The 57,671-nt window shown below is 30.2% G+C and carries 55 protein-coding genes and 9 pseudogenes (1 of these 64 running past the window's edge); 61 read left to right on the forward strand and 3 right to left on the reverse strand.

Going from position 1 to position 57,671, the window contains the following annotated elements; translation table 11 throughout:
* Positions 1-40 precede the first annotated feature (40 nt).
* The 29 genes and pseudogenes from HMPREF9225_RS06330 to HMPREF9225_RS06465 all read left to right on the forward strand — a co-directional run bounded on the left by HMPREF9225_RS06330 (position 41) and on the right by HMPREF9225_RS06465 (position 23,918).
* Positions 41-331 (forward strand): DUF3847 domain-containing protein, encoded by a 291-nt coding sequence (locus HMPREF9225_RS06330; protein ID WP_008902118.1) that lies wholly within the window; start codon positions 41-43, stop codon positions 329-331.
* Positions 332-680: 349 nt separating this feature from the next.
* A complete protein-coding gene (locus HMPREF9225_RS06335) occupies positions 681-1,100 on the forward strand; it encodes a nuclear transport factor 2-like protein (RefSeq protein ID WP_008902119.1) in 420 nt (139 codons plus the stop codon).
* Between the two features lie 10 nt (positions 1,101-1,110).
* Positions 1,111-1,479 (forward strand): hypothetical protein, encoded by a 369-nt coding sequence (locus HMPREF9225_RS06340; protein WP_008902120.1) that lies wholly within the window; start codon positions 1,111-1,113, stop codon positions 1,477-1,479.
* Between the two features lie 22 nt (positions 1,480-1,501).
* A pseudogene (locus tag HMPREF9225_RS06345) lies at positions 1,502-2,119 on the forward strand (SAP domain-containing protein).
* 496 nt (positions 2,120-2,615) lie between these two features.
* Positions 2,616-4,250, forward strand: coding sequence for a MobQ family relaxase (mobQ, locus tag HMPREF9225_RS06350; protein ID WP_008902122.1), 1,635 nt, complete (start codon positions 2,616-2,618; stop codon positions 4,248-4,250).
* Between the two features lie 73 nt (positions 4,251-4,323).
* Entirely contained in the window at positions 4,324-4,497 is a 174-nt protein-coding gene (locus HMPREF9225_RS10335) for a hypothetical protein (protein WP_008902123.1), read from the forward strand.
* A gap of 184 nt (positions 4,498-4,681) precedes the next feature.
* Positions 4,682-5,209, forward strand: a complete 528-nt coding sequence (locus HMPREF9225_RS06360; protein ID WP_008902124.1) for a PcfB family protein — start codon at positions 4,682-4,684, stop codon at positions 5,207-5,209.
* A 431-nt stretch (positions 5,210-5,640) separates the two neighbouring features.
* The gene (locus tag HMPREF9225_RS06365; protein WP_008902125.1) at positions 5,641-6,654 is read left to right on the forward strand and encodes an ORF6N domain-containing protein; all 1,014 of its coding nucleotides are present in this window, start codon (positions 5,641-5,643) and stop codon (positions 6,652-6,654) included.
* An 88-nt stretch (positions 6,655-6,742) separates the two neighbouring features.
* Positions 6,743-7,462, forward strand: coding sequence for a hypothetical protein (locus HMPREF9225_RS06370; protein WP_008902126.1), 720 nt, complete (start codon positions 6,743-6,745; stop codon positions 7,460-7,462).
* A gap of 157 nt (positions 7,463-7,619) precedes the next feature.
* Positions 7,620-7,781, forward strand: coding sequence for a hypothetical protein (locus HMPREF9225_RS06375; protein WP_008902127.1), 162 nt, complete (start codon positions 7,620-7,622; stop codon positions 7,779-7,781).
* 78 nt (positions 7,782-7,859) lie between these two features.
* Entirely contained in the window at positions 7,860-9,479 is a 1,620-nt protein-coding gene (locus HMPREF9225_RS06380; protein WP_050748293.1) for a recombinase family protein, read from the forward strand.
* Between the two features lie 20 nt (positions 9,480-9,499).
* Positions 9,500-10,972, forward strand: a pseudogene (locus HMPREF9225_RS06385) (helicase-related protein); the annotation flags it as partial.
* 43 nt (positions 10,973-11,015) lie between these two features.
* The gene (locus tag HMPREF9225_RS06390) at positions 11,016-11,672 is read left to right on the forward strand and encodes a DNA-binding protein (protein ID WP_008902130.1); all 657 of its coding nucleotides are present in this window, start codon (positions 11,016-11,018) and stop codon (positions 11,670-11,672) included.
* A gap of 150 nt (positions 11,673-11,822) precedes the next feature.
* Positions 11,823-12,227 (forward strand): annotated as a pseudogene (locus HMPREF9225_RS10655) (ATP-binding cassette domain-containing protein); the annotation flags it as partial.
* 153 nt (positions 12,228-12,380) lie between these two features.
* Complete coding sequence (locus tag HMPREF9225_RS06400) at positions 12,381-12,527, forward strand: helix-turn-helix domain-containing protein (RefSeq protein ID WP_425357260.1); 147 nt, start codon at positions 12,381-12,383, stop codon at positions 12,525-12,527.
* Between the two features lie 158 nt (positions 12,528-12,685).
* Positions 12,686-13,108 (forward strand): BlaI/MecI/CopY family transcriptional regulator, encoded by a 423-nt coding sequence (locus HMPREF9225_RS06405; protein WP_008902134.1) that lies wholly within the window; start codon positions 12,686-12,688, stop codon positions 13,106-13,108.
* Positions 13,109-13,451: 343 nt separating this feature from the next.
* The gene (locus HMPREF9225_RS06410; RefSeq protein WP_245526550.1) at positions 13,452-14,462 is read left to right on the forward strand and encodes a M56 family metallopeptidase; all 1,011 of its coding nucleotides are present in this window, start codon (positions 13,452-13,454) and stop codon (positions 14,460-14,462) included.
* Between the two features lie 168 nt (positions 14,463-14,630).
* Positions 14,631-15,539 (forward strand): copper amine oxidase N-terminal domain-containing protein, encoded by a 909-nt coding sequence (locus tag HMPREF9225_RS09835; RefSeq protein ID WP_050748294.1) that lies wholly within the window; start codon positions 14,631-14,633, stop codon positions 15,537-15,539.
* Between the two features lie 121 nt (positions 15,540-15,660).
* A complete protein-coding gene (locus HMPREF9225_RS06420; RefSeq protein ID WP_008902137.1) occupies positions 15,661-15,894 on the forward strand; it encodes a hypothetical protein in 234 nt (77 codons plus the stop codon).
* Positions 15,895-16,008: 114 nt separating this feature from the next.
* A pseudogene (locus HMPREF9225_RS10660) lies at positions 16,009-16,110 on the forward strand (DUF3847 domain-containing protein); the annotation flags it as partial.
* 56 nt (positions 16,111-16,166) lie between these two features.
* A pseudogene (locus HMPREF9225_RS06425) lies at positions 16,167-16,562 on the forward strand (hypothetical protein); the annotation flags it as partial.
* A 331-nt stretch (positions 16,563-16,893) separates the two neighbouring features.
* Positions 16,894-17,217 carry a PadR family transcriptional regulator gene (locus tag HMPREF9225_RS06430; RefSeq protein WP_040551382.1) on the forward strand — a complete coding sequence of 108 codons (324 nt, stop codon included), beginning with the start codon at positions 16,894-16,896 and terminating at the stop codon, positions 17,215-17,217.
* Positions 17,210-17,746, forward strand: coding sequence for a DUF1700 domain-containing protein (locus HMPREF9225_RS06435; protein ID WP_008902140.1), 537 nt, complete (start codon positions 17,210-17,212; stop codon positions 17,744-17,746). Before HMPREF9225_RS06430 ends, HMPREF9225_RS06435 begins: the two co-directional genes overlap by 8 nt.
* 14 nt (positions 17,747-17,760) lie before the next feature.
* Positions 17,761-18,546 carry a DUF4097 family beta strand repeat-containing protein gene (locus HMPREF9225_RS06440; protein ID WP_008902141.1) on the forward strand — a complete coding sequence of 262 codons (786 nt, stop codon included), beginning with the start codon at positions 17,761-17,763 and terminating at the stop codon, positions 18,544-18,546.
* Positions 18,547-18,553: 7 nt separating this feature from the next.
* Positions 18,554-19,288, forward strand: a complete 735-nt coding sequence (locus HMPREF9225_RS06445) for a membrane protein (protein ID WP_040551384.1) — start codon at positions 18,554-18,556, stop codon at positions 19,286-19,288.
* 8 nt (positions 19,289-19,296) lie between these two features.
* Positions 19,297-20,187: an ABC transporter ATP-binding protein gene (locus HMPREF9225_RS06450; RefSeq protein WP_008902143.1), complete on the forward strand. Its 891-nt coding sequence runs from the start codon at positions 19,297-19,299 to the stop codon at positions 20,185-20,187.
* A 570-nt stretch (positions 20,188-20,757) separates the two neighbouring features.
* A complete protein-coding gene (locus tag HMPREF9225_RS06455; protein ID WP_040551387.1) occupies positions 20,758-21,609 on the forward strand; it encodes an ABC transporter ATP-binding protein in 852 nt (283 codons plus the stop codon).
* A 1-nt stretch (position 21,610) separates the two neighbouring features.
* Complete coding sequence (locus HMPREF9225_RS06460; RefSeq protein WP_008902145.1) at positions 21,611-22,819, forward strand: brp/Blh family beta-carotene 15,15'-monooxygenase; 1,209 nt, start codon at positions 21,611-21,613, stop codon at positions 22,817-22,819.
* A 13-nt stretch (positions 22,820-22,832) separates the two neighbouring features.
* Positions 22,833-23,918, forward strand: coding sequence for a hypothetical protein (locus tag HMPREF9225_RS06465; RefSeq protein ID WP_008902146.1), 1,086 nt, complete (start codon positions 22,833-22,835; stop codon positions 23,916-23,918).
* Positions 23,919-24,074: 156 nt separating this feature from the next.
* Here the strand turns inward: HMPREF9225_RS06465 and HMPREF9225_RS06470 are convergent, their stop codons facing one another.
* The 3 genes from HMPREF9225_RS06470 to HMPREF9225_RS06480 form a co-directional block, all read right to left on the reverse strand.
* Positions 24,075-24,689 carry a hypothetical protein gene (locus HMPREF9225_RS06470; RefSeq protein WP_141553741.1) on the reverse strand — a complete coding sequence of 205 codons (615 nt, stop codon included), beginning with the start codon at positions 24,687-24,689 and terminating at the stop codon, positions 24,075-24,077.
* A gap of 432 nt (positions 24,690-25,121) precedes the next feature.
* Positions 25,122-26,453 (reverse strand): relaxase/mobilization nuclease domain-containing protein, encoded by a 1,332-nt coding sequence (locus HMPREF9225_RS06475; RefSeq protein WP_008902148.1) that lies wholly within the window; start codon positions 26,451-26,453, stop codon positions 25,122-25,124.
* A 1-nt stretch (position 26,454) separates the two neighbouring features.
* Entirely contained in the window at positions 26,455-26,811 is a 357-nt protein-coding gene (locus HMPREF9225_RS06480; protein ID WP_008902149.1) for a plasmid mobilization protein, read from the reverse strand.
* A gap of 311 nt (positions 26,812-27,122) precedes the next feature.
* On the opposite strand from HMPREF9225_RS06480, the gene HMPREF9225_RS06485 reads away from it, so the two are divergent.
* The 32 genes and pseudogenes from HMPREF9225_RS06485 to HMPREF9225_RS06635 all read left to right on the forward strand — a co-directional run.
* Complete coding sequence (locus HMPREF9225_RS06485; RefSeq protein WP_002836644.1) at positions 27,123-27,734, forward strand: TetR/AcrR family transcriptional regulator; 612 nt, start codon at positions 27,123-27,125, stop codon at positions 27,732-27,734.
* Between the two features lie 17 nt (positions 27,735-27,751).
* The gene (locus tag HMPREF9225_RS06490) at positions 27,752-28,333 is read left to right on the forward strand and encodes an MptD family putative ECF transporter S component (RefSeq protein ID WP_002836642.1); all 582 of its coding nucleotides are present in this window, start codon (positions 27,752-27,754) and stop codon (positions 28,331-28,333) included.
* Positions 28,334-28,357: 24 nt separating this feature from the next.
* Complete coding sequence (locus HMPREF9225_RS06495; protein ID WP_008902150.1) at positions 28,358-29,059, forward strand: energy-coupling factor transporter transmembrane component T; 702 nt, start codon at positions 28,358-28,360, stop codon at positions 29,057-29,059.
* Positions 29,052-30,443 carry an ATP-binding cassette domain-containing protein gene (locus HMPREF9225_RS06500; protein ID WP_002836639.1) on the forward strand — a complete coding sequence of 464 codons (1,392 nt, stop codon included), beginning with the start codon at positions 29,052-29,054 and terminating at the stop codon, positions 30,441-30,443. The genes HMPREF9225_RS06495 and HMPREF9225_RS06500 overlap by 8 nt, the downstream gene beginning before the upstream one ends.
* Positions 30,444-30,478: 35 nt before the next feature.
* A complete protein-coding gene (locus HMPREF9225_RS06505; protein WP_002836638.1) occupies positions 30,479-32,221 on the forward strand; it encodes an ABC transporter ATP-binding protein in 1,743 nt (580 codons plus the stop codon).
* Positions 32,218-33,951, forward strand: coding sequence for an ABC transporter ATP-binding protein (locus HMPREF9225_RS06510; protein WP_002836637.1), 1,734 nt, complete (start codon positions 32,218-32,220; stop codon positions 33,949-33,951). The genes HMPREF9225_RS06505 and HMPREF9225_RS06510 overlap by 4 nt, the downstream gene beginning before the upstream one ends.
* 36 nt (positions 33,952-33,987) lie before the next feature.
* Positions 33,988-35,337 carry an MATE family efflux transporter gene (locus HMPREF9225_RS06515; RefSeq protein ID WP_002836636.1) on the forward strand — a complete coding sequence of 450 codons (1,350 nt, stop codon included), beginning with the start codon at positions 33,988-33,990 and terminating at the stop codon, positions 35,335-35,337.
* Between the two features lie 319 nt (positions 35,338-35,656).
* Positions 35,657-36,067, forward strand: a complete 411-nt coding sequence (locus HMPREF9225_RS06520) for a sigma-70 family RNA polymerase sigma factor (RefSeq protein WP_002836635.1) — start codon at positions 35,657-35,659, stop codon at positions 36,065-36,067.
* Between the two features lie 435 nt (positions 36,068-36,502).
* Positions 36,503-36,712 carry an excisionase gene (locus HMPREF9225_RS06525; RefSeq protein ID WP_035109578.1) on the forward strand — a complete coding sequence of 70 codons (210 nt, stop codon included), beginning with the start codon at positions 36,503-36,505 and terminating at the stop codon, positions 36,710-36,712.
* Positions 36,713-36,789: 77 nt separating this feature from the next.
* The gene (locus HMPREF9225_RS06530; RefSeq protein WP_002836633.1) at positions 36,790-38,025 is read left to right on the forward strand and encodes a tyrosine-type recombinase/integrase; all 1,236 of its coding nucleotides are present in this window, start codon (positions 36,790-36,792) and stop codon (positions 38,023-38,025) included.
* 144 nt (positions 38,026-38,169) lie between these two features.
* Positions 38,170-38,631 (forward strand): annotated as a pseudogene (gene metG / locus HMPREF9225_RS06535) (methionine--tRNA ligase subunit beta); the annotation flags it as partial.
* 63 nt (positions 38,632-38,694) lie between these two features.
* Positions 38,695-38,976, forward strand: a complete 282-nt coding sequence (locus HMPREF9225_RS06540) for a CD1845 family protein (RefSeq protein ID WP_040551399.1) — start codon at positions 38,695-38,697, stop codon at positions 38,974-38,976.
* An 83-nt stretch (positions 38,977-39,059) separates the two neighbouring features.
* Positions 39,060-39,164 (forward strand): annotated as a pseudogene (locus tag HMPREF9225_RS10665) (replication initiator protein A); the annotation flags it as partial.
* A 425-nt stretch (positions 39,165-39,589) separates the two neighbouring features.
* Entirely contained in the window at positions 39,590-39,841 is a 252-nt protein-coding gene (locus tag HMPREF9225_RS06545; RefSeq protein WP_040551718.1) for a FeoA family protein, read from the forward strand.
* Between the two features lies 1 nt (position 39,842).
* Positions 39,843-39,965 (forward strand): annotated as a pseudogene (locus HMPREF9225_RS06550) (FeoB small GTPase domain-containing protein); the annotation flags it as partial.
* Positions 39,966-40,041: 76 nt separating this feature from the next.
* Positions 40,042-40,437, forward strand: a complete 396-nt coding sequence (locus HMPREF9225_RS06555; RefSeq protein WP_040551401.1) for a DUF4418 family protein — start codon at positions 40,042-40,044, stop codon at positions 40,435-40,437.
* Entirely contained in the window at positions 40,437-41,141 is a 705-nt protein-coding gene (locus tag HMPREF9225_RS06560; protein ID WP_008902156.1) for an ABC transporter ATP-binding protein, read from the forward strand. The genes HMPREF9225_RS06555 and HMPREF9225_RS06560 overlap by 1 nt, the downstream gene beginning before the upstream one ends.
* Positions 41,116-42,453, forward strand: a complete 1,338-nt coding sequence (locus HMPREF9225_RS06565) for an FTR1 family iron permease (RefSeq protein WP_008902157.1) — start codon at positions 41,116-41,118, stop codon at positions 42,451-42,453. The genes HMPREF9225_RS06560 and HMPREF9225_RS06565 overlap by 26 nt, the downstream gene beginning before the upstream one ends.
* Before the next feature lie 9 nt (positions 42,454-42,462).
* Positions 42,463-43,131 carry an iron transporter gene (locus tag HMPREF9225_RS06570; protein ID WP_008902158.1) on the forward strand — a complete coding sequence of 223 codons (669 nt, stop codon included), beginning with the start codon at positions 42,463-42,465 and terminating at the stop codon, positions 43,129-43,131.
* A 57-nt stretch (positions 43,132-43,188) separates the two neighbouring features.
* Positions 43,189-44,451, forward strand: a complete 1,263-nt coding sequence (locus HMPREF9225_RS06575) for a Fe-S-containing protein (RefSeq protein WP_040551721.1) — start codon at positions 43,189-43,191, stop codon at positions 44,449-44,451.
* 8 nt (positions 44,452-44,459) lie between these two features.
* On the forward strand, positions 44,460-45,743 hold the full coding sequence (locus HMPREF9225_RS06580) for an ABC transporter permease (RefSeq protein WP_008902160.1): 1,284 nt from the start codon (positions 44,460-44,462) through the stop codon (positions 45,741-45,743).
* Positions 45,733-46,881, forward strand: coding sequence for an ABC transporter permease (locus tag HMPREF9225_RS06585; protein ID WP_008902161.1), 1,149 nt, complete (start codon positions 45,733-45,735; stop codon positions 46,879-46,881). The genes HMPREF9225_RS06580 and HMPREF9225_RS06585 overlap by 11 nt, the downstream gene beginning before the upstream one ends.
* An 11-nt stretch (positions 46,882-46,892) precedes the next feature.
* Positions 46,893-47,612: an ABC transporter ATP-binding protein gene (locus HMPREF9225_RS06590; RefSeq protein WP_008902162.1), complete on the forward strand. Its 720-nt coding sequence runs from the start codon at positions 46,893-46,895 to the stop codon at positions 47,610-47,612.
* Positions 47,609-48,034, forward strand: a complete 426-nt coding sequence (locus HMPREF9225_RS06595) for an FMN-binding protein (protein WP_008902163.1) — start codon at positions 47,609-47,611, stop codon at positions 48,032-48,034. The genes HMPREF9225_RS06590 and HMPREF9225_RS06595 overlap by 4 nt, the downstream gene beginning before the upstream one ends.
* Positions 48,034-49,236, forward strand: coding sequence for an ABC transporter permease (locus HMPREF9225_RS06600; RefSeq protein ID WP_008902164.1), 1,203 nt, complete (start codon positions 48,034-48,036; stop codon positions 49,234-49,236). Before HMPREF9225_RS06595 ends, HMPREF9225_RS06600 begins: the two co-directional genes overlap by 1 nt.
* 312 nt (positions 49,237-49,548) lie before the next feature.
* Positions 49,549-49,929 (forward strand): annotated as a pseudogene (locus HMPREF9225_RS06605) (methionine--tRNA ligase subunit beta); the annotation flags it as partial.
* A gap of 134 nt (positions 49,930-50,063) precedes the next feature.
* Positions 50,064-51,383, forward strand: a complete 1,320-nt coding sequence (locus HMPREF9225_RS06610) for a DUF2254 domain-containing protein (protein WP_008902166.1) — start codon at positions 50,064-50,066, stop codon at positions 51,381-51,383.
* Between the two features lie 541 nt (positions 51,384-51,924).
* Positions 51,925-52,302 (forward strand): YbaN family protein, encoded by a 378-nt coding sequence (locus HMPREF9225_RS06615; RefSeq protein WP_008902168.1) that lies wholly within the window; start codon positions 51,925-51,927, stop codon positions 52,300-52,302.
* Positions 52,292-53,998, forward strand: coding sequence for an ABC transporter ATP-binding protein/permease (locus HMPREF9225_RS06620; RefSeq protein ID WP_008902169.1), 1,707 nt, complete (start codon positions 52,292-52,294; stop codon positions 53,996-53,998). Before HMPREF9225_RS06615 ends, HMPREF9225_RS06620 begins: the two co-directional genes overlap by 11 nt.
* The gene (locus HMPREF9225_RS06625; RefSeq protein WP_008902170.1) at positions 53,995-55,653 is read left to right on the forward strand and encodes an ABC transporter ATP-binding protein; all 1,659 of its coding nucleotides are present in this window, start codon (positions 53,995-53,997) and stop codon (positions 55,651-55,653) included. Before HMPREF9225_RS06620 ends, HMPREF9225_RS06625 begins: the two co-directional genes overlap by 4 nt.
* Positions 55,653-56,474 carry a MarR family transcriptional regulator gene (locus tag HMPREF9225_RS06630; protein WP_008902171.1) on the forward strand — a complete coding sequence of 274 codons (822 nt, stop codon included), beginning with the start codon at positions 55,653-55,655 and terminating at the stop codon, positions 56,472-56,474. Before HMPREF9225_RS06625 ends, HMPREF9225_RS06630 begins: the two co-directional genes overlap by 1 nt.
* 380 nt (positions 56,475-56,854) lie before the next feature.
* On the forward strand, positions 56,855-57,671 hold the 5' portion of the coding sequence (locus HMPREF9225_RS06635; RefSeq protein WP_342612701.1) for an iron transporter. Its footprint extends 434 nt past the window's final position; the window shows 817 of its 1,251 coding nt (coding positions 1-817); the start codon lies at positions 56,855-56,857; the stop codon falls past the right edge of the window.

Consider the following 57,671-nt stretch of genomic DNA (forward strand, 5'->3'; position numbering starts at 1 on the left):
AAATCTATCGTCTTTTTTTATTACAAGAAAGGAGGTTAATATGAAAAAATTAGATCAAATAAGACAAGAGTCAAAAGAAATAAAAGATAAAATAGATGATACAGAAAAAAGATTAAGGCAACTAAAAAATCAAGAACAAAAGATATTAAAACAAGATATAGTAAAAAGAAGAAAAGAAAGAACTCATAGACTCATAACAAGAGGAGCAATCTTAGAAAGCCTTATAGAAAATGCAGAAGAACTAACAGATGAAGAAATAAAAATCCTACTAGAAGAAGCAACAAAGACAAAAGAATTTAAAAAAACACTAAGACTAATTGGAGAAAATTAAAATAATAAGCAGGAAGATTTTTACAATGAGTATATTGCATAACTTATTTTATTTGAAAGTTTCAAGAAATATCTGAAAGAATACTTAAGAGAAACCAAGATCTTAAATATATTCAAACGGAAATTAAAAGTTGCTAATATTAGGAAAGATAAAAATAACCTTTACAATCAAATATTAGAAATACGAAAATAAGTAGAGCAAGCAGATAAAGTTAAGACTTGCATAGAGCATTTACTGGAACAAGCAAAACGACTATCACAGGTAAAGAGGAATGAGTTAGACCTATAAAACTAAGTGAAAAAATGGTATAATTGTATATAATTATTTGATTTTGGAGGTGTTTAAATTTATGAATGAAAGAGAAAAAATCATTCGTTTATGGTTTGATATGTGGCTCACACAACAAGACTTAGGTATAGATGATATTTTTTTAGATGATGTAATTTATATTGAGTGCTGGAGTCCTAAGTATGAAAATTGTCAGACAGTAAAGCACTGGTTTAATGAATGGAATACAAGAGGAAAAGTGCTTGCTTGGGATATAAAGCAATTTTTTCATAAGGATAATCAAACTATTGTAGAATGGCACTTCAAAAATAAAATGAATGAGGGGAAAGTTGAAGAATTTGACGGTATTTCTTTGATTGTTTGGACAGTCGATAATAAGATAAAAGCATTGAAAGAGTTTGGCTGTAATTGTAATAACTACAATCCTTACAAAGAGAGTGAAACACCATTGTTTAGAGATGAAAAAGTGAATTGGTTTTAAGGTGATTACTATGGATATAGATAGATTTTTCAAAACAGTTTTATCACAAAATGCAGAAGAACTTAGGAAATTTTTTCAAAAAAATGCCGCTATAAAATGGCATTGCACAAATGAGTTATTTACCTTAGATGAGTATATAAAAGCAAATTGTGAATATCCAGGAAACTGGAATGGAGAAATAGAACGAATCGAAGAAAATGCAAATACCATTATTCTGGCTTGCCGAGTCTTTCCAAGAGATAATAGTGAGTCTTTTCATGTAGTAAGCTTTATCCATCTTAAGGATGATTTGATTATTGAAATGGATGAATATTGGTCTGATGATGGAATAGCACCAGAATGGCGTAAGAAAATGAAAATTGGGAAACGCATTAGGTAAATTGGTTTAAGGAGATAAAATATTGATAGAAAGTAGACCTGAGTTTGATAAAATCACATCGTTTTATGAGTTTAATAAATACTATTGGTATCATGAAGAACTTTCACAGATATGCAAGTCATTAGGATTAGAATACAGAGGTACAAAACAGGAACTCAATTATATTATTGAGCAGTACTTTAAGGGCGATTTGATTAAAAAGTCATCAATAAAAAATGAAAAGAAACGAGTAGAAACTATTACCTTAGATACTCCATTACTTGAATGCGGGTTCTCCTTTAACACACATTTCAGAGAATATTTCTCAATTTTAACAGATGTTTCGCCATTTAAATTTACTGCTGATATGGCTACTGCATGGAGAAAAGTAAAAAGAGAAAATGATTTGAGTTTTACAATTCAAGATATGCTAAAAGTTTATTATGGGAAATCAAATTATGCTAAGTATGACAATTCGATTTGTCAATGGAATAAATTTTTAAAAGATTTCTGTGCAGACGAAAATAGTTACAACTACTCAAATAAATTAAAAGTAGCCTCTATTCTTTGGAAAGAAGTCAGAAATTCAAGAAATTAAAAAATTTATTCAAAGAATCTTTTGACTGAATATGCCTATAAAATAAAAGAGTATTGCAAGTAGGATATTCTTATCTTACTAAACTAACAATTCAATAAAAGCTAACATGAAAGCAGTAAATCAAAAAAGGTTTACTGTTTTTTATTTGTCTAAAAGCGGAAAGGAGGACTTATGGAAGAAAAAAGAGATATAAAAGAAACACTAAAAATAATGAGAGAGAATTAAGCAAAATAAAATAATTAAATCTCCCTTAGATTTTCTAAGGGCGCAATTATACACCCTAAAGGGTGCTTGCGTCCTGCGGAGCCAAACCCTTGCAGGGAGCAACAACCATTCGCTTTTTAAAAGTCAAGGGTAAATAAACTCGCTAACGCTCGCCCTTGACTTTTAAAATTTGAAATGAACAAAACAATTAAGCCGACATACTGAAACAACAAAAATTAATTCAGTAGTCGGCTTTTTTAATTCTATCATTTCAAAACGCTCATTCACAAAGTGGATATAGAAAATCTATTAAGCCTCCACCTAAAACAACAAAGAAAGAAAGGAAGTGATAAAAATGGCAGACAGTTTTCATTTTTCAGTAAACATAATATCAAGAGGAAAAGGAAAAAGTGCAGTAGCAAGTGCAGCATATATAAGTGGAGAAAAAATAAAAAATGAATGGGATGGAGTAACCCATGACTATATAAGAAAAGAAAAAGTATTAGTAAAAAATATAATATTACCTGATCATATACCAAAAGAATTTAATGATAGGTCTACCTTATGGAATAAAGTAGAAATGGCAGAAAAAAATTCTAATGCACAACTAGCAAGACAATTCATAATAGGACTACCAAAAGAATTAACTTTAAGTGAAAATAAAAACCTAGTCGAAAGATTTATAAAAGAAAATCTAACATCACAAGGAATGATAGTAGACCTAGCAATTCATGATGAAAGTAGAAAGGGAAATCAAAACATCCATGCTCATATAATGACCATAGTAAGACCAATAAATGAAGATGGAACATGGGGTCAGAAAAGTAAAAAAGAATATATCTTAGATGAAAAAGGAGGAAAGATTTTAAACAAAAATGGAAAACCAAAGACAAGAAAAGTAGAACTAACAACCTGGAATGATAAGGGCAATGTAGAAAAATGGAGAGAAAATTTTTCAGACCTTTGTAATGAATATCTAGCAAAAAACAAAATAGAAAAAAGAGTAGACCATAGGAGTTTTAAAAGACAAGGCATAAAACAAATACCAACAATACATCTAGGAGCAAGTGCTAGTGCAATGGAAAGAAAAGGAATAAGAACAGAAAAAGGAGATATAAATCGTGAAATAAAAAAACAGAATGAACTATTAAAAAACATAGGCAATGAAATAAAGAAAATAACATCATGGTTAGCAGGCTTCAAAGATAAGCTAAAAGAATCATATAGGGAATATAAAGACCAAAGTAAAAAGCAAATTGAAAATGAATCAGGACTCTTTAACCTCTATGAATATTTAAGCTTCTATCAAGAAATGCAAGAAAATAATAGAGCTGAATTATCATTTTATGGCAAAAGAAACAAAGCAATCTATGATCTAAAAAGATATGCAAGTGGAATAAATTATCTAAGAGAAAACAAAATAAAAACCATATCAGACCTACAAGGACATATAAACACCCTAAGAAGTAAAAACTCTGAAATATATAAGATCATAAAAGAAAACAGTCAAAAGATAGAAGACCTTAACAAATGCTTAGCCTATGCAAAGACTGTAAGAAAAACAAAAGCAACCTACCAAGAATATGAAAGCAAGAAAATATTCAAAGAAAGCTTCTACAAGAATAATCAAAAGGAAATAGACCAATATATAAGGGCAAGAACCTTAATTGAAAAAATTAGTGGAAAGAAAAATTTAAGAGAAAAAGAATGGTTAGGAGAAATTAAAAACTTAGAAGATGAAATCAGTAAATTAAATACAGAGTCAGAAAAAATAAGGGAAAGATACAAGGAAATAAATCATATTAAATATGCAGTAGAAGTAGTCAATGAAGAATATGGTATCGACTTATCAATAGAAATTGACAAGGCAATCAAGAGAGGAGAAAAAGAAAGTATCATAAAAAAGATAAAAGAGTATAAGCAAGATAGTGATAACTTTAATAAAAAAAGACAAATGACCAAAGACTATTACAAAAATCAAGAAAGATAAGACCTGGTAAAAATATCTTATCCAAGCTATAATATGACCAAACAACTAAAGGCAGATCTAGGAGGTAATAGAGATGAATAAAAGGCAAGAGCTAATAGATGAACTCATAAAAGCAAATGAAGATGGAACATACAAAACATATAAAAGCACAGAAGAAATAAAAGCGATGAACAATGAAGAAGTGCAGATTATATATTCCAACATGAAAAATTATCTATCAGACAAAAGAACACACACAAACTACTAAAGGTGGAAAGGTATTGTAAGCTATTTAAAAGTATAAAAGGTACAAATACCTAAGAAATATATAAAAACATCTAAAATAAGCATTCCACCACCAAGAACAATAAAATAAAAACAACCAAAGGGAAGTATAGAAAAATTAAAACCTATACTTCCCTTTTTTTAATTCAAACAAAGGAGAGAAAAGCATGATAAACGAAGAAATAAGCAAAGAAGCAGGTCAAGCAGCACAAACCATAATAACATACACAATAAAGGCAGCAAAAGAATCAATCAATCTTGAAAAAGAAATAAGAAAAAAGATGAATGATACTTTAGAAAAAGCAAACGGAAACCTAAAAAGCCTTATGGGAAATGAAATGAAAATAAAAGACCTCTACAAGAAAGGACAACTAGAAAATATAAGCATAGATCAAAGCAATCTCAAAGACTTAAAAAAAGAACTAAACAAACTTGGAGTAAGTTTCTCAGTAATGAAAAACATAGAAAGCCAAAACTATGAAGTATTCTTCCAAGCCAAAGACATAAAAGTAATGGAATATGCCTTTAAGCAAGTCATAGCCAAAGAAAATAAAAAAGAAAAAGAAAGTATCCTAAAACAAATAAAGAAATACAAAGACCTATCCAAGAACAAGGATAAGACAAAAGAGAAAGTCAAAAGGAAAGTAAAAGAAAAAGTAAAACCAAGCAAAAAAGATATGACCAGAGAAATCTAAGGGAGTAACGAAAAGTTACACCCTTAAATAACCATAATAACAAGACTTCCGAAAAGCAGAAGTCCAGACTTCCGAAAATCGGAAATCAAGAATTTCGATTATCGAAAATCAAGAAAGGAGCAGATATGGCAACAAACAAAAGATATTATTGGATAAAATTAAAAGAAGAATTTTTCACAGATAAAATAAACAGAGGACATTGTCCTTAATGAGTTCAACCCATGTCCGACAAGAGATAGAGATAGAGAAAGATATAGAGTTAGATAAAGAGAGAGAGGGAGAGATAGAAAATATTTAATATTTTTGGTATAATTATAGAAATTAGACTTTGAAAATATTATGGATAATTGGCTTAAGAGCTGTAAACTAAATGAAATAAAGAGAAAATGGCTACAAGTTGTAGCCCCAAAAATATATAGGAGGTGAATTTTGTGGCAGAACAAAACAAGGAAATTGTAGTTATAGATGAAACTACAATTAAAAGTAAGATTTACTATATACGAAATCAAAAGGTTATGCTTGATTTTGAGCTTGCTGAAATATATGGGTATGAAACAAGAGCTTTTAATCAACAGGTAAAAAGAAATAATGAAAAATTTGATGATGATTTTATGTTCCAATTAACCGATGAAGAAGTATATGAACTTTCAAGATCACAAAATGTGACCTTGAAGAGAGGAACAGGTAGAGGAAGTAATATAAAGTATAATCCATATGCCTTTACAGAACAGGGAATATATATGCTCATGACTGTATTGAGGGGAGAACTTGCAGTTAAACAGAGCAAGGCTTTAATACGAATGTTTAAGCAGATGAAAGACTTCATCATTGAAAACCAAGATTTTATCAGCTCAAAGGAATTAGTTCAAATAGCAATTCAAACAAATCAAAACACAAATGATATTGCAAGGATAGATAGTAAGATTAACACATTAGCTACTAAAGAAGATTTGAAAAAGGTAATGGATAATTTTATAGACCCGGAAACATATAAACATTTCCTCTTGATGAATGGAGATAAGATAGAAGCTGATGTTGCCTATACAAAAATATATAAATCAGCAAAGAAAAGCATTTATGTAATAGATAACTATATCGGACTTAAAACATTAGAACTTTTAAGAGCTGCAAGAGATAAGACTCAAATCGTAGTCTTTAGTGATAATGTCAAGAACAAGGATATGCTTACAAAAAACATCTTAGATGATTTTAGAAAAGACTATCCTAATATAGACCTGAAACTGAAGATAGCAGGTAAAAAATATCACGATAGATATATAGCAATAGACTTTGGAACAGAAAATGAAGCCTTTTATCTTTGCGGAGCATCGTCAAAGGATGCGGGAAATAAAATATCAAGTATTACCAAGATAGAAGAATCTTCTAAAGATATGTACCATGATATGTTTAGTAAGATGTTAAATAATAAAGACTTAAAAATTTAATATACAAAAATAAAAATCAAAATAATTTACGTAAGGCGGTAGAAGTAAAAACTATCGTCTTTTTTTATTTAAAGAAAGGTAGGAGAGCATGGCAGATAAAAGAATGTTTTCACTAAAGATAGTAGATAGCGACTTATTTTTGGATATGCCACTAAGTAGTCAATGTCTGTATTTTCATTTATCAATGAGGGCAGATGATGATGGTTTTGTAAATAATCCTAAGAAAATCATCAAAATTATCGGAGCTAATGAAGATGACCTGAAAATACTTATTGCCAAAGGTTTTGTGATAGTTTTTGATCAGGGAATTATCGTCATTACTCATTGGAAGATAAATAACTTTATTAGAAAAGACAGATATAAGCCAACAATGTATATAGAGCAGAAACAACAGCTTTATCAGACGGAAAATGGAGCATATATTTCAGAAGAAAAAGTTGGTTGTCATCTGGTTAACCAAAGGTTGTCAAGTGGTCAACCCAGTATAGATAAGGGTAGATTAGATAAGGTTAGTATAGATAAGGGGAGAGAGGGAGAGATAGAAAAAGATAAAAAGTCCACCCCCATTTTTTATGGAGAATACAAAAATGTAAGGTTAAGCAAAGAAGAATATAAAAATCTTAAAGAAAAATTAAACTCACACACAGAAATAATGATAAATAAACTATCCAGATACATGGAAAGCAGTGGTAAGACCTATCAAAACCACTATGTGACAATCTTAAAATGGTATGAAGAAGATAAAGACAAACTAAGACAGAAAGGTGGAAATAAAAAAATGAACTATGATGTAGGAGAATCTTTATAGATAAAAAGAGGTGGAAAGCCACTATTAAAGACTTTAAGTCTAAAAAGGTATCAAAGTATGCCAGAGATAATAAAAAGATAAATATGACACTTAAAAGGCGATTAGAAAATTAAAAATCTAATCGCCTTTTTTTATTGCAACAAAAGGGAGAAATTATATGGAATTAAAAAAGAAAAAACGAAGTGAAAAAATCAACTATGAAATAAAGCGAGTATATGTAGGGAAAAAGCCGATTGAAGAAGTATTTGAAGATATTATCGAGCATGTAGTCGAAAGAAACTTAGAAAAAGACAGAGAAAACAAACAAACGCAAGCGTAAGTATTGATTGACTAAGCGGGAGTATTTTAGTATAATTTAATTATTGAGATAGTCCTGTTTAGAGAAAGGAGATTGAAATTGAGCAGGACTAAAAAATATGTAGCAGGACTTTATTGTAGACTATCAAAGGACGATGGAAACTCAGTTGAGAGTATGAGTATATGGTCACAAAAAGTAATGTTAAAACAATTTGCAGAAAGTAACAGTATCGCTATTTATGATTATTATGTAGATGATGGTTATTCGGGAACAAACTTTGAAAGACCATCATTTAAGAAGATGATTACTGATATTGAAAACGGAAAAATAAATTGTGTTATAACAAAAGACTTATCAAGGTTAGGAAGAAACTATCTTCAAAGTGGAGCATATATCGAAATGTACTTTCCACAAAAGAACATAAGATATATTGCAATAACAGATGGTATAGACACATTAAATAGCAATCAAAATGATATTATGCCATTTAAAAACATTCTCAATGAAATGTACGCAAAGGATACTTCCAAAAAAGTTAAAAGTGCAATTCAAAGCAGAATGAGAGAGGGAACATATATAGGCTCTAAAGCTCCATTTGGTTATCTTAAAGACCCTAATAATAAACGCAGATTAATCATAGATGAGAAAACTAAACCTATTATAGAACTCATTTATAAACTGTGTTTAGAGGGTAAGGGTACTCAACTTATTAGCCAGGAGTTGATGAAGAGAAAAATTCCAAGACCAAGTGCTTTTGTTGAAAATGCTGAAAAGCTTTATGGACTAACAGAAGAAAATAAATATCAATGGTCACATAGAATGGTGTTAAATGTTTTACGAGATCCAGTTTATTGTGGAAATATGGCAAGAAATAAAAGACCCACCTTATCATTTAAGAACTCAAAAAGAATGTATATTCCTAAAAGTGACTATATTTATGCTAGAAATACCCACGAGGGAATAGTCAGCGAGGAAGTATGGGAACAAGTTCAAACAATGGTCGATAAGAGGAAGTGTAACAATAAAAAGGGACTCTATTATGACAACATTTTTCAAGGACTTGTAAGATGTCCTAAATGTGGTTATGCATTGACACCAAAAACTGATTATAGGCTTAAAAAGAAAGAACTCATAGACTTTGTTCACTTTTCTTGCTCCACATATAAAAAATATGGGGTAAATGCTTGTTCATCACACAGAATTGAAGCTAGGGATCTATATAATATTGTTCTTGAAGATATACAATATCATGGAAGTATGGCACTATCTGCTAAAGAGGACTTTGTCGAAAAGATAATAGAAAAGATTGAAGTAGAAAAAATTGACGAGGGGAAAGAACTATCTAACAAGCTGGAGCTTAAAAAGAACCAATTAGCAGAATTAGATAGAAGCTATGAACAGTTATATGAAGATAGGTTAGAGGGAAATATAACCGAAAGAAACTTCAATCTAATGAATGTGAGCATATCTAAAAAACAAGACAAGTTAATCGAGGAAATAAAGGTCTTAGAGGGCGATATAGAAGTATCTTTTGAAACTGAAGATAACTACAAAAAATTCATGAATAATATTAGCAAGTACGCTAAGATAAAATCGCTAAACAGATATATTTTAAATCAAATAATAGATAAGATATATGTCTATGACAAGGAAGAAATAGACGGTCAAATTAGCCAAAAGGTTGAAATTCACTACAAGTTTATAGGTAAATTAAATTGACCACTTCGGACTACTCACCAGACCTAGAGCAAAGAAGTGGTAGAATTGTTCGCCAAGGTAATGAAAATGATAAAGTTAATATCTTTAGATATGTAACAGAGAATACCTTTGACGCCTATTTATGGCAGACAATAGAGAATAAGCAAAAATTCATATCCCAAATAATGACAAGCAAGACACCTGTGCGTGTTGCTGAAGATGTTGATGAAGCAAGTCTATCTTATTCAGAAATTAAGGCTTTAGCTACTGGTAATCCTCTAATTAAAGAAAAAATGGATTTAGATAACGAAGTTACAAAACTAAAAATGCTGGAAGCAAACTACAAGTCTAATAAATATAAGCTTGAAGATAAGGTAAATAAAATTTATCCTCAAAGTATTTTAAAAACTGAAATGGAGATAAAGGCAGTTAAAGAAGATATTGCAAGTGTTGAAAAATTAGGAGAAGGAGATAGCAAATTCACTTCAATCAGTCTTGGGGCAAATAAAATTTTAGATAAGAAAGAGGCTGGAGAGAAGCTATTAGAAGAAATAAAAAAGGTAAAGATAAATGATAGCAAGGTTATTGGTAAATATAGGAATTTAGACTTACAAGTTTCATATAACTTTATGACTAATACTCACACCTTTAAACTTCTAGGAAAAGCAGAATACTTCGGAGAGTTTTCAAACTCTACTGATGGTAATATAACAAGGCTTGATAATGCAATTGAAAAAATGCCTGCAAGACTTGAAAGGTTGAATCAAAACCTTGAAAACTATAAAGAATCTTTAGAAAATGCCAAAGTAGAACTGACTAAACCATTTGAAAAAGCAGATGAGTTAAGGGATAAGACACTAAGACTAGCTGAAATTAATAAACTTTTAGATATGGGAGAAGTGGAAGAATTAGAAAACCAATCACCATTATTAGAAGATTTAAAAAGGGCGATAGTTGATTATTCTAACTATGAGTTTTCAGAATCTAATAGCTATGAAGACTTTGACAAATTATATCCTGATTTAAGCCATATAGGACTTGCCTATACAGAAACACCTGATGGTAAGCATTCGATTCAATATGAGGTAAATTTGGAAGAAAAAACATGGACTCAGTATGTAGACAATGTAGCTATTAGAACAGAATCTTTTGTAGAGAAAGATATATCCAACTCACAAGCTATTAAAGATATGACCGAAGCTATAAAGATGTCTAGTTTTGATGATCTGGTATCAGTAGATGAAGAAGATTTAAAACAAGCACTGGGCTTAGAAATAGATGATGACGGAAACTTCTATGATCCACTAGCAAAAGATCTTGATAATGATGGAATACCAGATAGGTATGACAATGATTTTAAAGATAGTGATTACTTTGAATCAACTTATGATGTAGAGGATAATCTTCACACAAGGGAGGAGAAACCATCAATATTGGGACAAATATCAAAATTCAAATCAGAAGAAGAAAAAGATAAAAATCAAGAAAAAAACGAAAAAGGACAAGAAAGGTAGAGGAGGGCGAAAGGCTCTCCTTATTTAGTACAAGGAGGAAATTATGGAATACAAAGATATTAGAGAAAACTTAGAAGAAATGATGAATGATAATTACAAGGACTTTATAAAAGCACTTGTGAGTATAGAAAAAGGTGTTAATGATGAAAAGGCACTTGAAGAAGTCTATGTTTTATATATGATCAAAGACACAACAGGTCTATTAAATGATGACTTTGACTATATGATTGATGATATGAAAGAACAAGGTAAGATTGTTGAAAATGTCAGTGACATTGAAGAAAAAGATGATCTTATAAATCTTGTCGGTAATATAGTTGGAAAAGTAGAAAATCTTGAAAGAGAAAATGCAAATGGAGAAAAGTTCAAGGTAAGCAACTTTTCAATTGTTTCAAAAGATAACGATGGAAATAAAGTTTATACCAATTGTTCAGCTTATGGAGATAAGACAAAAGATTTAGAGAATCTAAAAAAAGGAGATTTTGTTAAAATATTTGGTCAAGTAAAAACAAGTATTGATAACAACGGAAAAGAACATAAGAATGTTCGTATTTTATCTTCTAAGCTCTTAAAAGCAAAAGAACAAGTAAAGAGTCAAGACAAGGATAAAAAGTCCATATTAGGGCAAATAAAAAGCTTTAAGACAGATGACAAAGCTAAGTCAAATAAAAAACAACAGAGCAAAGGTGCAGAGAGATAAATATCGGCAGTCTTCGGACTGCCTTTATTTTTTTGTAAATTTGCAGTATTTACTCATATAAATAAGTTTTAAATGCTCTAAGATAAATACATAAGAAAATAAGTCTTATTGATATGAGGTTTATAAATGAATGTAATTGAAGTGAAAAACATGAGTAAAAATTTTAAAAACAAGAAGCTTTTTAATAATTTTTCTCTAGAAATTGAAGCTAATACAGTCCATGCCCTTGTTGGTCCTAATGGCGCTGGTAAGACTTCTCTGCTTAGGATACTCACTGGTCTTTATGAATAAGATGGTGGCGAAATTAAGATTAAGGGAAATCATGCAATGTTACTTGAAAATGACTATCTGTATGAAGATAAAACTGGGATAGAAAATATTAAATTATACGGTGTGTATTTCGGTTATGGTTTAGATTCTTATCAAAAATATTCTGACTTGTTAGAAATTACAAATGATCTGGGTAGAAATGTTTCGACATATTCTAAGGGTATGAAGAGAAAATTATCTTTGTTAATTATTGTAATGATGAATAGAGAGATAATATTTTTAGATGAGGTAACTAGTGGGGTAGACCCAATCTCAAGAGTCGAGATAAGAAAGCTTTTAGATAAAAATGCCGCACTTATGTCTCTTATGACACTTAACTATAAACCATTATGGATACAGTTAGCAAAAAAAGGACTAAAGAAAACAGATGTAATAGCTATGGCAGGACTTACAACAAATGTTATGGCACAAATGGGCAAGGATAAACCAATAACAATGAAAAACATAGAAAAGATATGTAAAGCTCTAAAATGTACGCCTAATGATATATTTAGTTTTGAAAATACATTTGAAAGTGAGATTTAAAATCAACAGAGATATATTAAAAATACAAAAAATATTATTTTAAATGGTCAAAACACTTGACTATTTTTTAAATCTATTATATACTCAAGGCGAAGATAGTCAAAGTTACAAAAATAAAAAAATAAATGAAACTGCAATTTACATAGGAGGTAAGATAGTTGGAATTTTCAGATGGTGAACTACTAGTAATGGAAGAGTTGTGGAAAGGTGATATATTAGATGAAAATGGAGAAATTCAAGCCTTAGCCTTATCAAAAATATTAATGGAAAGGCACAATATAAGCAAAACATCTTGCTACACATTTTTTGGAAGATTAGTAGAAAAAGGGGCGATAGCTAGAAGATATCCTAAATATACAATTAGAGTACTTGTATCAAGAGAAGATGCTCTTTTGAATAAGCAAAAAGAAGCCTTTCATAAACTTTTTAAGGGATCGCTTTTAAATATTTGCAAAACGTTTTTACAAAACGAGGAAGTCACAAAAGAAGAAATAGAAGAAATGAAAAAATTAATAGCAAGCTTTGACGAAGAGGAGAAAGAAGACCAAGAGGAAGCTAAGAATGACACTAAGTCTAACTAGTGTTCTTATACTCGAAAAATCTATAAAAAGTCTTTTCTTGTTAGCTATAATTTTCTTAGTTAGACCAATCTTAAATAAAAAAGCCTTTAGGTCAGCAAGCCTTATTTTGTGGGTAGTCTTATTAATCTATTTAATAAGTCCCTATGAACTTGAAATCGGAATAGAAAGTGTAAAGAACAATAGTATCCTATCATATTTGATAGCTTTAACAAATCTTTTTAATTCTTGCTTATGCTGGTTAATAAATAAACTAGGCTATATATTTTTTAAACTAAACCGACTAATAGGTTCGATTTTGATTTTTACTTACCTAGGAATAAAAATTTATAAATTCCATAAAGTTATGAAAGGCTCAGCCCTAACTGAAAACAGCCTGTGCAAGGAAAAAATAAGGGAATTTGGATTGAAAAGAAAAGTAGAGATTTATATCAATAACAATTTAAAAACTCCCCTTACCTTTGGAATCTTAAAACCTAGGATAATCTTACAAGATCATATCCTAGCTGATAAAAAATTGCTAGACCATGTTTTGATCCATGAACTAATGCATATAAAGAAATTTCATATCCTACTCAACCACCTGGTAAATATATTAGCCTGCCTATATTGGTTCAATCCACTCTTGTGGTTAAGCTTAAAATACCTAGACCAGGACATTGAAATAAATTGCGATAAGCTAGTGGTTCAACAATTAGGCGACACAATAAAAAATAGAAAAGAATATTGCATGTCAATGCTAAAGTTATTAGAAATAGGAAGTAATACAAATAATTTAGTTTTAAAATTAAACCCAAATAAAGAAAGGATACTTATTATGAAACAATGGAAGAAGAAACTTACAGGATTGGTAGTATTTATATCGACATTTACATTTTGTTTGCCAGTATTTGCTAATGTGGCTGATCTAAATCAAAATAGGATTGATACAAAAGGTGAAATAGTTACTAATATTAACTCGGAATTTGGAGATAGAGTTCAAATAATAAGTGACGAAGAGTATCAAAAGTTAGAATTAGGAGAAGTATCGAGGACAGGTCTTAGAGCAGCAAATGTTGATGAGAATATAAGATTAAAAAGATTTGATAAGATAGACTATGAATTTAACATGGATACCTGGACAGGTCCAGTTCATGATGGTTTTACAGTTAGATTAAAAGATATGTCTTGCTCAGGTGGAATTAAATATCAGGTTATTATTGAAGAAGATGGAAAAATTATATATAACAAATTTTTTTCTTCAGACTCAATATTAAAGGTTAAGGCTAATAGAGGAAGTAGATATGTTGTTACGATTGATAATGAATCAAATAAAACATTATCAGGAAAGGTAAAGATAAACTCATATGTAAGATAGATAGGAGGTGAAATAATGGATTTAAATCCTTTGAGATATAGTAATGGCGATTAGTTTAGATGCTATATTCTATAATATAGCTAGAAACAACAGTTGGAAAAATAGATAATATTTGATCTTAATGTCAAATATATTGAGGTCAGACAAAATTATATGAGGAGGTTAGAAATGAAGAGAAGATTTACTCTATTAATAGCCATGGTGATGCTGTTAACAGCAATGGCAACAAATGTATTTGCTTCATCAGATCCAAATATTTATATTCATAATCAAATTGTAAAAACGGATGTAGTTCCATTTATTAAAAATGAAAGGACTATGGTTCCTTTGAGGATAATTTCAGAAAATCTCGGGTACAATGTTCAATGGAATCAGAAAAAACAAGAAGTAAAAGTATCAGACAGAAATTTAGAAGTAAAGCTATATATTGGGAAGAAAGAAATAATTAACAATAATCATAAAGAAGTCCTCGATGTTGCTCCCCTAATTAAAAACGACAGAACTTTCGTACCATTACGATGTATTGCAGAAGCTTTTAATCAAGTTGTAATCTGGGATCAAAAGGCAAGAAATGTTCATATTACTAGGGAAAAGGATATACCTAGTAACAAAAACGATTATATTGGACGGTTTGTATTAATTAATAGTATAGATGTATCTAGCTCAAAAGGTGATAAAAAATCTCCAGAGAGTTTAAGAATAGGTGATGTTGGTTTAATTCTTAAAAGTGAAGGGGATTATTTATACATTGATCTAATAAAACCCCAAGGAGAAGCAACTGAAGATTGGTCTTTTGCCAAAGGATATGTTTTGAAGAAAGATTGTATTTTAAATCCAAGACCTAATGAGCTTGATTTGATTTCTAATGTATGTAGATTAAAAAATGGACAAATTAAAGTCCAAGATTCTATAAACGGAGAAACCTACGAGGTAGACGGAAATAGATTTGCAAACATTAAGAGAAAAGAAAAGAACCAACTATTAATAGAAATGCCTGGTGGTGCAAATAGCGCATGGGTTTCAAAGAACGATGTTGATTTTGGTTTAGAGTACTTCACAGGAAATCTTAATAATTAATTTATTTATGGCAAGAGATTTTTGTGAGCGAAATCTAAATACGTTCAAAAGATATTGAGAGGAAAAGCATCTAGAAAATTCTGGGTGCTTTTTTGATGCCTAAAATTAAGGAGGTGAGATATTGGCAAATAGAATAAAAGGGATAACTGTTGAGATTGGTGGGGACACTAGCAAATTACAAACGGCTCTAAAACATGTTAATACGGAGATAAAACATACTCAATCAGAACTGCGTGATGTTAACAAACTTCTTAAACTTGATCCTGGCAATACTGAACTTATCTCACAAAAGCATAAGCTATTAGTACAGACCATAGAAGAACAATTAAAAAGAAAGAAGCAAAAAGAAATATAAAATCATCATAGAAACATAAATGATATTTCAAAAGACATAAAATTTTAATAATGAAACTTTGAAAGGGATAGCAAAAATGTTATCTCTTTTTTTATTACAATAAAGGAAATAAGTATGAAAAAATTAGAACAAATAAGACAAGAGTCAAAAGATATAAAAGATAAAATTGACGATACAGAAGAAAGATTAAGGCAACTAAAAAACCAAGAAAAAAAATGACAAGAGAGGTAGAGGAGGGCGAAAGGCTCTCCTTATTTAGTACAAGGAGGAAATTGGGAAATATAGCTGGAAAATTAGAAAATCTTGAAAGAGAAAATGCTAATGGAGAAAAGTTCAAGGTAAGTAACTTTTCTCTTGTTTCTAAAGATGATGATGGAAATAAAGTTTATACTAATTGCTCAGCCTATGGAGATAAGACAAAAGATTTAGAGAACCTTAAACAAGGTGATTTTGTTAAAATATTTGGTCAAGTAAAAACAAGCATTGATAACAACGGAAAGGAACATAAAAACGTTCGTATTTTGTCGTCTAAGCTCTTAAAATCAAAAGAACAAGTAAAGAGTCAAGATAAAGATAAAAAGTCCATATTAGGGCAAATAAAAAGCTTTAAGACAGATGACAAAGCTAAGTCAAATAAGAAAGACCATAGCAAAGGAGCAGAGAGATAAATATCGGCAGTCTTCGGACTGCCTTTATTTTTTTTGCTATATTTAAACAGATTGTATAATGACGTCATAAGTCGACTTAGGAAAATGTTGAAGATATTATTTTGTTAGTTCATGATTAGGATATCTGGATATATTTAAATCAAGAAATCTTGATGTTATATAACATATAATGTCATAAGTAGATGATTATATAGAGGCATCAATAGTCAAAATAAGAATACTTAGAAAAATACAATTAAGCTATTGACGCCTAATACTATACGACATATAATATAGGCAAGGATACTATATGACATATAGCATAATAAGTTTAAAAGTGAGGTGATTGGGATTGTTTGAAATAGATACTCGAGTTTTGGAGCTATGTGTTTTAATAGCAATCGATAAGGAAGATACCTATGGGTACAAGTTGACCCAAGAGTTATCAGATGAATTTAATATTTCAGAATCTACCGTTTATCCAGTATTAAGAAGGTTGCAAAAATCCAATTATCTTGCAACATATAATAAATCCATAAATGGAAGAAGTAGGCGATATTACACTTTAACGGATGATGGAAAAAAAGAATTGGAGAAGCAATTAGAAAGCTGGTCAAAGTATAAAAATACAGTAGATGATTTTATTTTGAAAAGTAAGGAGGGTAGAGATGATTAGGAAATCTTTTTTACAAACTTTGGATAAAAAATTAAAGAAATTTGATAACAGAGAAAGAGAAGAGGCAATTCTATTTTACTCAGAGTTATTTGATGAAATGAATTTAGCGGATGAAGATCAAATACCAAATCAATATGATGTAAATAAAATTGCTAGGGAATTAAATGTATCTATGAAAATAGATAACTGGGAAGATGAAAACAGTTCAATTAAGAAAATTTTTAAAGGGATACCAATAATTACCTTAAGTATTTTATCACTACCAACAATTTTGGTAGGATTAATAGTATTCTTGGCTTTATTGTTTACAGCTATTTTTTTAATAGCTGCTACTTATTTCACGGTAATCTTATTGGTTATTGGAACAGTAAAAAATTTCTTTTTAGGTGGATTCTCGATAGCAAGTTTATGTTTGCTACTGGGAGTAATACTTTTAGTTATTTCAGCAACAGGGATATTGATTGAAATAATTAACCTAATTGGGAAATTAATAATAAAAAGAATCAAGGAAAAAAACATCAATAGTTAGAAAGGGGTTTTAATATGAAAAAGAAATTATGGATCACCTTGGCATTAGGTATAGTTTTAACTCTTGTCGGATGCAATATGGGAGGAAAGCTAAATCTAAAATTATCTGAAGATGAATATTATATTGACAAAAATGGCTTAGATCCTGTAGTGGCATCTAGTTATACAGGAACAAAAAAATTTGAAAAAATCAAAGAATTACAAATTGATACAAATATTACAAATATAGAGTTAATATCCAATACAAGTGAAAATTACAATGTAGAGATTGAAAATTTAAAATCAGACTATGTGAGTCCTATAGAGGCCGAAGAAAAAAATGGCGTAATTAGTATCTCTAACAAGCTATTAAAACAAAAACCAATAGGAATACTAGACGAAGAATCATCTAAATTGAAATTGGTAATTGAAGGACCTATCGAAAACATAGATAAGATTTCTATAAATGATAGAGTTGGTTCAATAAGTATTAAGAATGCAACGCTTAAGAATGTAGGCATTAAGGGTAATGCAATCGATGTTGATCTTACTGATTCAACGATTACCAAATTAAATCTTGATTTAGAATTATCAGATTTAAGTATGAGTTCTACAAATATTAGTGATAGTAAACTAAATTTAAATAAATCTCGAATCTTTGGAGAAAAAAATGAGTTTAAAGGAGATAATATATTGAATTTCTCTATTGTTGAAGGCGAACTTGGTTTAAAAAATTATGATGAGATATTTAATCAAAATACGCCTAATAAAATAAAATTAGAAGGTAAACTAAATAGATTTGAATTTATCAATGAGAGGTGAAAAGATCATGAAATATATTAAAGCTGAGATTTTTAGAATTTTTCATACAAGAAATTATCTTAAATTTATCTTTGCTATTACATTGATATTACTAGGAAGTATGATTTATTCATCCATAGACTCTAATTCGGGAGAATATTTTGAATCTATGGAAACATTTTTAAAGATTGTTAGTATTATAATTTCAATTTTTTTCAGTGTAACTATTTTTAAGAAAAAAGATATAAAAGTAGAGCTACTGTCAATGGGGCTTAGTAGAAAACGCATATTTGTATGTGATCTTATTACTTTACAAATTTTTACTCTTTTCTCTATAGTAATAATGGGAGGATTGATTTTATTATTCAGTTTATTAAAAAATCTAGTAGGAGCTGATTACATTGGAAGATCATATATCGGATTTGTCTATTTCTTGATTAGAATGATAGTATTGATGATAAATGTAAACAATGGTGTCATGGGATTAACTTATTTATTGAACAATGTGGCTCTAGGCATTGCAACTTCCTTTGTTATAATTCCATCAGTTTTTCAAATCGGAATGTATATGACTGAAGGAAAAATCTACGATGTATTTAATAACCTTCTTCTAATACAACCATTCAAGCTATTAGATTTAGGATTGGCAACAGAGCAAATTGGAAATAGCTTTATGAAGACAGTTGGTATTAGTTTTGTTTTTGTCTTTGTAATTTATCTAATAAGCGGATATGTAAGATTTAGTAGAAAAGAAATCAATTGAGGTGAATTATGGATGCTATAGTAAAAACAGATAATCTTTCAAAAAAATATAATGACAAATACGCTTTAAATAACTGTTCACTAACAGTGAATAGAGGAGATATCTATGGTATAATTGGTAAAAATGGTGCTGGAAAATCAACACTGATGAAAATTCTCTGTGGAATTACCGAGAAAACTCAAGGTGATTATGAATTGTTTGGAGGGAAGAATCTTTCAGAAGGAAGAAAGAAAATTGGAGCAATTTTGGAAAATCCAACCTTGTTTGGTAATTTGACAGGTAAAGATAATTTGAGATATTTTGCCATTCAAAAAGGCATTACTAATGAGAATACTATAAAGAAATCTTTAGAATTAGTTGGATTAAGCTACGATGATGGTAAGGTAGTTAAAAACTATTCAGTTGGTATGAAGCAGAGATTAGCTTTATCTGTATGTCTTTTGGGGAAACCGGAACTTCTAATTTTAGATGAGCCTATTAATGGAATAGATCCTACCGGGATAGTAGAAATAAGGGGCTTATTGAAAAGACTAAATGAAGAAAATGGAGTGACTATTATTATTTCTAGTCATGTACTTCCGGAGTTGGAAAATTTGGTAAATAAAATAGCGATTATTAATGACGGTCAAGTGATAGATAAATTAAGTTTGGATGATTTGCATAGCAGAGATTTTAATTATATAGAAATCTACACTTCAGATATTAATAGAACTGTAGAGATATTAAAGGAACAAGAAATCTCCAAAATTGATATTCAAAATGGCAGGATTCGAGTTAAAGAAAATATAGAAGACAGTTCAGAGGTTGTTAGTCTATTAGTTAATAATGGCATAAAAGTCTATGAAATTTTTAGAAAAGAAGAAACATTGGAAGAATTTTATTTAAAGATGATTAGCTAATTTGTTAATGATTCAAATTAAAATAACCAGTAAAGCTTCTATGTCATTTAAATATATAGGGAAGAGACAGCTCCACATCAGGAGCTGTTTTTGCTTTGTGTAATCATGATATAATATGTGAGGGAAAGAGAATTTATTCTATAAATATATTCCCACATACGAGGCTTTTGAAAATTTTCAAAATTTATCAATACTGACCACTCAAGCCAAGTTGAGAGTGTAGTATTGATGTCAAGAAAATAAGATAAGAGGTTATAAGACTGTTGAAATCAATGGCTTTTAGTATTTTAGAAGAAATCTTAAAAGCCATTTTTCTTTTTGGAAAATACCTTGTGGAAATATATTTATAGTAAGAATGATAGGGGTGTGTAGACAGAATAGATATTTGGAGTTGTGTGGACAGGATGGCTTAAAACATAAAGTAAAAGATAATAGATACTAATAAGGGATATAGTCTGAGAAAAACATTAGAAATGCAATATATTTGATAAAGTGGTAAAATATAATTAGTAGAATGCTTATTATGTTATCAATTTTTTTAAATTGCGTAATAAAAAGGGGTGTGTAGAGTTGAATATAGTTGAACTAAAAGATATTGGTAAAAATTATGGGAAGAAAGTTGCCTTAAAATCGGTGAACTTACAAATACCAGAAGGGATTTATGGTATCTTGGGAAACAATGGAGCTGGTAAAACAACTCTATTACGTATGATAACCAACGTAATGAAACCTTCGACAGGTGAGATTCTTTGGAATGACAATAATATTATGTCCATTCAAGATGCGTATAGGGATGAAATAGGATACGTTCCGCAAGAGTTTTCAGTTCATCCTGCCTATACAGCAAAAGATTTTTTATCTTACATAGGAGCGCTTAAAGGATTAAGAAATCAGGAATTAAAAACGAGAATTGAGGAGGTCTTGGATTTTGTTAACTTGTCTGATGTGGCAGATAAAAAGGTGTATAGTTTTTCAGGGGGAATGAAGCGTCGAGTTGGAATTGCACAAGCGATATTAAATGATCCGAGCATTCTAGTTTTAGATGAGCCAACAGCAGGATTAGATCCAAAAGAAAGAAATAGGTTTTCCAACATTATCAGTAAGATGAGTAGTGAAAAAATTATTTTATTTTCTACACATATTATCTCCGATATTGATGCTATTACCTCGAAAGTAATTCTTGTAAACAACGGTGCAGTGAGTGGCATTAAAAAGGTTTCTGAATTGGTAGATTCTATTCATAATATATACGAGATTACAGTTAATACAGATACCTTTGAAGAATTAAGAAAAGATATTTTTATTATACGTATTAAAGTAATTGATGGGGGGATGATTGTACGCTATCATGGGCCAAAAATTGAAGGGGCTACTGAAGTCAATAGTAATTTAGAGGATTATTTTATTGTAAAAGGAGATTGATATGAAAGGATTAACAAGGTTAGAGCTTAAAAAAATCATACATAGCAATAGTGCCATATTGCTTGTTATTTTTTTTCTTATCATACTATCCTCCATTGTCTCCATATCAAGTGTCGATATTATAGACAACAATGGTGAATTTTATAGTGGTATAGGTGGATGGAAAATATTATCAGAACAAGCCAAAGTTTCGGATGGATATGTCACCAAAGAATACATGCTTAAAGAAAAAGAACGTTATGATAGAAGTAATGGGAAACCATATATCGAAGGAACTCGAACAGAGGATAGGAAACTTGGATTAAAATTAGTCTATCCACAAGATTTTCTATTCATGACGTTAAATGCTCCCTATGGACAAGATATTTTAACGACCTATATAGACATGAATTTGACAGAACAAGAAATGGAAGATTTTTATGTTAATTGGCCAAAGACAGTTATTGAAGTGCTTAAAAGGACAGAAACGCCGTATTCTGACCAAGAGTATAAATTAATATATTCCAAAGCGAAGGCGGTCGAAGAACCTTTCTATTATGCGTATAATATGGGGTGGCAGGCGTTTTCGAATTCTTTAGAACAGACTTGGTGGGGTTTTGCGATTTTTTTAAGTGTCCTCTTTGCATCTGCATTTCAAAAAAATTCAACGGTAGGCATGAGTGAAATTACGCTTTATAATCGAGAATCAAGAAAGAAATTATATGGTCATAAAATATTCGCTCAATTGCTATTTGGAGCAAGTATATACTTAATGTATATTTTATCAATTCTTCTAATTGTAGGTGTTATTTATGGACTTCACGGTTGGAATTCGTCCATACAATTTATTGATTCAATGAATATCTTTTCTCTCAAAGTATGGCAAGGGATATTATTTAAGATAGCAGTAGGGTTACTAGCTACGTTTATTTATGTATATTTTATATCCTTTTTATCTTTGTTATTAAAAAACGATAAAGGAACAATTGTAGTATTTACTTTATTAGAAGTGTTGTTAACATATAAATCTAATTGGCTGGCTAACACTTCTGAAGTAGTATTCAATCTACTTCCGCAAAATTTTATTCGTGGGATATTGAGTACGAATAAACTTTTTTTTATAGGAGATCAGATAGTTCCGTATGGGTTTGTAACAATAATGGTTGGCTGTCTATACATTCTTATTCTCGAATTTGCTAGTAAATGGTTATTGAGAAATTATTATATTTAAGGAGGGATCAGGAATGAAAAAGTTAAATACACTCCACAATGAAAACTTAAAAACGCTCTTAAGAGAAAAAATTGTTTTTGTTTACGGAATAGCCATTATCTTCATCATCCTATCCGGCCTTTTCAGTGTCTCAAAAGAATATTTATATCAAGAAAATATGGAAATTAGTGATGGAACAGAATGGAGATTTTTTATTGAAGATACTAAATTGTCTAATGAATCAATTTCTACAATGATAAAAAAATATATAGATGCTGATGTCTCCGAACGAAATACGATTGATGTTCAAGATCAGTTTATTGTAGAGAAGATAAAAAGGGTATATGGGGAAAATTGGAATACTCTTGAAAATGCCAATAAAAAGTTTTTTGGTGAAAGGGCGAAACTTATTGAATCACAAGATTCAGGAAAAACACCTACTTTACAATCATTACAAGATGGTTATGTCGAAGGTTGGAAAGTTATCGATACGCTTTTCCCACAAACACTTTATGTAATATGGCTATTTATTATGCTCATGTCAATCCCTATTTACCATAAAAGTAAAAGATCGGGATTTCATGAAATAAATATCAGCACAAAATATGGAAAAGACCAAATTAATAAAATCAATTGGATTAATGCCTATGAACTTTCAACTGGTATGTTCATCTTTGGGATCGTACTTCTTTACTTATTTGTTTGGAGTAGGTATAGCCTAAATGGATACCATCTAAATATTCAAACAATACCTAAATATTTTTTAGCAACGACATCCTGGAGCATATATAAAACATTTATAATGCAAATCCTTATTGCTTATATAGAAACACTTGTCATAGTAAATATTAGTTTAATTATCAGTATTCTAAGTAAAAGCGTCAAAGTGGGTTATGGTCTAATGGTTTTATTGGGTGCATGGCAGTTTACTTTGTTGAAATTATTTAGAAATAAGAGTCATATGATTTTCGTTAACTACTTACCTTCTGAAATTTTTAAAATTGAAAATTTCATCTATGTGGGGATAAAACTGGTGTTATTTCTCGTCTTATTATTTTTGATAAGTGAGTTGATCCTTTATGGATTTATTAGAAAAGTTAAAGAGCATGAATATGTATAGTACTTTTTTAATGTTTCAGAGGGCTGAGCATAAAAAACTATTCAATACTCATGAAGGATCGACAAAGTTATAGATAAGTGGAACAAAAAAAGTAACGGGAGTATATGATGTCCCGTTACTTTAGATAATCTTATATTTTAAAAATTAAAAAACAATCTATTTCTTAAATAAATCATCTTTAATCGAATAGTAATTCCCAACAAATAAAACTTCCCAAACTCCATCAGTATTTTTTTGCATAAGGACATCATCATAATTGCCATCAAGTCTTCGTGCTTCCATAACAATCAAATCAGATTTGTCGACATTAGCTATTAACTCGCTATTAGCTCGTGGTTCTCCATAAATTAATTTTTCAAATCTAGGGTCTACTGAAGTGCCTACAGTCATTTCTTCAGAGAACTCATCATATTTTGGATAAAGATCAGGATGCTCATCAATGTACTTGCTAAGCCCATTCATTATAGATACAAAATCTTCTTTTGATCTTTTTGGAGCTAATCCACTTCCAGCGACAAAAGAACCAGCAATTCCATCTTCTTTATATGTCTTTTCATTTTTCTTGCGTTGTTGAGAAATCTTTTGATCTATTGCAATATCTTCTTTACTTCTATCGAATTCATTCAAGTTATCATTAGACGTTAATTTAGAATTATTCATATTAGACTCAGTAGATTTGATATTTTTATAACCTGAAAATTTATTAATAGAAAATAATAGAAGTATAATTACAACGATAAAAACTGGTAAAATAAGATATTTTCTTTTCATTATTTTCTCCCCACCTCCAATTACTACATATATCATACTCCTTTATTCTATAAATAGCAATTGAATAGACCAGAAACAAAACAATCAGGTCCTGGATGTCGATGCTCTTGTAACGGTAGTACAAATTACGCCTACAATGACGATTCAGCTAGAAATTAACTGAGGAAAAATCTTTAAAAAAGTGCACAAATATATAGTGTGGTATCTAAGTATTAGTGCATAATCAGTCGTAAAAGTAAGTGGACTTCCTATAAATTTTTAATCATGCCACTTATTCTTGTAAACTTTGTAAATATAATTATTGGGATATTATTTACAGGTAGGTTCTATAAAACGCACAGTCAAAATAGTCTTGTAGATAGAATAAGAAGTCTAGAATAAAAATTTGTAAATAATTTTAAAAAAGCTATAAGTTTATCCGCTTATAGCTTTTTATCTCTCCACTTCCTTTCCATAATAATTTTCATAGTTTTTCCTATACTGAACAAGTTCAGAAAATTGTTCTTTATTCAAAGAATACTCTTGCATAAGGGTGTTCTTTTTTTCTTGCAATTCATCGAGTTTCGTTAGTATTTCTTTTGTATTTGGTAGTTTTTTATAGTTTTCTAAGATTTCTTTAGCGGCTATTTTATAGACGGAAAGTTCACTATAATATTCTTCTTCAAATTGCCTATCTTCAGGATTTTTTTTGTGGTATTTATAGATTTCATGATACTTATTTATAGTATTTATATTTTCCATATCTTGGGATAAACTCTTCATCTCAGTTTCAATTTTCTTTATTTTATCTAACAAATCTTGTCTATCATCAGCAGATTTTTTGATTAGATCATCGAGTTGTGTAATTGAATTAATTCCCTGTTCTCTAAGCTTAATTATTGAATCAGCCATTGTTTTGATATTATGTTTTCTTGCCCAAACTTCATAACCTTTAGAGGACTTAGCCTTTGTATTAGTAGATATATTAATGACATTTCCTATTCTTTTTTTAATAGGATTAGCTTTGTTCATAATAGCTAAATCTATTCTTTCTTTGATTTTTTCTTCAGTATAATCTTCTCCGATAGTCTTAGCTCTTGTAAATCTTTGCTTATCTTTATGACGAAAAGCAATGTGTTTACCAAACTTAATTTCATAATCAATAGATTTCATATTTTCTAAAAACTCTTCCCATGAGTTAGACCTATTAATCATTCTATCTATATCAAATTGTAGTTTAGACTTCCAAGAATTTCCTTTCTTGTTTTGGTCATATTCGTACCAAGATTTACCTGCAGTTTTATATTTTCTTTTGTAAGCTTCATAATATTCATCAATGACTGAAAGCTTATTTTCTTTACATAATTCGTCACTTTGATACCTAATTTTATGGTAAGATTTTTTATTAGATTGGTAGCATTTGCCAGTTTTGTAATTAACATTATTAAAAATAATATGGTTATGGATATGCCCTCTATCTACATGAGTTGCAAGAACAAATTCATAATCTTCTTTTAAAATTTTTTTACATAATTCCATGCCAATTTCGTGAGCTTTTATAGGATCAACCTCTCCTGGTAGAAAAGATTGAATTAAATGTCTAGCTAAAACTGTACCTTTAGTATCATTGTCTTCTCGTGTTTTCATAAATTGAATATGGGCAGTAGATGGATAACATTTAAATGAAGATACCAAGACTTTTTCATCAGTTTTTTCACTCTTAGTTATATAGTCTATTGCCAAATTTAGAGTTGATTTTATAGGATGTATTTTTGTAATTGCCATATTAGTCACCAGAACTTTCTTTTGATTTATTAAGAAGTAGGGAATGGATCTGCCATATTTCTCTTGATAATTTTTCTATCTGCTTATTCATTGATTCAATTTCATTTTTGTAAATAACACCAGTTGTATTAGTAGCTTTTGCAATCTGGTTTATGTTATTTGTTACATTTGAAAGTAGCCATTGTAGGTTTCTAAATGGTTCTAGGTCTACAACATAAATCTCTTTTTCCAATACGCATTTTCTAAGAAAGTGAGACATAGTTTTACAATTAGCAAGTTTCATTTTCTTTTCAAAAACTTCTTTTTCTTCATCTGTTAAATATATTTTTAGTTGATTATTTCTTTTTCTATTATCCATAGTATATCTCCTTATCATAAATTATTGGGGTCTTAGGGTTCTCCCTAACAAGGTAAAATTGATAAAAAAAGAAGCAGTCCATAAAGGTTCTGCTTCATCAATTTTTCGTAAGTGGGTACTCACTTACTGTGCTTGCTATTAAAGTTATAAGCGTTAAGCGTTTATTCAGTTTTATTAATTATACCGCATTTAAATAAATTAATTAAGAAGTATACGGTAGAGTAGAGCAAAATTTATAATTTGATTGATATTGAAAATATTTTTCAATTAAGATATAATAAAAACCGAGGGAATCCTCGGAAAATAATTGAATGATTGGAGGTATTTTATTGAAAGATAAGGAAACAAAAGTTGGTCAAATTAGAAAAAAAGAAATTCGAGATGCAGCAATGAGATGTTTTTTGAATAAAGGATTTCAGAATACAACAATGGAAGATGTGATTAAAGAAGTTGGCATGAGCACAGGTGGTGTCTATCATCATTATAAAAGCACAGCTGAAATGCTTAAAGATTTAATGCTTGATGGAAATCAGTATAGAAATAATTTAATTGATAATTATTTAGAAGCTCACATAGGTCAAGATAAATATGAACAGATGAGTGAAATTTTAGTGGATAAGTGTCTACCAGATACAGATATTACTAAGGTTTATTCTCTTTTATTACAATCAAAAAAATATAATGAAGATTTAGAAAAGATGTTTCAAGATTTGAAAACAGAAACAGTAAATCAATTAGATTCAATATCTAATAAATTAGGAATTGATTCAAAGATTTTTGAAGATGGTTTTTTAGTAAATTATATAAATGGAATGATATTAAGCTCGCAAGTTCTTAATGCAAGAGATTCATATGATGAGAATAGGAAATATCTAAAAGATACAATTTTAAATTATATTTTAGATTTAGAAAAAAATAGATAACTAAGGAGGTTTCAGAAATGAATAAAAAATTAGAAGTTAGAGATTTAATTAATGTTGGTTTGTTTGCAGTACTTGGGTTTATTTTTATGCTAATAGGCTCATTTACAGCTATGGTTCCTGTTTTGATGCCAATTGTTCCCTTAGTACAGGGAATTTTAGTTGGACCTAGTAACATGCTTTTTTCAACAAAAATTAAGAAGCCAGGAATGCTTTTTATTCAAACAATGCTAATATCTTTAGCTTATGTCATCATGGGTCATGGTCCATGGGCACTTTTAACAGGAGCAATTGCAGGATTTATTGGAGAAATAATATTAAAATCAGGCTCTTATGACAGTAAAGGAAAATCTAGATTAGCATTTTCTTTTTCAAGTCTTTGCACTTTAGGAAACTATGTTCCGATTATCATCTCAAGAAATGAGTATGCACAAGGGCTTTTAAATCAAGGTTATAAGCAAGAATTTATTGACACAATGATGAAAGTTATGCCTGATTGGATTTTAATAGTTATGGCTATTTTAGGATTTATTGGTGCTTTTGTAGGTTGTAGCTTAGGAATTGTGTTTTTGAAAAAACATTTTTCAAAAATTGGTAAGTAAGAATTAGGGAGCGGGTTATTAGATATGATAAGGATAGATTTTAGAGCAAAATTATTTTTAATGATGGTTATTTCTTTTATTATGACAATTGGAAATATTCAAAGCCTAAATCCTATATATTATGTATTAATATGTATGCTCCCTACTTTTTTATTATTTTTATCTGGACATATAGAATCCGGGATTAAATCAATCATACTTTTTATAATATTGAATATTATAGAAATTAATATTAGGGAATTAAATGATTCTATAATATTATCACTTATACACATAGTTATAATTATAATAAAAAGAGTTTTTGCACCTATGGTTATGGGAAATTATATAATTTTAACGACTAGTGTAGGAGAAGCAATTTGTTCATTAAAAAAGGTGAAGTGTCCTGATCAGATAGCCATTCCTGTTGCGGTTATGGTTAGATATTTTTATGCAACAAGAATTGAGTATAGACAAATAAAACAAGCTATTTATTTGAGGGGTATAAGTTTTAGGAAATTTTTAAAGAATCCTATTTTATTAATTGAATATAGGATAATCCCACTATTGATGACCCTATCAAATTCTGCTGATGAATTGACAGTAGCTTCATTAACTAAGGGTCTTGCTGTCAATCAAAATAGATCAAATATTAGAGAAGCAAAGTTAACATTTGCTGACTATTTAATTTTTTTTGTTTCTATTTTAGTTTTATTTTTTTATATAAGAGGTAGAAAATATGCTTAAAATAAGAAAGCTTGATTTATCTTTTGATGATGAAAATATCTTAAAAAATCTAAATTTTGAATGTAAAGCTGGTGAAATTACAGTTATTACAGGACATTCTGGATGTGGAAAAAGCACACTATTAAAAGCAATTAATGGAGTAATACCTGAATACCTTGATGCTAATATTAATGGAGAAATAAAATATAACAGCCTAGATTTACTTAGTAAAAATATATTTGAAAGATCATGTATTATTTCAAATGTATTTCAAAATCCAAAATCTCAATTTTACTGTATGAATTCCACTGAGGAGTTAGCCTTTCAGCTAGAAAATAGAAATACTGACAAGTCAGAGATAATCAATAGAATAAAGAAATACTCAAAACTCTTAAATATAGAATACTTATTAGACAAAAATATATTTGATTTATCTGGTGGAGAAAAGCAAATGATAGCACTTGCAGCTTGTGCAATTTCTGAAAATGATATTATTTTATTAGATGAACCATCTTCATCATTAGATAATGAATCTATAGAAAGGTTAAAAGAAGCCTTAGTGAAATTAAAAGAATTAAATAAGATAATAATTGTTGTGGAACATAGATTATTTTATTTAAAAAATATAATGGATAAGCTATGTATTATTGATAATGGGTCTTTAAATTTATACGAAAAAGAAGATTTAAATGATTATAATTTGAAAGCTATTGCAGAAGGATATGAACTTAGAACATTTAATAAAATAGAGAAAAGTGATTTAGAAATTAATAAATATTATAAAGTGAATTTATTGGATGATAAAAATAATTTTAGCAATGGAGATTTATCATGTCATAATTTTAAGAAAAAATATGAAAAGAATAAAATTTTTGACTTTAGTATTTCCTTTAATAAGGGAGTAAATTTTATCATTGGAAAAAATGGAATAGGGAAAAGTACTTTCATTAAATTATTGACCGGTATTACAAAAGGTCACGGAGATGTATTTGTTAATCAAAAAAAAGTTACAAAACAAAATAAAGAAATTTTTATGGTAATGCAAGATCCTAGCTCCCAGCTTTTTACAGAAAGTGTATTATCGGAAGTATCAACAGTAAGTGAAGATAAAAGCCTAAATGAAAAAATGTTGGAAAAGATGGGATTATTATCAAAGCTTGAAAAACATCCTCAAAGTTTATCGGGAGGAGAGAAGCAAAGATTGTTGATTGCTATAGCAAGGCTTAGTAATAAACCTATTATTATCTTAGATGAGCCTACAAGTGGATTATGTAAACCACAGATGAATACATTAATTAATTTCCTACACGATATGGAGAGAGAAGGAAAACTCATTATAATTATTACACACGATTTTGAATTTATAAAACACTGTGATGGTACAATATATGAATTTCTAAAATAAAATGCAAATGGATACAATTATGGAGGTGTTAAATTATGAAAGAAAAAAGTCCTGCTGTAATATTGTGGGAGCTTGCATATAAGGAACATTCAAAGTTAAAAACATCTGTATTTATAGCAAGTATCGGTGTTATTGCCGGAATTGTTCCATACATTGCTGCAAGCCGTATTTTAGTCTATTTATTAAATGGAATTGCAGATTTCAAGGTCTATTTTTTATGGATGGGAATAGGTCTGTTATCTTATATTTTAAAATCTGTTTTATACTCTACGGCGTTATCTGTATCTCATAAAGCGACTTTTAGTGTATTGAAAGATATTCGCTTGAGAATGATTGATAAACTTCCGAAGATGCAGTTAGGAGAAATAATCTCTGTTCCAAGCGGAAACTTTAAGCAGATTATAGTGGATCAGGTTGAAAGTATGGAGAAACCGCTCGCTCACCTGTTGCCTGAAATGACATCGAATCTCTTAGGTTCTTTGAGTATATTTATTTACTTATTATTTCTTGATTGGAGAATGGCTCTTTTATCATTAGTATCCATTCCTGTGGGGATGCTTTTTATGGGACTCGTAATGAAAAATTATGCTGTTCAATATGAAGGATCTGTAAAGGTAAATCGAGAAATGAATTCTGCAATTATTGAGTATGTTAATGGAATAGAAGTGATAAAAACATTTAATCAAGACAAGAGATCGTACGCAAAGTACAAAGATAAAGTCATTGCAAATGCAAGATACTTTTATGAATGGATGAAGAGCTGTCAGTTACCTGTATCTTTATCTAAAAACATATCTCCTACTACAATGATCACAGTGCTTCCATTTGGTTGGTATTTCTACATTAGCGGCAGTTTAAGTGCAGAAGTATTTATATCTGTAATTATTCTATCTTTAGGTATTGCAGGACCTTTACTTGAAACAATCAATTTTGTTGATGGTCTTGCTAAGATAGGGACTATTGCAAATTCTATTAACTTAATTTTAGAAGGAAAAGAACAAAAGCATTCTGATAGAGAAGTGACTATCCAGCAATATAATATTGATTTACAAAATGTAAAGTTTGGATATGAAGAAGAAAAAGAAATTCTTCATGGAATATCCCTAAACATAAAAGAAGGTACAACAGTGGCTTTTGTTGGACCAAGTGGAAGTGGCAAGTCAACTTTAGCAAAATTAATAGCTGGATATTGGGATAGCATGGAAGGAAATATAAATATTGGTGGACACAATCTTAAGGAAATTCCATTAAAGCAATTATATAGTTTGACCGCCTTTGTTTCTCAGGATAATTTTTTGTTCAACGAAAGTATTAGGGAGAATATAAGAATGGGCAATCCAAGTGCCAGTGATAAAGAAGTAGAAGACATTGCTAAGAAATCGGGTTGTCATGATTTTATTATGAAAATGGAACATGGTTACGATACGGTTGTCGGAAGTAGTGGGAGCCATGTTTCTGGTGGAGAAAGACAAAGAATATCAATTGCAAGAGCAATGCTCAAAAATGCACCTATTGTAATACTTGATGAAGCTACTTCATATATAGATCCTGAAAATGAAGTGATTATAAAGCAAGCTTTATCAAAGCTTATAAAAGATAAAACGGTGATTATTATTGCTCATAGGTTATCAACTATAACAGATGCAGAACAAATATTCTTAATTGAGAATGGAGAGCTTGTTTCACATGGTAAGCATGAAGAACTTATGGAAGATTCTGAGTTATACCAAAAGATGTGGAATGCCCATATTGGAGTAAAGGATGGTGAAATAAAATGATAAGTGCCTTAAAGAAAATTTTAGACTTCTCAGGTGATGAGAAGAAAAATGTATACCATTCTATATGGGTAAGTTTCTTGTTTGCAATTTTTCACATGCTCCAAATCAGTGCAATATACATTATTGTTAAAGCTATTGTTGAAAAAGATATGAGTATGACACCTGCATGGATTGCTTTGATACTTCTTGTTATAAGCATAGTTGGCAGAAGTGTTGCAAATTATTATTCACAGTTACAGCAATGCCATGCAAGTTATTTTATGGTGGCAAATAAAAGAGTTGCAATAGGTGAAATGCTCAAAAAAATACCTATGGGATTCTTTAATGAAAATAATATTGGTGAAATCGTTGGAATTTCTACAACTGTTTTGGAAGATGTAGAAAATACTGCGGCAATGGTTATGGTAAATACCTTATCTGGTTTTATTAACACAATAATTTTTACAATAATGATTTTGGCTTTTGAATGGAGGATCGGTCTTATTGTTACAATTGGATGCTTGTTGTACTTATTAATTCTTTCAAAAATGGAAAACAAGTCAAGAAATGTTCTTCCTAAAAGACAAGTGGCATCGGCAAAATTAGTTGACACTATTTTAGAACAAATAGGTGGAATGGCTGTTATAAAATCCTTCAATTTAACAGGGAAAGGAGATGAAAAAGTCAGAGATGCTATTGAAAATAGTAGAAAAATAAATCTTGATTGTGAAAAACTGTTTACACCTTATACGATTTTGCAAAATATTCTTTTGGATTTGTTTAGCATTTTGATAATAGGTGCAGGTATTTTCTTTTATATTAATGGAGAACTTTCATTCTTAAATACAGTTATGACGATTATAATTTCTTTTCTTGCTTTTTCTCAAATAAAATTGGCAGGAAGTGCAACAACCTCTCTCAGAGTTGTTAGTGGATCTATTGAACAAACAAAGAAGTTAGAGGAATTTCCACAGATGGATATTGATGGAAAAGACATAAAGCCTACTACTTTCGATATTTCTTTTGATAATGTAGAGTTTTCATATTCAGGCAAAAAAATCCTTGATGATATTTCGGTCAAGATACCACAAAAACAAATGACAGCTATAGTTGGAGCTTCAGGAGCTGGAAAAACTACATTTTGTAATTTGATAGCGAGATTTTGGGATGTAGAGAAAGGAGAAATCAGCATAGGTAAACATAATATTAAAGAATATTCATTGGAGTCATTAATGAGACAAATTAGTATGGTTTTTCAAAATGTTTATTTATTTCAAGACACTATTGAAAACAATATAAAGTTTGCCAAGCCAGATGCTACTCATGAGGAAGTTATAGAAGCTGCAAAGAAAGCGTGTTGTCATGAATTTATTATGAAACTTCCTGAACAATATGAAACAGTTATAGGAGAGGGAGGTGCAAGTTTATCTGGTGGAGAAAGACAAAGAATATCTATAGCAAGGGCTATGATAAAAAATGCCCCGATTATTATTTTTGACGAAGCTACTGCAAATGTAGACCCTGAAAATGAGGATAAACTACAGATTGCTATGGAAGAACTTACAAGAGATAAAACTGTAATAATGATTGCACACAGACTAAAAACCATAAAAAATGCAAATCAAATTCTTGTCTTGGCTAATGGAAAGATAACGCAACAAGGTACACATGAAGAACTTATTCAAGTTGATGGTATCTACAAAAAATTTGTTGAAGCAAGACAAGTGGCAGCAAAGTGGCAGTTGTCATAAGTTATAAAAATATTGAAAACAACTGGAGGAAGTCATATGGGAAAACAAGATATGAAAACACAACTATTAACCAAAAGTCCTAAAGAACTGTTATTTAAGTTGGCAATTCCCGGAATAATCGGGATGATTGTCATAGGATTGTATCCATTTATGGATGGTGTGTTTGCAGGATGGCTCATTGGTGATTATGCTATGTCAGCCATTAGTGTGTCTATGTCCTTAACGATTATAAATGGAGGAATATCGGCATTGATTGGCGTTGGAAGTGCCTCAATACTATCAAGAGCAATCGGAAAGGGCGATAAAGAAACGACAGATAAAATATTCGGGAATTTTTGTTACTGGGTAATATTTTTTTCTGTAATTATCACGATATTGGGTTTGGTTTTTGCACCTCATTTTTTAGATTTGGTAGGAGCTAAAGGAAATATTAAAGAACTTGGTGTGAGATATTTAAGAATAGTTTTCTTTGGCTCTATATTTGTGAATTTTGCTCAAGCGGGAAATATGACAATGCGTGGCGAAGGTGCATTAAAGCAATCAATGATGATTATGGGCGCGGGAGCTATATTAAACATTATTTTAGATCCTATTTTTATGAAGTTGATGGGTGAATATGCGATTGAAGGTGCAGCTATTGCAACTGTAATATCTCAAATTGTACAAGCAATATTGACATTCCACTATTTTTCAAAGAAAAGTGCTTTTGTAGGGATCCATAAAATTCAAAAATACAAGGCAATTTATAGCGAAATGTTCAGTATAGGAAGTTCAGCAATGATGATGCAAATTTTATTTGCAGTACAGCAAACATTTTTGTTTAAGCAAGCCTTTGCGTATGGAGGAGATGATTGGGGAATTTTGATGTCTGCTACAATGCGATTATATATGTTTTCCTTTATTCCACTGTGGGGTATGAGTCAAGGCTTACAACCTGTTATTGGAGCTAATTTCGGAGCAAAACAATACGGAAGAGTAAAAGATACGATGAAGATTTTTATGTATGGTGCAACAATTCTTGCAGCTGCTTCATGGATACCATCAATGTTTTGTTCAGAAAAATTACTATCATTATTCAGTGTGAGAAGGGAGATTATTGAAGTTGGTGTTGTAAACTTTAAGATGTTTTATTCAACATTCATCTTATATGGAATTATGATTATGACACTTACATTTTTCCAATCCATAGGAGATGGAAAAAAAGCAGGCATGATTGTAATGCTTAGACAGTTAGTTTTATTTATTCCTGCAATATTACTATTTCCAAAGGCATTTGGAGCGTCAGCAGTTTGGTGGACAGAACCTATCGTAGATTTTAGTATGATTATGTTGGGACTGTTTTTAATGCTTAATGGACTTAGGAAAATGGGAAAAGACAAAGCATAAATACAAGGACATTTGATATAAAAGCGAAAATAATCAAAAGAGGCTGTAGGTATGGATGCTATTTATCTATAATGAACGGAGGGAAAGGGAGATGAACAAGTGTATAAGTTACCTTGTAGAATTGAAATGGAATAAAAATACTCCTTTTTTCTATAATTCTTGTAGTTGTCTGTCTTTACATTTTCTCGTCTAAACAATTAAATATAGTAAAAGAAAGAACGGATTTCTTTCATTTCAGAGGACTTCTTATGCCAAGATGCAGGAGTCCTCCTTTTTTGTCTGAAAAACAAATAGACAAAAAAGAAATGGAGGAAACTTTATGGCAAAAGAGTATTACCTTTATGTCAGAGGGCAAAAGGTAAAAGTCAGTGAAGATATTTATAAAGTCTACTGGCGAGAAAAAGAACACGAAAAGTATTTGGAGCAGGTGGACAAGAAAAACCACTTGCTATTTTTTTCGTCTCTAAATCACGATGGGAATTTTGAAGATAATCTAGAAGATAAAAATGTTGATGTTGAAAAAGTTGTAGCTACACAAATGATGATTGAAGCACTAAGAAATGCAATGTCAAAGTTAAATAAGGATGAACGAGAAATAATTGAAAGATTATATTTCAATGATGAAACACTTCGTGCAGTATCAAAGACTCAAAATATATCACATACTGCTTTAATAAAAAGGCGAGATAAGATTTTAGAAAAACTAAAGAAATTTATAGAAGAAATATAGTTTCTGGTTACCAAAGAGGGCAAATTTTCCTTTATAAAGTGAGGGGAGTTTTGTCCTCTTTCTATTTTAAAAGCAATCTAAATAATATTTGAACCTTAACAATTGAATAGACCAAGACAAGACATTAATCATTTTTGGAGCGTAATAACCTATCCGCCAAGATCTTTCTGCTGAATAATTCGGTAAAACAAGTACTGCTAAGCAAAAAGCAAGGGAAGAAGAAAGGGAGCGATAAGTAAGAGTTTGAACATAGGGAGGGATACCCTATTCGCTATGAAGAAAATGAGGATAATGATACTTCTAAGGTTGAAGCCGGCTCATCCTGAACAGAGGCGGAGGTGAGATTCCTATGTTGCTAATCCAATGCACTTGTCAATGTCAAAAAACTTTAAAAATATTAAAATAAATATTTTAAATATATTATTTGGAGGATTTATGATTAATGAAAATATAAAAGTAGTTCGTGTTTGTGAAAAAGCATTTCTAACATTAAAAGAAGCATCTGAATATTTTAATATTGGTCAAGATAAAGTTAGACAATTAACGGATGAAAATGATTGCGATTTTGTATTATTTAATGGTAGTAAGCGTCTTATTAAGAAAAAGTTAATGGAAGAATATTTAAATAGACAGTTCTCTATTTAATCTAAAACTATATATAAAACACGCTTAATGCGGTATAATAATTATAGCGTGTCTTTTATCAAAAAAGGAGAATTTTTATGGTAAAAAGACGCAAAGATAGTAAAGGGGTTGTTTTAAAAGACGGTGAATATCAAAGATCAAATGGCACTTATGAATTTAAGTGGCAAGACAAAATAGGTCGTAGAAAATCTATCTATGCGAAAACTCTAAAAGAATTAAGAGAAAAGGAATTAGATATTTTACGCAATACTATAGATGGAATCAACAACGAAGGAAGTAGCTTATCTGTAAATGATACTTTTAAGCTATGGACAAAGGTAAAAAGAGGTTTAAAAGATAATACCTTTAAAAATTACATCTATATGTATCAACAATTTGTCGAACCGACTTTTGGTCGCATTAAACTATCTGATATTAAAAGATCTGATGTTAGAAGTTTTTATAACAGATTAAAGGAAGATCAGGGATTGATGGTTTCTACCATAGATTGTGTTCATACTGTCTTACATCAGGTTTTAGAATTAGCAGTGGATGACGAATATATAAGATTTAATCCATCTGACAATGCTTTGAAGGAATTGAAAGTAGCTTATCGAAATGAATCTCTGAAGAAAAAAGCCATGACAATAGAAGAACAAGTGCTATTTGAAGAATATTTATCTAATAGTGATGAATATAAAAAATGGTATCCAATATTCATTGTTATGCTTTGGACAGGAATGAGAGTTGGAGAAGTTACAGGATTGCAATGGGACGATCTAGATTTTGATAATGGTCTTATAAATGTAAATAGGACTTTGGTATATTATAGTAAAGGTAAAGGATTAAACAATAGATATGCTATTAATACACCGAAGACAGTATCAGGTAAGCGAAGTATTCCTATGGTTCAAAAAGTAAAAGATGCTTTTCTTATGGAAAGAGAGTTACAAAAGACTTTTGGAATCGAATGTTGTGATTCAATCGATGGATTTAAAGACTTTGTATTTTTAAATAGGTTCGGAAAGGTTCACAATAATGGAACACTTAATAAAGCTTTAAGAAGAATTGTTAGAGATTGCAATTTAAGTATAATGGATAAAAATAAATCGAGCTCTAATGATATTCTATTAGTTCCACATTTAAGCAATCACATTTTCAGACACACCTTTACTACAAGGCTTAATGAACAAAATATAAATACAAAAGCAATGCAGTCTATTCTAGGTCATTCTGATATTAGTACAACAATGGATATATATGTAGATGCAACAGAAGATTTTAAGATAGAACAGATGGGAGAATTTGAAAAAGCGATGAAATTTATATTTTAGAATTTACGACAGCTTACGACAAATTTACGACAATTTGCTAGAAATCTATAGGCACTTATAGAGAGTTAGCAAATTGTCGTAAATGGAAAAGTACCATAAAATAGACTTTTATAGAGATTTAGACAATTATCTAAAGTAGAGGGGATTTTCCCAACAATGAAGCCATTGGGAGCAAGTAAAGATGCGGAAGGACAAGAAATCTTAGAACCAGAGACAGAAACAATAAAGATCGATCTATCAAAGGTTAAGGTTGAACCATTATTCGAAGACTGTGTAGACTTTGAAACATTTTCAAAATCAGATTTCAGAGTTGTAAAAGTTAAGGCTTGCGAAGAAGTGCCAAAATCTAAAAAACTATTGAAATTTACATTAGACGATGGATCTGGTAAAGATAGAACAATTCTTTCAGGAATAAAAGAATACTATAGCGCAGAATCTTTAGTTGGCAAGACTCTACTAGCTATCACAAACCTACCACCAAGAAAGATGATGGGCATAGAATCAGAAGGTATGCTTCTATCAGCAATCTGCGAGTATGATGGAGAAGAAATGTTAAATCTTATAATGTTAAACAAAAACATACCAGCAGGCTCAAAATTATATTAAAGAACACGCTAATTATGAAACTGGGGTTTGTTATGAATCCCAGTTTAATTTTTAGGGGTATGTATGAGATGGATAATTATAATAATTTTATTACCGATAAGATTAGTGTTGAGTTTGCTCATAGCTTTTTTAACCTTCATATTAAGTTTGAGTACTACGTTGTTAAGCGTAGTATCTACTTTAATTTTTATAATTGGATTAGCTAGCATATTTCAAGGAGATAATCAAATTGTAATTGAAGCACTAATCTTAGCATTTTTATTTAGCCCATTTGGATTACCTAAATTAGGTATATATGTTATTGGATTATTAGAATTATTAAACTATACAATAAAATCTATTTAAAGAAAAATAAATATTAGACAATCGTAGACGATAGAAATCAATAATTCTGTCGTCTTTTTTTATTTCAAAGAAAGTAGGTAGGAATGAATTTTGATTATTTTTATAATAGGCAATCTGAGATGTATAACTTCATTAGGTTGACTATGGTATTAATGGAAGATGAAATTTTTGAGAGCATTTCTATTAAATAAATTATTTTGAGAATAAGTTTTGCTTATAAAATTACTAAAAATTACTAAAAATTATTAAAAATTATTAAAAATTACTATCTAACAAAAAATAAACGAGCCTTCTTTATTAAAGTTCTTCTATTATATAGGCCAATAAAAAAATTATAATATACAAGGCAACATAAGAAAGACAAATTAAAAATATTCTTAATCTTAAAAATATGCTCTTTTAAAAAAAAACTGGAAGAATTGATTTAAATTTTCGATTTCCTATGTTATAATAATTAGGAAAGTGATAATCAAATTCAAATATTAATTTATTTTAATAAAATTAAAACTAGAAACGAGTGGTTAGATGCTTAGCTTAGTAATGGCACCCTTAAATGTTATATAAGATTTTAAGGATTAAGTCTTTAGGAGATAGTAATGTAACTGAGTCCCACCTGGCGAATCTTGGTTTTGTCAAAGATGCAGTTGTAGGAAAATACTACATCGTTAAAAAAATCAATGGTTCTGGTCCTTTGAAAAGAAGGATAATGGACATGGGAATTACAAAAAATTCAGAAATTTACATAAGGAAGGTGGCGCCACTTGGCGACCCTGTGAAAATTAATATTAGACATTATGAACTTAGCATTAGAAAAGCAGATGCTGAATTAATTACAATTGAAGAAATAGAAAAGAAGGATGACTAAGATGGCTATTACTATTGCACTTGCCGGCAACCCCAATAGTGGTAAGCCAACACTTTTTAACGGCCTCACTGGTTCCAACCAATATGTTGGTAACTGGCCAGGGGTAACTGTTGAAAAAAAAGACTGGTAAGTATAAAAAAAATAAACACGTTTTTATATTACAATTTTATTAATAAAGATAAATAGAAAGGATGATTAAAATGAGTAGAAAGAAGATTTTAGGATATATTTCTGCTATTATAGGTTTTTTGTTAGTGCTTGCACCAAAATTTATAACACCCGTTTGTCCTCCTGTGGAAAATGGGATGTTCATGAAATGCCATTGGATGGGAAATATGACTATGGGTATTGGAGCAGTCATTTTAGTGTTAGCAATTATTTTTATTGTAGTTAAAGATTCAAAAATATCTTTAGGATTATCTATTTCAAATATAGCAATTGGTATTTTAGAGATACTAAATGCTCATGTGCTTATTGGTGGATGCATGAAAGCCGATATGGCTTGCAGAGCAAAAACCATTCCGTTTTGCATATTGTTGTCAGGCATATTGGTTTTAGTTAATATTTATTATTGTATGAAAGAAAGAAATTCATAATGGAATCAATAATTAAAACTGAAAATTTAAGTAAGAGTTTTAAGAGAGGTTCTAATACACTTTTTGCAGTTAAAAATGTAAACTTTACCTTGAATGAGGGAGATTTTGTCAATATAATTGGCAGAAGTGGTTCTGGGAAGTCAACTTTTTTAAATCTTTTGTCTGGTTTATTAAAACCGACTGAAGGTAAAATTTTTGCTAAGGGCAAAGATATGAGTGATTTTTCTGATATAGAAATTAGCAAATATAGGAATGAAGTCATAGGTTTTGTGCCACAAAGTCTAGGAACACTTCCAAATTTAAATGTTTTAGAGAATGTGTCTCTTCCTTATTATCTATTTAAAAGAGATGACTCTGCTTATGAAAAAGCCGCTATGCTTCTTGATGAGATGGGAATTTTGCATTTGAAAGATGATTTTCCTAGAAATTTATCTGGAGGAGAGCTAAAAAGAGTGCTGATAGCCAGATCTATGATTAATTCACCGGAACTTTTGATTTTAGATGAGCCTACAAGTGATTTGGATAAAAATACTACTATGGAGATAATGGATTTATTAAAAAAAATAAATTCTAAAGGTACTGCACTTATTGTAGTTACTCATGAGCTAGATATTTTAAAATATGGCAATACACTTTGCCAAATGGAAGATGGAAGTTTAATAAAAAAGGGGGATAGAGATGAATTTATTAAAGAAAAGGACTAGCATTTTCGCAATGATAGTAATCATGATTACCCTCACTTTTATGTCTGCTTTTGCAGAAGAAACAAAGTATGGTAACTGGGTTGAAGTCGCTGATGCTATGTCAGAACATTTACAAAAGGCCGTGGAAGTTTACAAGCCTGGAGATAAGGATGCTAAAAAAGCAGCCACAGATGCAATTAATGTAGCTTACTTTAAATTCTATGAAAAAATCGGATTTGAAAAAACAACTATGTCTGCAATTTCAGGCCAAAGGGGTTCAATGGTTGAACATCAATTTTACAGAGCAAAAAATTCTATCAAAGAAGATGCAGACCCAAAAGAAGTTAAAGATGAAATTGATGCACTTATAACTTATCTTCATGAAGATGCTCATACTCTTGATGGAACCTCTGGAGATTCTAAGTCCACTGGTGAAAGTCAAGAAGATGCAAATAGCCTTTCAACAGGTCAATTGTTGGGAGAGCTGCTAAAAAGATTTGGTACATTTTTTGCAGTTCTTGGACTTACACTTCGTGAAGGACTTGAAGCCATTTTAGTTATAGCTGCCATTGCTGCATATTTATCAAAGACTAATAATAGAATTTATTTAAAAGGTGTATATATTGGAGCCTTGCTAGGTATTGTTTTTTCGGCAGTCCTAGCTGGAGTATTTAATATCATCGCCAATACAGTGGGAGAAGTTGAGTCTGGAATGGGACAAGAAATATTCGAAGGAATTGGGATGTTTCTTGCTGTTATCGTACTATTTTATGTATCCAATTGGATGCTTTCTAAATCTGAAGTTGAAGTTTGGAACAGATACATTAAAAACAAAGTTGAACAATCTGTTTCCAAGGGTAATTATTTTGCCTTAGCTTTCACTTCATTCTTAGCAGTAGCAAGAGAGGGTGCAGAACTTATTTTGTTTTTCCAAGGTATGAGAACAGGCATTTCTGATAATCCGATGCATATGTGGATTGGACTTTTAGTTGCCGCCATAATACTTGCAATTGTATATTATTTAATTGCTAAAGTTTCTGTAAGGCTACCATTAAAACCATTCTTTACATTTACTTCTTGGCTAATGTTTATACTTTGCTTGTCTTTCTTAGGAAAGGGCATAGGAGAATTACAAGAAGCAGATGTAATTGGCAGAACTATAGTTCCTTGGATGAATGGATGGTCTGCTGAAGCTATAGGAATATACGATAGGTATGAAAATCTTATTCCACAAATTATTCTATTAGTAGTAACCATTGCTTCTGTTATTTATCAAAATAATAGAAACAAAAAAATTAGAGCTGAGCTTGAAGCCAGCCAAGAAAAAAAATAGGAGGGTATTATGTTAAAAAAGAAAAGTTTATTTCTTGTTGTTATGACACTTGTGTGTGCATTAATGTTTACAGCTTGTGGTAAAAAAGAAGATACAAAAGCTAATAATACAGCTAAAACTTCTACAGAAGAAAACACATCAGCTGAAGGAAACAAGAAAGAAGAAGGAGGAGATGCAAAAGCTGCAGCTCCAGGAGAAGATGCAGGATTCGAAGAATTTCCAATTGGCGATGACCATACTGAAGGACCTTTAGTAATCTCTGGTGTATATTTCCAACCAGTTGATATGGAACCAGCAGGAAACTCAATTCCTAAAGAAGAAGCTGACTGCCATATGGAAGCTGACATTACAGCATCTCAAGAAGGTTCAACATTAGGTTATGGTGTTGGTGATTTTGTTCCATGGTTAAAAGTAAAAGCTTATATACAAAAGAAAGGTTCAGACCATGTTCAAGAAGTAGCTTTCATGCCAATGAACGCATCTGATGGTCCGCACTATGGTGCAAATGTTAAATTTGACGAAGGTGTTGGCGTTTATAATGTAAAATTCGAAGTAGCTGCACCAGGTAATGACTACTTACTACACGTAGATAAAGAAACTGGTGTAACAGGTAGATTCTGGACAGAACCACTTGTTGCAGAATGGACTGACTTCGAATGGAACGGACCACAATGGTAAAATTTTGAAAATTTTTAATATTTTGAAGGGGAATTCATGTTCCCCTTATATGCATTTATGGGGGGTGAAATTATTTTAAAAATTTTTATTAAAGTTATGGAGGCGGGAATAGCCTTTTCTCTAATGATTTCTTTAATACTTGCCTATTATACAACTAAAGAGAGCAAATATAAAAAGTATGTTATTATAATTTCTTTAGTTTTAGGGGTAATTGCAGCAATTGTTTCAATAATTATAAGAAATATACCTAATTTTATTAATAGAACAGAATTGAATTTCTGGTCTATGGTACCCATAGTTATCTCAGTATTTTTAATATTAATTTTTATGATATTTGAAGATAAGATAAATGCTAAAATTTATGATAATTTCATTTCAGCATCGGTTGTTGTTTATCTTGTAGGAATTTGTTTTTATTATTTACCATATGTATTTAACCAATCAAACAAATTTGTATATTATGGCGAAAGTGCTGTTTCGACTATTGTACTTTTTAGGATTTTAGGCTTTGTTTTTGGGATAATCATGATGATTTTATCAGGACTTGCCATATATAAGTCTTCAGTTAAACTTGAAGGTAAAAACTTAAAGATTATTGTTTTTTTGAGCTTGATATGTTCAGGTATAAGCCAATTTAACGTCATAATTCAAAGATTTTATTCTAAAGGGATTATTCCTAGAAATGTTAACTTTTTTAGAGTTATTGCATTTATAGCTAATCACGAAAATATGTTTTTATTTGCAACAATGTTAATTATGATAGCTATTCCAGTAATTTTATATAAGCAAAATATTAAAGTTAATGAAGATTATAGCAATAGGGCTCAGTTAAGAAAAATAAAGTATAGAATGAAGAATAAAAGACATTGGGCAATTTTTTTCCTTGCCGTTCTATTTATTAATACTTTTTCATTAACGTTTGGAAAGGCATATGCTAATAAGGGACAGGCCCTTTCACCACCTGAAGATTATCAAACTGAAAATGGAATGATTGTTATTCCTTTAAGTAGCTTAGAGGATATGCATTTGCACAGATATTTGTATAAGGCAAAGGATGGTGCACAAATGAGATTTTTCTGCATTAAAAAATCAGAAGGTTCCTATGGAGTTGTACTTGATGCCTGCGAGATATGTGGTCCATCTGGATATTTTGAAAGAGGCGATGATGTTATTTGTAAGTTGTGCGACGTTGTAATGAATAGGGGTACAATAGGTTTTAAGGGTGGATGTAACCCGATACCTTTCCCATACATTGTCCATGATAAAAAGATAAAGATTGCGCCAAAAGATCTTGACGCATTGTCTTATGTATTTAAGTAGGAGGGCTTATGTTTTGGAGAATAGTTAAAGGAGCGCTTTTTAGACAAAAGGGAAAGATGGCTCTTATTGCATTTACAGTTGCCCTTGGAGCTTCTCTTGCCACTTCAATGTTAAATACCATGCTCGGCGTTGGAGATAAAGTTAATCAAGAATTAAAGACCTATGGAGCAAATATTAATGTATTGCCTAAGGAAGCTTCCCTTCTTGATGATTTGTATGGCATGCAAGAAAAAGAGGGACAGGTTCAAAAATATTTAAAGGAAAAAGAACTTCCTAACATTAAAACTATTTTTTGGGCTTACAATATTGTAGATTATACGCCATATCTTAACACTTGGGTTTCTTGTAATAATGATTCTAAACATACTAAGATGGTAGGAACATGGTTTAATAATCATATGGATTTGCCTACTGGAGAATCAGTTGATACTGGTATGATTAGACTTAAAAACTGGTGGGAAGTTCAAGGCGAGTGGTTATCAGAAAATGATAGCGATTCAGTTATGCTTGGAAAGATTTTTGCAGACAGAAATGGATTTAAAGTTGGTGATGAAATCCAACTAAAAAGCAATAATTTAGACAAAAAATTAAAAGTTAAGGGTATTTTCTCATCAGGTTCTGATGAAGATGCATTTATATATTCTACTTTAAAAACAGCACAAGAATTTGCTGGAGTTACTGGAGTTGTAAATAAAGTTGAAGTATCAGCTCTTACTACACCAGACAATGACTTAGCAAGAAAGGCTGCCAAAAACCCACTATCTTTAACTATTAAGGAATGGGAAGTATGGTATTGTACAGCTTATGTTTCTGCTATTTGTTATCAAATAACAGAAGTAATGACTGATTCTGTAGCTAAGCCAATTCGCCAAGTTGCAGAAAGTGAAGGAGATATTTTAAATAAGACTACTCTTCTTATGGTTTTAATTACAGTATTAACTTTGATTGGTTCAGGCCTTGGTATTTCTAATCTTATTACAGCATCTGTAATGGAAAGATCTAATGAAATTGGACTTCAAAAAGCTATAGGGGCGTCAAATGGAAGAATAATTTGCATAATTCTTGTGGAAATAATTTTGACAGCGATATTTGGAACAGTTATAGGTTACGGTGTTGGGTTGCTTCTTACTCAGATTATTGGTCTAACAGTTTTTGGTTCAGCAATAGCTCCAACAGCTATGGTAGTTCCTATTGTAGCAATACTTATTATTCTTGTTACAATATTGGGTTCAATACCAGCTATAAGATACCTTTTGAATTTAAATCCAACGGAGGTACTACATGGCAGATAAACAAAGTAAAAATAAATTTTACTTAAAAATGATAATGACTTCCTTAGCAAGAAGACGTGCAAGAATGTTAACAGCACTACTTGCTATAGCTATGGGAGCAACAATTATTTCAGGACTTGTTACTATTTACTATGATATTCCTAGACAAATGGGTAAGGAGTTTAGGTCTTATGGTGCAAATATGTTGGTAATTCCCACTGACCCTGATAAAAAAATTACTAATGAACAGTTAGATGAAGTTAAATCGTTAATTCCATCAGGAAAGCTTGTCGGTCAGGCACCCTATATTTATACAAATGCAAAAATTAATGAACAACCTTATATGCTTGCAGGTACAGATTTAAAGGGAGCGAAAGAAAATTCTCCATACTGGCTTATTGACGGTTCATGGCCTGAAAAATCGAGAGAAGTTTTAATAGGTAATGAAGTTTCAAAGGCTTTGGAATTAAAAGAGGGAGATAAAATTATTATAAATACTCCCAAAGTTAATGGAGAAGGTTCTATAGATACTAATTTTGTTGTTTCAGGAGTTGTAACAACAGGTGGTAAAGAAGAAGAACTTATTTTTATGAGTATTGATGATATTTCAAAGCTTGTTAAAGACAAAGATTTTGATGTCGTAGAATATTCAATTGAAGCTGAACAAAATGAACTTTCAAAAATAGTATCAAATATTTCACAAAAGGATGGATCTCTAACTCCACAAATGGTAAAAAGAGTTACCGCCTCACAAGATATAGTTTTGAATAAATTACAAGCTCTTGTCTTCATTGTAACGATAATAGTATTATTCATAATGATGATATGTGTATCCACAACAATGATGGCAGTTGTAACTGAAAGGCGTAAAGAAATAGGTCTTAAGAAAGCTTTGGGCGCAACAAATTCGTCAGTAATCGTTGACTTTTTAGGTGAAGGAGCATTTTTGGGGGTTTTTGGTGGACTTTTAGGTGTTGTGTTAGGATATATATTTGCCAATAGAGTAAGTATTTCGGTATTTGCTAGAAAGGTAAGTTTCTTGCCTCTTTTAGTACCTATGACAATTATTGTCTGTATAGTAATAACTATAGTTGCATCTTTAATACCAGTATCTAAAACTGTTGATATTGATCCAGCTTTAGTGCTTCGTGGAGAATAGAAAGGAATTTTATGGATATATTAAAACTAGTAGATGTTTCAAAAATTTATGGTGAACTTAAAGCCCTTGACAATATCAATTTAAGTGTAGAAAAGGGCGAATGGATTTCTATAATGGGTCCATCAGGTTCTGGTAAAACAACAATGATGAATATTATTGGTGCCATGGATAAACCTTCACTTGGTGAAGTTATTTTGGATGGTGAAGATATAGCAAAAAAATCACCTAAGGAACTAACAGTTATTAGAAGGGATAAGATAGGACTTATTTTCCAACAATTTCATTTAGTTAATTATTTGAGTGCTTTGGAAAATGTAATGATGTCACAATATTATCATTCTATGCCAGATGCACAAGAAGCAATGGAAGCTTTGGCTGCAGTAGGTCTTGCTGATAGAGCCAAGCACTTACCCAACCAATTATCAGGTGGGGAACAACAAAGAGTATGCATTGCTAGAGCTCTTATTAATCACCCTACAATACTTTTAGCCGATGAACCTACAGGAAATTTGGATGAAAAGAATGAATATATAGTTCTTGACATATTTGAAAAACTTCATAATGCAGGATCAACAATTATTGTTGTAACTCACGACCCTGAAGTCGGTGAAGAATCTGAAAGAATGATAACTCTTGAACATGGTAAAATTTCAAAAGAAGAAAAAATGAAAAGAAAAAGACCAGTTCTTGATTCTGTAAAAAAAGATGAAAAACTTAAGGAGTTTATATGAGAAAAATTTTAAATGTATTAATAATTTTTTCTTTAGGGCTTCTCCTAGTTGCTTGTGGAGGAGATAAAAAAGAAGAAGCTCCAAGTGTAAGCTATAAGGACGGCACATATCATGGAGAATCTGTCAAGGATGAAAGAGGCGGACTTGTAAAAGTGGATATAAGTGTTAAAGACAATAAGATTGAATCTTGCACAATGCAAAACATTGATGGAGATGGAAAAGAAAAGGATGAATCTTATGGTCAAAGCCAAAATGAAGGACTATATAAGATTGCCCAACAAGCTATAAATCTTGCAAAGTCATACCCAGATAGATTAGTGGAAAAAGGAAGTCCTGAAGGAGTGGACGTTATTTCGGGAGCAACAGAAACCTACAAGCAATTTATAGAAGCTTGCAACAATGCTCTTGCTGATGCAAAATAATGAAAGATTTATACACAGTTAATTTAGCAAAAAAGAATATAGAAAATAAAAAGACAAGGTCAATTACCTTGATTTTACTTGTAGGAATTTTAACTTTTATATTATTCATGTCATCATTTATAATTTTTTCTCTTAAAAACGGCATGAAATCTCTATCAGATAGGATGGGAGCAGACATTATTGTAGTCCCAGAAGGTTATGATTCCAAAATTACAGGTGCAATCTTAAGGGGAGAACCTAATACATTCTTTTTTGACAAGGATATATTAAATAGAGTAAAAAAAATACCAGGAATTGAAAAAGCCTGTGGTCAAGTTTATCTAGCTACACTTTCTGCTGGATGCTGTTCTTTTCCCATTCAAGTTATAGGAATTGACTTTTCTGATGACTTTAGCGTTAAACCTTGGCTTGAAAAACAGATTAAAACTCCAATTAAAGCTGGGCAAGTTGTTGTAGGTGCTAACATTGTGGGGACTATTAATCATAAGGTTAAATTTTTTAATCAAGAATTTGAGATAAGAGGTAGGCTTGCAAAAACTGGAATGGGTTTTGATAACTCAGTTTTTATGACAATAGAAGAAACTCATAGATTAGCCAAGGAATATGAAAAGATAATTAATCATCCGGTGGCAAAAAAAGATGATATATCTTCTATTTTAGTAAAAGTTGAAAAAAACAAAGATCCAAAAACAATTCAAAAACTTATTAAAGAAGAATTTAAAAAAGAAAAAGTGTATCCTTTATTGCCAAGAAAAATAATGACACAAGTTTCAGATTCAGCAAAAAACATGCTTGTATATGTGTATATATTGATAGCTTTGATTTGGATACTAGCTTTCTTTATTTTAAGTCTTGTAAATACCTTATCAGTTAAGGAAAGGAAAAGAGAATTTGCAACCATAAGGATATTAGGAGCAACAAAGAAAAAACTCAGTGAAGTAGTTCTTATTGAATCTATGCTAATTAATGGTACAGGTGCAGTCATAGGTTCTGTGCTTTCCTTTGTTTTAAGTATAACTTTCAATAATGTATTTTCATCACTTTTGAATATGCCTTTTTTAAGACCGAATATATTCCTTATGATTTTAATGTTAATAATAGTAATAATTGTGGGAACCTTGTTAGGACCAATATCTTCAATTATTGCTATTAATAAAATAAATAAAGTAGAATTATTATTGATGCAAAGAGATAATGATTAAAATAGGCTATTTGTCAAATTTTGGGGAGACTTGTTAACTCGAGTCTCTCTTTTCATTTAAAAAGGCTCTATGTCAAATATTGGGGAGACTCGTTAACGCGAGTCTCTTTCTTTATGTAAAAATGAACACATAGACGCTAATTAAGATATCAAAACTAAAATAACTAAAAAACCATTAAAAATAAACATAGCAAACAAGACTCCTAGAGTTTTTGCGAAATTTTCCCATTTTCTTATTCCTACCATGAAGCCATTGGGAGCAAGTAACGATTCAGAAGGACAAGAAATTCTAGAACCATAGGCAGAAAATATAAAGATTGACCTATCAAAGGTTAAGGTCGAACCATTATTCGAAGACTGTGTAGACTTTGATACATTTTCAAAATCAGATTTCAGAGTTGTAAAAGTTAAGGCTTGCGAAGAAGTGCCAAAATCTAAAAAACTATTGAAATTTACATTAGACGATGGATTTGGTAAAGATAGAACAATTCTTTCAGGAATAAAAGAATACTATAGCGCAGAATCTTTAGTTGGTAAGACTCTACTAGCTATCACAAACCTACCACCAAGAAAGATGATGGGCATAGAATCAGAAGGTATGCTCCTATCAGCAATCTGCGAGTATGATGGAGAAGAGATGTTAAATCTTATAATGCTAAACAAAAACATACCAGCAGGGGCAAAATTATATTAAAATTAAAAGATCTTAGCGATTTAATCATTGCTAAGATTTTTTTATGGATTTAAAAGTCTTTAAAAATTGAAATTATATTTTCTTAAACGTATAATAAGAATAACAATAAATATTAGTAGATTAGTAGGTGACAAATGATTGAAAAATTAAAAGTTCTATATGATAACAATAGAAATATTATTAGAATTACAAGATATATTTTCTTATCTTTTATTCTTTTGCTTATAACCTGGTTTTTTGACTATAAAAGCCCGGATTTAAAATTAAATTTACCTAATATATTGTTACTGTCTCCAGAAGTTACATCATCATTTTTATCTACCTTAACTGGAACATTTTTAACTGTATCAACTTTTACTTTTACAACAATTTTAACAGTCTTAAACAAATATTCTGATTCATTTACTCCTAGGATAGTTCAAGACTTTATAGATAAACCAAATGTCTTAAGTCTTTTTGGAGTATTCATCGGAGGTTTTTTCTATACGGTTCTTTCATTATTTATGATTCAAAATATAGAAAGTGAACAGCCATTAATTTCTGGGACAATTGGAATATTTTATGCAATTGCTACTATGATATCCTTTATCCTCTTTGTAAAAAGAGTCTTGAAAGACATTAAAGTAGGCAATGTAATTGAAAACTTATATACAAATGCGTCGAGTCTTATAGAAAAAGAATCTGAAAGGAGACGAGTAGCAGAAAGATTTTCTATTGATAAGTGGGAGTCTTATAAAATTTATGCTAACAAGTCTGGTTACCTATACAGTATTAATGCAGACAAAATGATAAATATCATTGAAGACTCAAAGTATGAGATAATTATCAATAAGAGAATAGGAGACTATGTCTTAGAAAACATGTATATAGGAGATTTGAATGTCTTAGAAAAATTAGATATTGTCAAAGAAGAAAAAGAAAAACTTTTAAAAAAAATATCTGACAACATTATTATCAATGTAAGAAAAAATGATACAAGAGACTACCACCATGAAATTACAAATATTGTAGAAATTGCTTTAAGAGCCCTTAGTCCAGGGATAAACGATCCAAACACAGCTTCAGAGTCTATTAATAAAATAGGTATTTTGCTAGGGAAACTATTTTCGTCTAAAAATTTTTACCAAATATTAAAAGAAGATGAAAATAGTAAGATAATATATAATAACTATTCAGCAAAAGAAGAACTAAGTTTGTCATACAATCAAATTCTTCACTATGGAAAAGATGATCCTGAAGTAGCTAAGGCAATTTTATCAAGTATATTTATGATCTATTATGTATCAGATCAGTCAGTCCATGAAGAAATAGAAAAATTCTTTGTATATTGCTACGAAGAATGTAAGGGTGCTATGACAAGTAATGCCTATATAGACCAACTTGAAGAAATTTACAAAGAATTTAAAGAAAAAAGAGATGACTCGATGAACAAAGATACGAATGAAAATAAATAAGACAATAGTCTTTGATGTGAACCCCAAAATCCAAAAAAGGATGGAGGGGTTTTTTAATACAATACTTTTAGGATTAGAAAATAGAAATTGTAAATTGCAAACAATCGCGCCATTAAGGCACGGATATTAAAGATTCCTTTGGACCGCATAAAAAACCGGTTAAGCCGATGGTTCTGATTTTTGAAAAAATTGAAGAAAGTAAAATATAACTAATAATTATTATTACGCTATACGTATTATGGTAATAATTATTTTAAATTCTAAATAAGATATGAGTTTAATAGGCTTAAAGATCCTCGTTAAATAAAATAAATTTAAATGCTATCCGGATAGCATCAAAAAAATAATATAATTACTAATAAAAATTAAACTTTAGTTAACCTAAGTTAACTAAAAAAATTTTATAAAACCGCTAAATTTACAGAGAATTTGAAAAATGTACTTTTATATCGAATAATAATTAATATCAAAATACTTTACATAAAAAATATACTTTGATAGTATAAAACATATTATTAATATAAATTATCAGGAGGTAGTATTGAAGTACATATTTTTAATTTTAGGATTTATATTTTTAGGAATAGGAATAGTTGGGATATACCTACCACTTTTACCTGCAACTCCATTTTTACTTTTAGCAACTGCTTGTTTTGCAAAAGGATCGGAAAGATTCCACAAATGGTTTATTTCAACCAATATCTACAAGAACAATATAGAACCTATAAAAGAAAAGAAAGGTTTAACTATGAAGAAAAAGATAAAAATTTTGTCGATGATTACATTTTTTATAGCAATATCTTTTTATGTAGTTAAAATATCCCATGCTAGGATTTGTCTTGTATTAGTCTTAATATTCCACTACATATACTTTTTCGCTAAGATTAAGACTGTGCCGGAGGTAGAAAATGCTGAATAAAAATCTTTTAAGAGAAATCGGTAGAGAAAAAAACTCGTTATTAATTTTGATATTACTCAAGGTTTTTGAGCTATTTACTAATATAGCTCTTATATTTTCAATTGGGAATTTCTTAAATGAAATTGTTAAGGGAAATTATTTAGTTAAAGGATTTATATTTCAAATTTTCGCAATTATTCTTATAAAAATAATTATTATAAAGTATAACTTTTATATTTCACATAAGATTTCTAATAGAATCAAGAAATCACTTCGACAAAGACTTTTTAAAAAGGTCTATGGATTTAAAATGGAATATGGAGAAAAGATTTCTATATCAGAAGTTATAAATCTCAGTGTAGAAGGAATAGAGCAACTAAATATCTTCTATGGAGAGCTGCTACCACAGCTTGTATTCTCTCTAATAGGACCAATTATGTTATTTATAATTATGTCCTTTGTAAATTTAAAGATTGCTATTGTAGGACTTGTATTCTTACCATTTATTCCAATAGCAATTTTTATGGTACAGAAGTTAGCTAAGAGGGTGGTTAAATCTTATTGGAAGTCCTATGCAAACCTAGGGGAAGTGTTTATAGATTTTCTATACGGACTTACCACTTTAAAGATTTTCAATGCGGATGAAAAGTACAATGATAAATTAAATGAGATGGCTGAGGATTTCCGAGTTAAGACTATGAAACTTCTCATGGTTCAGCTAAACAATATAACTGTTATGGACCTTGTCTCATATACTGGAAGTGCAACTGTAATCTATATGACTCTAAAATATTTTTCTATGGGACAAATTTCTATATTTACAGGTTTTGTATTTATTCTTCTATCTCAAGAATTTTTCAATCCTCTAAGAAGACTAGGAGCATTGTTCCACGTTGCTATGAATGGTATTTCTGCTGCTACAACTCTGTTTGAAGTTCTAGAAATAGAAGAGCCTGTGGACGGTTCACAAGTAATAGATGAAGATAGGGTTACTATTGAACTTAAAAATCTAGATTTTTCTTATGATAAGGAACAAGTATTAGAGAATATAAATCTTACATGCAAAGAAAATGAAATAACCTGTTTAGTTGGGAAGAGTGGCTGTGGAAAATCTACAATCGCTAAATTGATCTGCGGCATGCTAGGGAGTAATGGAAAAAATATTTTTTATAATGGTAAGAACGATATAAAATCTGACAGTATAATAGAAAATATCTGTATGATTGACAACAATCCATTTATTTTCAGCAACAGTTTAAGATATAATCTGCTTTTTGCAAATCCTACTGCAAGTGATGAAGAACTTATGGATAAATTAAAAATTGTTGGATTATATGAATATTTTGAAAATCAAGATGGGCTAGATACAATTATAGAAAGTCAAGGGAACAACTTATCTGGAGGACAAAAACAGAGAATTTCTATTGCTAGAGCTCTACTTAGAAAGCCAAAAGTCTTGATACTTGATGAGGCTATTTCAAATATAGATATAGAATCTGAAGAAATTATTTTAGATATTTTATCTAGGCTAAAAAAAGATATGACCATAGTGCTAATAACTCACAGACTTAGAAATACTGAAAACGCGGACTATATATACTTCCTTAAAGATAGAAAAGTAATAGAAGAGGGAAGTTTTGTAGAGATGAAGGAAAAGGAAAACTTTGGAAATCTTTACAATTCACAGATGGATTTAGAAATGTGGGGTGTCAAATGAAAAATTTAAGAGAGAGAAAAGAATTATTAATAGATCTTTTAAATCTTGTTAAGCCTCTTAGTTTACAGATGATTTTTGCAGTATCATTCGGGCTACTAGGACATGTTTTTGCAACTTTGATACCTGGTCTTGGAGCATATTATTTTGGAAAGATCTATATAGGAGAAATAATAAATCTAAAAACGGTTTTATTTATTTTAATAACACTTGCGATTTTAAGGTCCTTATTCAAATATACGGAGCAGCTTTTTAACCACTATGTAGCTTTTAAAACTTTGGCAATAATAAGAGATTTGGTTTTCAAAAGTCTTAGAAGACTCTGCCCTGCAAAGATGGATACGAAGAACAAAGGTCAGCTTATCTCTATAATAACAGCAGATATTGAGCTTTTAGAAGTGTTCTATGCCCATACGATATCGCCAGTTTTAATTGCGTTTTTCCACACTCTAATATTTTTTATAATTCTATATAAAATTCATTGGAAGTACGCGCTATGCCTGTTGGTATTTCATATTGTTCTCGGTATAATTATACCAACACTAACTCAAAAAATTGGCGAAAGACTAGGAGATGATCAAAGAAAAAATTTATCAAATCTAAATCTTTCGATTCTTGAAAGTTTAAAAGGGATTAAAGAAGTAATAAACTTTTCTATGCAAGATGAAAGAATGAAGGAAGTGGATAGCTTAACCAGGGATTTAAATAGATCTTCTAAGAAACTATCAAACAATATGGGAAATAATTTTGCCACATCTTCAACTATAATTCTTATAGCAAATATAGTTTTCATATTAGTTGGAGCAAGACTATACATGGCAGGAGAAGTAAATTTCTTAAACTTAATATTTCCAATAGCCATATTTATTTCATCCTTTGGTCCTACATCAGCACTTGCATCACTTGGTAATAACTTGGTTTTAACCTTTGCTTGTGGCAAAAGAGTTATGTCACTTTTAAGTGAAGCTCCTGCAGTAGATGAAGTTACAAATAAAAATGAAGTTAGTTATGAAAAAATTGATCTTACAGATGTGGAATTTTCATACGATGACACAGAATTAATAAAAGACTTTAATTTATCCTCTAGATTAAATCAAGTTGTAGGCTTAGAAGGCAAGAGTGGATGTGGAAAATCTACGGTTCTTAAACTAATAATGAGATTTTTCGATCCTAAAGAAGGCAAAATTTCCTTAAACGAAATAAATTTAAAAGATATAAATAGTAGAAATCTTAGGGATAATATTTCATATGTGGCACAGGAAAGTCATCTATTCAAAGGAACAATAAGAGAAAATCTTTTGGTGGCAAATGAAAGTGCAACAGAAATTGATTTAATAGAAGCAACAAAAAAAGCAAATATCTATGATTTTATCATGTCTTTAGATCATGGATTTGACACAGAAATAGTAAAGGATAAGGCGCTACTTTCAACAGGACAGATACAAAGACTTGCCCTTGCTAGGATGTTTTTAAGAGATTCAAAACTATATATTTTGGATGAACCGACAGCAAATATCGACGCATATAACGAAGGAATAATCTTAAAGTCCCTATATGAAGAAAAAGATGATAAGACTATCTTTATATCTTCTCATAGGAAGAGTACACTTAGAATATGTGATGAAGTAATTAATATGCAAAGGAGCATCAACTCATAATGACAGAGATGAAATTAACAAAAATGCAAATTGAGTATCTATTATTTTTAAAGAACAATCCAAGAAAAAGAACGATAACTGACGCCAGCAAATACTTTGATTGTTCAAAAGTAAACGCAAAAAAAATAATGGACAGGATGTTGGTACTAGGACTTCTTTATAAAGATACTAACGATTTTCATTTGACGAAGATTGGAGAAAAATTTGCAAATGAATACAATCAAATACTGGAAGATTCCAAAACAATATTAAGACATATACTAAAGATGGATGATGAAGAAGTTTTAAAAGTATCAGATGAACTCATCCATTTAGAAAACCTAAGAGAAATAATAAAAGATTATTCATCGCATATAAAAAAGATAGAAAAATTAAAAAATAAGGTAAAAAATGAAGAGCTGCTAAAAGTATATTCCAATACTTCTAGCGAAATTAACCTTACAGTATATAAAGTAAGTGAAAATAATAAAAATTCATTTGTAGAAAATTCCATGGCTATGATGGGATTTGAAAAAGAAGTAGAAATAATAGTCGAAGATGAAGAATATCTATGTTTGAAAACTAAGATGATAGAAAAAATACAAAATGGATTTAAGAAAAAATCCATGCCTATATTTTTGATATATGAAGATGAAAAAGGAGAGCATACTATAGATGTAAAGGATGGTATCTTTAGAATTCCTTTAAAAATTATAAAATTTTGGAACAATTTAGGTAGCGGAATCCTACAAGCATCTGTAAATTTAAAAATAAAAACTCATATAGGATTTGCAGCCCATATAGGGAAAGCAAATTTTGTATTTTCTGTTAACCTATATTAATATCAAAATTTTGATGAATATAAAATATAACAATTGTAGAAAGTAGATAAAAAAAGGATTAAATAGAAAACATTATCAATAACATTAATTGAAAGCATAAAAAAGTTAACGTAAGTTAACTTTTTTTTATTGCAAAAAATCATACAAAAAATAAAAATAAGCTATATGATATTGATATAATTTATCATCATGACGAGGAGGTTTTTAAAATTAAAAATAAAATTTTAATTTACATACTTTTATTATTGCTATTTATTCCAAATAAAACTTATTGCACTGGAAGCAATAATAAAGAGAATAAAGCAAATTTAATTAATTTGGAAGATGGCTACTACAAAATACCCGTTAAATTATGGCATGCATATGAAGAAAAGGAAAGCATGGGAAATAAAGCAATGGTGCAGGTAGCCGAAATAGAAGTAAAAGATAAAGTGGGATATTTGTACATAGGCTCAGGAAAAATGGAATACATGAGCATCACAGCTTCTCTTATAAACATATATTTTCAAAAAGATGACGGGAACTACTACCCTGCAGAAGCTGGAGATTTTGAAATGGAAATACCAAAGGAAAAAGATAAGCGTCCCGCTGTATTTAGAACGAAACTTGTAAATATGGATGAGATGACAAAAGTTTTTGTAGATCCAAAAGTAGAGCCCATGGGAGACGAACCCATAAGAGCAAGGATAAAACTTGAATATGGTTCTATTGAAAAAATAGATAAGGATCAGGCAGAACTCATAAAAAAATTCGAGGAAGGACCTAAAAAACCAGAGTTTGATAGTTCATCTTCTGGAGAAGTTGAAAATAAAAATTTAATTGTAAATTATGAACCGGGAACTTTTGATGAAGAGTTTTCTTTCTATGGCAATAAGCTATCCGGAAAAAATGCAGAAGAATATTCAAAAGATTTCGATAAATTAGACCAGGTAAATGTATTTAAAATAGAATTTCTTGGACCTTTAGATGAGATTAAGGAAGAAGATAAGAAAATACAAGACAAAAGGAAGAAGATAATTCCAAAAAAAGAAATGGAGCTTAGACTTCCTCTTTTAAAATTTAAAAAAGAAGATAATTTGGCTTTGTATGATTTTACCAATGGAGAAAAAAAGAAACTAGAATTTACTTTTGACAAGGACCACGTAAAAGCGAAGGTTAAAAATCCTGGCGTATATGTATTTGTTAAGAGTGGTGATG

Origin of the sequence: Peptoniphilus duerdenii ATCC BAA-1640 (assembly GCF_000146345.1) — a bacterium.
In the GTDB taxonomy this organism is placed as follows: domain Bacteria; phylum Bacillota; class Clostridia; order Tissierellales; family Peptoniphilaceae; genus Peptoniphilus_B; species Peptoniphilus_B duerdenii.

Coding starts and splice junctions, on each gene's coding strand:
- HMPREF9225_RS06510 (WP_002836637.1), top strand. CDS start 32,218: ATGATAAGTGCCTTAAAGAAAATTTTAGACTTCTCAGGTGATGAGAAG.
- HMPREF9225_RS06555 (WP_040551401.1), top strand. CDS start 40,042: ATGAGTAGAAAGAAGATTTTAGGATATATTTCTGCTATTATAGGTTTT.
- HMPREF9225_RS06470 (WP_141553741.1), bottom strand. CDS start 24,689: ATGAAAAGAAAATATCTTATTTTACCAGTTTTTATCGTTGTAATTATA.
- HMPREF9225_RS06465 (WP_008902146.1), top strand. CDS start 22,833: ATGAAAAAGTTAAATACACTCCACAATGAAAACTTAAAAACGCTCTTA.
- HMPREF9225_RS10335 (WP_008902123.1), top strand. CDS start 4,324: ATGAATAAAAGGCAAGAGCTAATAGATGAACTCATAAAAGCAAATGAA.
- HMPREF9225_RS06575 (WP_040551721.1), top strand. CDS start 43,189: ATGGGGGGTGAAATTATTTTAAAAATTTTTATTAAAGTTATGGAGGCG.
- HMPREF9225_RS06580 (WP_008902160.1), top strand. CDS start 44,460: ATGTTTTGGAGAATAGTTAAAGGAGCGCTTTTTAGACAAAAGGGAAAG.
- HMPREF9225_RS06480 (WP_008902149.1), bottom strand. CDS start 26,811: ATGGATAATAGAAAAAGAAATAATCAACTAAAAATATATTTAACAGAT.
- HMPREF9225_RS06515 (WP_002836636.1), top strand. CDS start 33,988: ATGGGAAAACAAGATATGAAAACACAACTATTAACCAAAAGTCCTAAA.
- HMPREF9225_RS06440 (WP_008902141.1), top strand. CDS start 17,761: ATGAAAAAGAAATTATGGATCACCTTGGCATTAGGTATAGTTTTAACT.
- HMPREF9225_RS06360 (WP_008902124.1), top strand. CDS start 4,682: ATGATAAACGAAGAAATAAGCAAAGAAGCAGGTCAAGCAGCACAAACC.
- HMPREF9225_RS06530 (WP_002836633.1), top strand. CDS start 36,790: ATGGTAAAAAGACGCAAAGATAGTAAAGGGGTTGTTTTAAAAGACGGT.
- HMPREF9225_RS06585 (WP_008902161.1), top strand. CDS start 45,733: ATGGCAGATAAACAAAGTAAAAATAAATTTTACTTAAAAATGATAATG.
- HMPREF9225_RS06625 (WP_008902170.1), top strand. CDS start 53,995: ATGAAAAATTTAAGAGAGAGAAAAGAATTATTAATAGATCTTTTAAAT.
- HMPREF9225_RS06495 (WP_008902150.1), top strand. CDS start 28,358: ATGATAAGGATAGATTTTAGAGCAAAATTATTTTTAATGATGGTTATT.
- HMPREF9225_RS06390 (WP_008902130.1), top strand. CDS start 11,016: ATGGAATACAAAGATATTAGAGAAAACTTAGAAGAAATGATGAATGAT.
- HMPREF9225_RS06435 (WP_008902140.1), top strand. CDS start 17,210: ATGATTAGGAAATCTTTTTTACAAACTTTGGATAAAAAATTAAAGAAA.
- HMPREF9225_RS06565 (WP_008902157.1), top strand. CDS start 41,116: ATGAATTTATTAAAGAAAAGGACTAGCATTTTCGCAATGATAGTAATC.
- HMPREF9225_RS06490 (WP_002836642.1), top strand. CDS start 27,752: ATGAATAAAAAATTAGAAGTTAGAGATTTAATTAATGTTGGTTTGTTT.
- HMPREF9225_RS06410 (WP_245526550.1), top strand. CDS start 13,452: ATGAAAGGCTCAGCCCTAACTGAAAACAGCCTGTGCAAGGAAAAAATA.
- HMPREF9225_RS06620 (WP_008902169.1), top strand. CDS start 52,292: ATGCTGAATAAAAATCTTTTAAGAGAAATCGGTAGAGAAAAAAACTCG.
- HMPREF9225_RS06600 (WP_008902164.1), top strand. CDS start 48,034: ATGAAAGATTTATACACAGTTAATTTAGCAAAAAAGAATATAGAAAAT.
- HMPREF9225_RS06595 (WP_008902163.1), top strand. CDS start 47,609: ATGAGAAAAATTTTAAATGTATTAATAATTTTTTCTTTAGGGCTTCTC.
- HMPREF9225_RS06630 (WP_008902171.1), top strand. CDS start 55,653: ATGACAGAGATGAAATTAACAAAAATGCAAATTGAGTATCTATTATTT.
- HMPREF9225_RS06590 (WP_008902162.1), top strand. CDS start 46,893: ATGGATATATTAAAACTAGTAGATGTTTCAAAAATTTATGGTGAACTT.
- HMPREF9225_RS06340 (WP_008902120.1), top strand. CDS start 1,111: ATGGATATAGATAGATTTTTCAAAACAGTTTTATCACAAAATGCAGAA.
- HMPREF9225_RS06540 (WP_040551399.1), top strand. CDS start 38,695: ATGAGATGGATAATTATAATAATTTTATTACCGATAAGATTAGTGTTG.
- HMPREF9225_RS06400 (WP_425357260.1), top strand. CDS start 12,381: ATGGCAGGACTTACAACAAATGTTATGGCACAAATGGGCAAGGATAAA.
- HMPREF9225_RS06450 (WP_008902143.1), top strand. CDS start 19,297: ATGGATGCTATAGTAAAAACAGATAATCTTTCAAAAAAATATAATGAC.
- HMPREF9225_RS06525 (WP_035109578.1), top strand. CDS start 36,503: ATGATTAATGAAAATATAAAAGTAGTTCGTGTTTGTGAAAAAGCATTT.
- HMPREF9225_RS06570 (WP_008902158.1), top strand. CDS start 42,463: ATGTTAAAAAAGAAAAGTTTATTTCTTGTTGTTATGACACTTGTGTGT.
- HMPREF9225_RS09835 (WP_050748294.1), top strand. CDS start 14,631: ATGAAGAGAAGATTTACTCTATTAATAGCCATGGTGATGCTGTTAACA.
- HMPREF9225_RS06370 (WP_008902126.1), top strand. CDS start 6,743: ATGGCAGATAAAAGAATGTTTTCACTAAAGATAGTAGATAGCGACTTA.
- HMPREF9225_RS06460 (WP_008902145.1), top strand. CDS start 21,611: ATGAAAGGATTAACAAGGTTAGAGCTTAAAAAAATCATACATAGCAAT.
- HMPREF9225_RS06330 (WP_008902118.1), top strand. CDS start 41: ATGAAAAAATTAGATCAAATAAGACAAGAGTCAAAAGAAATAAAAGAT.
- HMPREF9225_RS06610 (WP_008902166.1), top strand. CDS start 50,064: ATGATTGAAAAATTAAAAGTTCTATATGATAACAATAGAAATATTATT.
- HMPREF9225_RS06505 (WP_002836638.1), top strand. CDS start 30,479: ATGAAAGAAAAAAGTCCTGCTGTAATATTGTGGGAGCTTGCATATAAG.
- HMPREF9225_RS06375 (WP_008902127.1), top strand. CDS start 7,620: ATGGAATTAAAAAAGAAAAAACGAAGTGAAAAAATCAACTATGAAATA.
- HMPREF9225_RS06520 (WP_002836635.1), top strand. CDS start 35,657: ATGGCAAAAGAGTATTACCTTTATGTCAGAGGGCAAAAGGTAAAAGTC.
- HMPREF9225_RS06445 (WP_040551384.1), top strand. CDS start 18,554: ATGAAATATATTAAAGCTGAGATTTTTAGAATTTTTCATACAAGAAAT.
- HMPREF9225_RS06335 (WP_008902119.1), top strand. CDS start 681: ATGAATGAAAGAGAAAAAATCATTCGTTTATGGTTTGATATGTGGCTC.
- HMPREF9225_RS06500 (WP_002836639.1), top strand. CDS start 29,052: ATGCTTAAAATAAGAAAGCTTGATTTATCTTTTGATGATGAAAATATC.
- HMPREF9225_RS06485 (WP_002836644.1), top strand. CDS start 27,123: ATGATTGGAGGTATTTTATTGAAAGATAAGGAAACAAAAGTTGGTCAA.
- HMPREF9225_RS06560 (WP_008902156.1), top strand. CDS start 40,437: ATGGAATCAATAATTAAAACTGAAAATTTAAGTAAGAGTTTTAAGAGA.
- HMPREF9225_RS06475 (WP_008902148.1), bottom strand. CDS start 26,453: ATGGCAATTACAAAAATACATCCTATAAAATCAACTCTAAATTTGGCA.
- mobQ (WP_008902122.1), top strand. CDS start 2,616: ATGGCAGACAGTTTTCATTTTTCAGTAAACATAATATCAAGAGGAAAA.